The sequence below is a fragment of the Achromobacter sp. 1014246743 genome, assembly GCF_059760725.1.
The window spans coordinates 1-57,671 of record NZ_JCBANA010000023.1; the positions used below are offsets into that span (position 1 = coordinate 1).

The following is a 57,671-nucleotide window of genomic DNA, read 5'->3' on the forward strand; positions in this document are numbered from 1 at the left end:
TCTGGGAGATGTGTAAAAGAGACGGGCAATCCGCTGCAAAACGGGAGGTTCTGGGTAAACGAAACCTCCCCCAAGCCCCGCGGGGGGGGGGCCCCGGTGAAACCCGGGGGGGCCGCCGCCCGGGGAAGGGGGGCCGCCCCCTTCCCCGCCGCGGAAAAAGGCGCGGCCGGCGGTGTGACGCCGCTGGATGCGGCAGGCAAGGTGCCGGCCGCGCATCTGCCGGAACCCGCCATTCCGCTGGCACAGAAGGCGGCCCCCAGCGGCGTGGCCCCGCTGGACGAAGACGGTCGCGTGCCGGTGGACTTCCTGCCGGTGACGGAAGCGGCCGTGCCGCTGGCGCAAAAGGGCCAGCCCGGCGGCGTCGCCACGTTGGCCGCAGATGGCAAGATCACGCCGCTGCAATTGCCCGACCTGATTCCCGCCGCAGAAAAGGCGCAGCCCTACGGCGTGGCCACGCTCGCTGTCGACGGCAAGATCGACCCGTCGCAGTTGCCCGCCCTGATTCCGGTGGCGGAGAAAGGCCGCGCCAACGGCGTAGCGATGCTGGGCGCTGACGGCCGCGTGCCCGCCGTGCAACTGCCTGCGGTGCAGGATGCGGTGCCGCTGGCGGAAAAAGGCCTGCCCGGCGGCGTGGCCACGTTGGGGGGCGACGGCCGCGTACCGGTCGAGCAGATGCCGCCGATTCCCATGGGCCTGCCGGTTGCCACGATGGCATGGTGGCCGTTGCGCGCCTCCATCCCGGCCGGGCAGATTCCCGCGGACGGCCAGACCCTTTCGCGCGCCACCTTTCCCGACCTGGCCGCCATGGTGACGGGGGGCAGGGTGCCCGTCGTGCCGGAAGCGGATTGGCTGGCCGACCCGCTCAAGCGCGGCAGCTACACGCTCGGCGACGGGGTCTCCACGATACGCGTGCCGGACATGAATGGTGTCGCCAGCGGTTCGCTGGCGGCGATGGTGTTGCGGGGCGACGGCGCGAGATCTGCAGGCACGCCTGGCAGGCTGCAGGCCGATCAACTGGGTCCGATGGACTACCGCGTGGTCAGCGGATTCAACCAGGCGACCAACCTGTTGGCCGATGGGGCGTTGAACGCCGTGATGCCTTCGGGGAATTTCGTCGGCTACACATTCACGACGACTCGGCAAACCACGTCCGGCAATCGGTGGATTGCCAACACCGGCGACGAAACGCGGATGGCCAATGCCACGGGGGTATGGACGATACATGCTTTTGCAGCGGTGACCAATCCAGGGGCTGTGGACACGGCGCAACTCGCCAGCGATTTCGCGGCCCTGAACGCCGCCTTTCAATCCTTGAAAGGACAGACCTTGGGATTTGGTCAAGCGCTGCAGGATATGCAGGGCCAGCGTGCGTTTGGCCCAACCTATGTCAATGCCACCGGGCGCCCCATTTGCGTTTATGTATTGGGCAGCACGGCATCGTCCGCCGGCGGAAACATGTATCTGACGATCAATTCGGTTCCGGCCACGCGTGTAATCGCGACGGGCAACGGCGTTACGTTGGCGATGAATTCGGTGGTGCCGTCGGGTGCGAGCTACGCCGTTGTATCCGACAACATGAATTTTGGTAGCTGGCGTGAGTACAGGTAGCCGCCTCGGGGTCGCTTGAAGACCTCTCGATCAGCCAGTTCTTTTCGATGCCCGCCAGCGAGTCCGCTTGCGGCTTTTTTTTGCGGTCCCGATGCAGTGGCCGCTTCCGAGAGCTTTCCCATGCAAATCCTCAAACCCATCAACGTCGGCCAGGCGCCGAACGACCAGACTGGCGACACGCTGCGTGACGCGATGGTCGTCGTCAACGAGAACTTCACCAAGACTCGCAGCGGCGTCGACGCCGTGGAAGTCGCGGCGGCCGCCGCGCAGCGCAAGGCCGATGCCGCCATTCCCGCCACGGACAAAGGTGCCGCGGGTGGCGTGACGCCGCTGGACGCCGCCGGCAAGGTGCCCGCCGCGCATCTGCCGGAACCGGCCATCCCGCTCGCACAGAAAGCGGCGCCCGGCGGCGTCGCGCCGCTGGACGAAGGCAGCCGCGTGCCGTTGGATTTCCTGCCGGTCACGGAACCGGCCGTGCCGCTGGCGCAAAAGGGCCAGCCCGGCGGCGTCGCCACCCTGGCCGCGGACGGCAGAATCGTGGCGGGCCAGCTGCCTGCGTTGATACCCGCCGCCGACAAGGGCCGGCCGGGCGGCGTGCCGACGCTGGACGCCGAAGGCCGTGTGCCCGCTGCGCAACTGCCAGCCGTGCAGGATGCCGTGCCGCTTGCTGAAAAAGGGCAGCCCGGCGGCGTGGCGACGTTGGCCGCCGATGGCCGCGTGCCCGTCACGCAATTGCCGCCCATCGACAGCATTCCGCTGGGATTCGTGACGTGGTGGCCGAGCCGTGCGGCGATCCCCGCCGGTTGGGCGCCGCTGGACGGGCAGGTGATCAACCGGGCGACGTATCCGGATATGTGGGCCAGCGTGCAGGCGGGTAATTTTCCGCTGGTGCCGGAGGCCACGTGGCAAAGCGATGCCTCGGTTCGGGGCAGCTACACGACCGGAGACGGCACGACCACGCTGCGTTTGCCGGATCTGAATGGTAAGTCGGTTGCGGCGCTGGGGGCGGTCGTGTTGCGAGGCGATGGGGCCTTGTCGGCGGGTACGTCCGGGGTGATTCAGCGCGATGCGATGCAACTGGTCACGGGGGAACAAGCCTTTACCTACGGTGTGATTTCCGGCCCAGGTACCGGCCCGTTCTCGAAAAGCGCACAAGGGGACAGGGTGTTTCGATCCTCGCCGCCGTACTCCCTTGAGTTCTATGGGGATACGTTGAGATTCGACAATTCGCTGGGTGCGCGTACGGCGACTGAGACCCGTCCGTTGAATGCCACCGGTTGCTGGGTGGTCAAGCTGTTCGGCGTCGTGAGTAACGTGGGCGCGTTGGATGTGGCACAACTGGCCTCCGACCTTGCCCAGGCCCAGTCCGCGCTTCAACAATTGAAGAGCCAGGTATTCGGCATCGGGCAAAAGCTGCGTCAGCGCACCACGGTATTGCGTACGTGGTATCAGAACACGACGGGTCGTCCCATCATGGTGGGATCGCGCTTCATCGGGACCGTTGCCGGAACTCTCGTTGTTGCCGGGTATCTCAACAATGCCCCCAATTCCACGGGGGTGGTTACCTCTCACTATGAAACCATCCCAGGTGGATACGTAGACATGCGATGTGGATTCACCATGCAGGTTCCCCCCGGTCTATGGTGGACGGTCGATGCGCTGAACATGGATATCGAGGCGGGCTTCAGCTGGGAATACGCCTGATGCTTATCGCCGACGGCCGCCTTGTCGTCTACGGCCGCCGCATCGCCTTCAGGATATTCACCCCATCCGGCCCTGCCGCAGCCTCCCACTGCTTCACCGAATCCGCCGCCGCGTCCTTCAGCGCCTTGCGCACCGGCATCGGCACCGCCGTATCGATCGTCACGCCGTTCTTGCGCATGTTGGCGTAGTTCTGCTGCAGCCTACCTTCGATGCGCTTCCATTGCTCGGCCTCGGTCTGGGCGGCGGCCTGGTCGATGGCGCGGCGCGACTTCGCATCCAGCGCCTGGTAGGCCTGCAGGTTCATCGTCGCCACTGACACCGGCATGGCGTAGTTGATCTCGGCAAAGCGCGGCAGGTGTTCCCACAGCTTGCGACCTGCGCCGCCGTCGCCCGACGACAGCACCGCGTTGACTTCGCCCGAGGCGATGCGCGGCATGGCGTCGGCGAACGAAATGTTCTGCGCGCGGGCGCCGGCTTTCTGCATCACGTCCTGCGACGTGGTGTCGTACGTACGGATGCTCAGCGCCTTCAGCGCCGCCACGCTGTCCACTTTCTCTTTGGACCAGATGCCCGAGGCCGGCCAGGGCGTGGTGTAGAGCAGCTTCTGGCCGTGCGCGGCCAGCAGCTTTTCATAGGCAGGGCGGGCGGACTTGTTCAAGGCGCGCGCCTTGCTCAGCGAGTCGGCCAGGAAGGGCAGCGACGACACGCCGAACAGCGGGTACTTCGCCGCCAGGGCGCCGGCAAACGCGTCGCCGGCATCGATCTTGCGCGCTTGCACGGCATCGATCATGTCGCCGGACTTGATGCCGCGCGCGGCATCGAAGCTTGCGTCGATGAGCACTTGGCCGCCGCTCTTGCTGCGCACCAGGTCGGCGAAGGTGGACACGCCTTGTCCCGGCATCGACGTGGCCGGGTATTCGGTGGTCATGGTGAGGGTGGTGGCGGCCAAGGCGCCGTGGCCCGCGAAGGCAATGACAACGCCCGCCAACAGGCGGAGAGAGGGACTGCGAAGCATGCGCGACTCCTGGTCGTGACGGAAAATCCGGGGTCGGGCAGGCGATGCAGCGGGCCGGCGCCAGGCCAATGCCGCAAAGCGTACGGCAAGGCCCGTTGGGCGGCTAGTTCTTGATTACCCTGAAGGCGTGTCGTGGCGCATGAAAAAAGCCGCCTCGGGATGAACTGACCCCGGGCGGCTTGTCGGTTCAGGCAAGCGGGGCGGCTATCGATGGCCCCGTTGCCTGCCTGGCACTATGCAGGCTATCAATAGAACGCCTGGATGCCGGTCTGCGCACGGCCCAGGATCAGGGCGTGCACGTCGTGCGTGCCTTCGTAGGTGTTGACCACTTCCAGGTTCACCAGGTGGCGGGCCACGCCGAATTCGTCGGAGATGCCGTTGCCACCCAGCATGTCGCGGGCCAGGCGGGCGATGTCCAGCGCCTTGCCGCAGGAATTGCGCTTCATGATCGAGGTGATCTCGACGGCGGCGGTGCCTTCGTCCTTCATGCGGCCCAGGCGCAGGCAGCCTTGAAGCGCCAGCGTGATCTCGGTCTGCATGTCGGCCAGCTTCTTCTGGATCAGCTGGTTGGCGGCCAGGGGGCGGCCGAACTGCTTGCGGTCCAGCGTGTACTGGCGGGCGGTGTGCCAGCAGGCTTCGGCGGCGCCGATGGCGCCCCAGGCGATGCCGTAGCGAGCGGAGTTCAGGCAGGTGAACGGACCCTTCAGGCCGGACACGCCGGGCATCATCTGGTCGGCGGACACTTCCACTTCGTCCATGACGATTTCGCCGGTGATCGAGGCGCGCAGGCCGACCTTGCCGTGAATGGCGGGGGCCGACAGGCCCTTGGTGCCCTTGTCCAGGATGAAGCCGCGGATCTTGCCGTCGAATTCACCGCCCACGCACTTGGCCCACACCACGAACACGTCGGCGATGGGCGAGTTGGTGATCCACATCTTGTTGCCGGACAGCTTGTAGCCGTCGGCCGTCTTGACCGCGCGCGTTTCCATGCCGCCGGGGTCGGAGCCGTGGTTGGGTTCGGTCAGGCCGAAGCAGCCGATCCATTCGCCGCGGGCCAGCTTGGGCAGGTATTTCTGCTTTTGCGCTTCGCTGCCGAATTCGTTGATGGGCACCATCACCAGCGACGACTGCACGCTCATCATCGAGCGGTAGCCGGAGTCGATGCGTTCGACTTCACGGGCGATCAGGCCGTAGCTGACGTAGTTCAGGCCGGCGCCGCCGTATTCGGCGGGGATGGTGGCGCCCAGGAGGCCCAGCTCACCCATTTCGGAGAAGATTTCCGGGTCGGTCTTTTCGTTGCGGAAGGCGTTCAGCACGCGCGGGGCCAGCTTGTCCTGCGAATAGGCGTGGGCGGCATCGCGCACCATGCGTTCTTCTTCGGTGAGCTGCTGGTCCAGCAACAGGGGGTCTTGCCAATGGAAGGAAGGATTCGAGGACATGCTGGGTCTCCGCTATGGATTTCCGTTTTCGGAATCTGGAAAGTTTAAACCTAAAATAATTCGGGCGGCAAGCCGGGGTTTGCGCGACGCGCGCCTGCGCGCCGCTCGTGGCCTGGCTGCCGGTCGGGGATCAGTGCTGGGCCTTGAGCGCGGCGTCGCGGATCTTGTCCAGCGTGGTGGACGGCGTGATGGCCTGCGGGTCGATGAAGCAGTGCAGGATCGCCGGCTTGCCGCTGGCCAGGGCGCGTTCGAACGCCGGGCCGAACTGCTCGTTGGTCTCGACGCGTTCGCCGTGGCCGCCAAAGGCGCGGGCGTAGTCGGCGAAGTCCGGGTTCTTCAGCTCGGTCGCGGAAATGCGGCCGGGGTAGTGCTTTTCCTGGTGCATGCGGATGGTGCCGTACATGCCGTTATCGACCAGCACCACGATGATGGGCAGGTCGTACTGCACCGCCGTGGCGAATTCCTGGCCGTGCATCAAAAAGCAGCCGTCGCCGGCAAAGCAGACCACGGTCTTGTCGGGCCAGACGCGCTTGGCGCCCACGGCCGCAGGCAGGCCGTAGCCCATCGAGCCCGAAGTGGGAGCCAACTGCGTGCCGTAGCGCGTGAAGCGGTGAAAGCGATGCAGCCAGGTGGCGTAGTTGCCGGCGCCGTTGGTCATGATGGCGTCGGCCGGAAGCGTTTTTTCCAGGTAGGCCATGACCTGGCCCATCTGCAGCACGCCCGGCGTGGTGACGGCGGCCGGGTCGCTCCATTTCAGGTACGACTCGCGCATGGCCTGCGTGCCTTCGGCCCAGACGGGCAGGGCGGGGGCCTTCAGGCCGGCCAGCGCGTCGGCGAAGGCCGCGGGCGAGGTGTTGATGGCCAACGTGGGGCGATAGACGCGCGCCAGCTCGCCGGCATCCGGATGCACGTGCACGAGCTTCTGCTTGGGCACGGGGATGTCGAACAGCGTGTAGGCCTGGCTGGGGTTTTCCGACATGCGCCCGCCCACCAGCAGCACCAGGTCGGCGTCGGCCACGCGCTTCTGCAGAGCAGGGTTGATGCCCAGGCCGACGTCGCCGATGAAGCAGGGGTGGTCGGCCGGGAACAGCATCTGGCGGCGGAACGAGACTGCCGTGGGCAGCGCATGGCGCTGCGCGAAATCGGCGAACTGTTGCACCGCGCGGGCATCCCAGCGGGTGCCGCCCAGGATGGCGACCGGGTTGCGAGCCCCAGCCAGCAATTGTTCCAGGTCGGCCAGTTGGCCGGCCGTGGGGGCCGCATCGATGACTTCGTAGCGCGGCGCGTCGGCCACCTTGGCCGCTTCGACCAGCATGTCTTCGGGCAGGGCGATCACGACCGGGCCGGGGCGGCCCGAGGTGGCAATGTGAAAGGCGCGCGAGATCAGTTCGGGAATGCGTTCGACCTGGTCGATTTCAGTGACCCACTTGGCCTGCGTGCCAAAGACGGCGCGGTAGTCCATTTCCTGGAAGGCTTCGCGCTCGCGCATGCCGCGTTCGATCTGGCCCACGAACAGGATCATGGGGGTGGAGTCCTGCTTGGCGATGTGCACGCCAGCCAGCGCGTTGGACGCGCCCGGGCCGCGGGTGACCATGCAGATGCCCGGTTCGCCGGTCAGCTTGCCGTGGGCGTCGGCCATCATGGCCGCGCCGCCTTCCTGGCGGCATACGGTGACCTTGATGTCCACATCGTGCAGGCCGTCCAGCACCGCCAGGTAGCTCTCGCCGGGAACGCAGAAAACGTGTTTGACGCCCTGGGCGACCAGTTGGTCTACCAGGATGTGGCCGCCAAGGCGGGAAGCTTGCTGGGACATGGTGGGGACGTGGTAAGCCGAGGTTGGGACCCCCGAGCATAATGTTCCTTGATCGCACAACGCAATTGATAAAATTGCACAATCTAGTGACCCCCCGGCACGACCCCCGATGCTGCGCCGCGATAAGCGGGCTGCGGGTTTTCCCGGGTTTCTCGTCTCTTTTCCAGGCGGTCCCGCTCCATGAGAAACGGCATTCCCAACCTGAGCGCGCTGCAGGCGTTCGAGGCATCGGCCCGCCTGGGCAGCTTTTCGCGGGCGGCCGAAGAATTGTCGCTGACCCACAGCGCCATCCATCGCCAGGTCGCCAGCCTGGAAGCCCGCCTGGGGGTGCAATTGTTCACCCGGGTGCGGCGGCGCATCGCGCTGACCGACCACGGCGCGGAATATGCCGGCCGCATCCGACATCACCTGGACCAGATCGAGAAAGACACCTTCGGCCTGGTCAGCCGCACGGGCATGGGCCGCAGCATCCACATCGCCGTCGTGCCCACCCTGGCCACCACCTGGCTGATCCCGCGGCTGGCCGACTTCCAGCGCGAGCAGCCGGACATCACCGTCAGCCTGTCGGTGCGCACCTTGCCCTTCCAGTTCAAGGACCAGCCGTTCGACGGCGCGCTCTACCACGGCGATACGCTGTGGCCGGGCACCCAGGGCGTACTGCTGTTTCCCGAGCGCGAACTGGTGCCGGTATGCGCCCCGGCGCTGGCGGCCCGGGTCACCGAGGCCGGCGCCGGCGCGCTGGCCGGCATGACCCACCTGCACCTGAGCTCGCGGCCCGACGCCTGGCGTCAGTGGTACGGTGCCCACAACTACCTGTATGGCCCCCAGGCCGCCGGCGGCCCGCGCTACGAGCTGTTCACCATGGTGATGGCCGCGGTGCAGGCCGGCCTGGGCGTGGGCCTGATGCCGCGTTTCCTGGCGCAGCCGGCGCTGGACCAGGGCACGCTGGCCATGCCGGTGCCGCAGGCGCTGACGGTCAGCCAGGGCTATTACTTCGGCTATCCGCTGCGCAGCGAACGATCCGACGCGCTCAAATTGTTCGAAACCTGGCTCAAGTCGGCAGCGGCGGCGGTGGCCGGCCGCTGATGCCGCCGTAGAATGGGGCCAATTTTCCTATCCTTGCCATGCCAGAACCCCGCCCATCGCTAGCTTCCCAGACCGACATCGACGCCTTCATCGACGCCGTCTGGCTGGAAGACGGCCTGTCCGCCAATACCCTGGCCGCCTACCGCCGCGACCTGACGGGTTTCGCACGCTGGCTGGAAGACCCCGAGGCCTATGCCCGCGAGATGGCCGATCGCTACGGCGACGCGGTAGCCCCCCACGTCTTGCCGGCCGGTCCCGCCAAACCCCTGGTCGAGGCGGACAAGGGCGACATCGAAGCCTGGTTCGCCTTCCGCCACGAAGAAACCCGCGCCACCACCGCCAACCGGCGCCTGGCGGCCCTGCGGCGCTTCTATGCCTGGGCCCTGCGCGAGCATCGCGCACCGCGCGATCCCTGCCTGACCCTGGTGGCTGCCAAGCAGCCCCCACGTCTGCCCAAGACGCTGTCCGAGCAGCAGGTCGATGCGCTGCTGCGCGCGCCCGACCTGGGTCAGCCGCGCGGCCTGCGCGATCGCGCCATGCTCGAAACGTTGTACGCCACCGGCCTGCGCGTGTCCGAGCTGGTGGGCGTGCGGGCGCTGGATGTCAGCCTGAACGAAGGCGTGGTGCGCGTCGTGCTGGGCAAGGGCGGCAAGGACCGCCTGGTACCGCTGGGCGCCGAGGCCGCCCACTGGATCGATCAATACCTGAAGACCGCACGGCCCGAACTGGCCGCCGGCCGCGTCAGCGATGCGCTCTTCATCACCGGCCGCGCCGAAGCGATGTCGCGCCAGGCATTCTGGCAACTGGTGAAGAAATACGCGCTGCTGGCCGGAGTGAACGCGCCGCTGTCGCCCCACGTGCTGCGCCACGCCTTTGCCACGCACCTGCTGAACCACGGCGCCGACCTGCGCGTGGTGCAGATGCTGCTGGGCCATGCGGACATTTCCACCACGCAGATCTACACCCACGTGGCGCGCGAACGCCTGAAGGCGCTGCACGCCGCGCACCATCCGCGCGGCTGACACCCGGCTGCCATGGGCTCGCCGCGTGATTGCCCCGCGCGAGCCACGCGGTTGCCGCGCGCGCCCGGGATGCCTACACTTTTGGCCATCCACGCCTTTTCCAAAGCAATCTCCATGAGTAAAGCCCGCCACGTTTCCGAAACGCCTGCCACCCAATTCCTCAAGCAGCACAAGGTGGCCTACACCGAACACACCTACGATTACGTCGATCATGGCGGCGCCGGCGAGGCCGCGCGTCAGTTGGGGCTGGACCCGCACGCGGTGGTCAAGACGCTGGTGATGGAAGACGAATCGGCCAAGCCCCTGATCGTGGTCATGCACGGCGACCGCGAGGTCTCCACCAAGAACCTGGCGCGCCAGGCCGGCCTGAAAAAGGTCGAGCCCTGCAAGCCCGAGGTCGCGCAGCGACACTCGGGTTACCAGGTGGGCGGCACGTCCCCTTTTGGCACGCGCAAGAAAATGCCGGTATGGGTCGAGGCCGAGGTGCTGCAATATCCGGTCGTCTACATCAATGGCGGCCGCCGCGGCTATCTGGTGGGCATCGACCCCAACGTGCTGGTCAGCCTGCTGGACGCCAGGCCGGTGACGGTGGCGCTGGAATAGGGGCGCTTCGTCGGCCGACCGGCAGCGCGCCGGTTCGGTCCGCGCGTGGTATCCCGTTACCACCCTTGCGCATGATGGTGGGGGCACAATGGCCGAAGAACATCAAGAACCGGCCGCCCGGCCTCGGGCCCCTGAACCGGCTCCGCCCCTCATCCCCAGGAGACAAGCATGAGCAAGAGACTATTGATGCTGGTCGGCGACTACGCCGAAGACTACGAAACCATGGTGCCGTTCCAGACGCTGCTGGCCGTGGGGCACACGGTGCACGCGGTCTGCCCGGGCAAGAAGTCCGGCGAAAGCATTGCCACCGCCATTCATGATTTCGAAGGCGCGCAGACCTACAGCGAAAAGCGCGGCCACAATTTCGCGCTGAACTACGACTTCGATCGCGTCGAGGCAGGTTCGTACGACGGCCTGGTGATTCCCGGCGGCCGTGCGCCGGAATACCTGCGCTTGAACGAAAAGGTGCTGGACATCGTGCGCGCCTTCGAGCAGGCCAAAAAGCCCATCGCTGCCGTGTGCCACGGCGCCCAGCTGCTGGCCGCGGCGGGTATCCTGAAGGGCCGCACCTGCTCGGCGTATCCGGCGTGCGCGCCCGAAGTGCGCCTAGCCGGCGGCACCTACGCCGAAATCGGCATTGACCAGGCCTACACCGACGGCCACCTGGTCACCGCGCCAGCGTGGCCCGCGCATCCGGCGTGGCTGTCGCAATTCCTGGCCGTGCTGGGCACGAAGATCACGCACTGATCGCGCTGCCCATGAACAAGCGCCTGCCGCGAGGCAGGCGCTATTTTTTGCTACGCGAAGTCCAGCACGATGCGGCCTTCGATCTGGCCGCGGCGCATGCGGTCGAACACGCTGTTGATGTTCTCCAGCTTTTCGGTGGCCACGGTGGCATGCACCTTGCCTTCCTCGGCAAATTGCAACGATTCCTGCAGATCCAGGCGCGAACCCACGATCGAGCCGCGCACCGTCACGCCATTGAGCACCATGTCGAAGATCGACAGCGGGAAGTCGCCGGGCGGCAAGCCGTTCAGGGCGACCGTGCCGCCGCGGCGCACCATGCCCAGCGCCTGCTCGAAGGCCTTGGGCGATACCGCGGTGATCAGCGCACCGTGGGCGCCGCCGATTTCCTTCTTCAGGTACGCCGCCGGGTCGGTGGTCTTGGCATTGACGGTGACTTCGGCACCCAGCCGCTTGGCAAAGGCCAGCTTATCGTCGTCGATGTCCACCGCCGCCACGTTCAGGCCCATGGCGCGTGCATATTGCACCGCCATATGGCCCAGGCCACCAATGCCGGAAATGACCACCCAATTGCCCGGGCGGGTGTCCGTCATCTTCAGGCCCTTGTAAACGGTGACGCCGGCACACAGCACCGGGGCGATATCCACGAAACCCACGTTCTTGGGCAGCAACCCCACATAATCGGCTGCCGCCAGCGCATATTCGGCAAAGCCGCCGTTGACGGAGTAGCCTGCGTTCTGCTGCTGCTCGCACAGGGTTTCCCAGCCGCCCAGGCAGTGCTCGCAATGGCCGCAGGCGGAATACAGCCAGGGGATGCCGACGCGATCACCTTCCTTCACATGCGTCACGCCTTCGCCCACGGCCACCACGTGGCCGACACCCTCGTGGCCGGGGATGAATGGCGGATTGGGTTTGACGGGCCAGTCGCCCTCGACCGCGTGCAGGTCCGTATGGCACACGCCGCAGGCTTCAATCTTTACCAGGAGTTCGCCGGCCCCGGGGCGCGGCACTGCGACTTCTTCGATTTCCAGGGGTTTGCCGAATGCTCGTGCAACTGCGGCCTTCATCGTCTTGTCCATCACTACCTCCGAAGTCAGATCAGTTTCACCATGCTCGGATGGGCACGCGTCCGAGACCTTGATTTATATCAATCGTGTCCGAATGCGAGGCCCCCGCGAAACGTGTCGTTTCAGAATGGCGGCCAGCCACCCGGGAATGGCCGCAACTTGCCGCGCCCGCGCCTGTCGTCGTACAGTGGACCGCAGCCCCGTCCCCGCACCAGGAGCGCCCATGTGTGAAATCTTCATCCGCGCGAGCGAACAATCCTACGCGCCCGAAACCCGTTCCCTGCGCCTGCATGGCGTGGCGACCAGCCTGCGGCTCGAACAGCTGTTCTGGCAGGTGCTGGAAGAAATCGCGGCGCGCGACGGCATGCGGGTGACCCAACTGATCGAACGCCTCTACGACGAACTGGTCGAGTACCGCGGCGAGGCCGCCAACTTCACCTCGTTTCTGCGCGTCTGCTGCCTGCGTTATCAATTGCTGCAGGCCGAAGGCCGCATTCCCGCCGATGCCGGCGTGCCGATTCGGTCGCTCGATGCCCAGGCCGTGCTCGAAGGCCTGCCGGCGTCGCTGTACGATCCGCAGCCCCTGCGCCAGAAACGACCGGTCGCCGCCTAGCTCGCCGTGCCGCGGCGGGCTGCCCCGACGTCCGAGTGTGGCGCCAGGGTTGCCGTCAGGGCAGGGGGCAGGCAGGGGACGCAGGAAAAAAAAAGCCCGATCATGATCGGGCTTTTTTGTGGACGTTTGCGGGCGGACTCAGCCGCCCGGCTGCGCCGAGGCCATGGCCACTTCGCTTTGCACGATGCGGCGGATGCGCACGGCGTCGCCGATACGCGAGAGCTTGCCTTGCGAATCCAGCAGCACGATCGCCAGGTCGCGGCCGTTGATGCGCGCCAGCATCACCAGGCATTCGCCGGCTTCGTTGATGTAGCCGGTCTTGGATACCTTGATGTCCCAGTCGGGCTTGCGCACCAGCAGATTGGTGTTGCGGAACGTCTGGGTGCGGTTATTGATCTCGACGTCGTACTCGGTATCGGTGGAGTAGCGGTGGATCAGCGGGCGCTGCGAGGCGGCGCGCAGCAGGCGGGCCAGATCGTGCGGCGACGACACGTTGTTGCTGGACAGGCCGGTGGGCTCGATGAAGTGCGTGCTGGTCATGCCCAGCGACTGCGCCTTGGCGTTCATGGCGGCCACGAAGGCCGGCAGGCCGCCCGGGTAGTGACGACCCAGCGCGTTGGCGGCGCGGTTTTCGGAAGACATCAGCGCCAGGTGCAGCATGTCGCCGCGCGACAGCTTGGTGCCTACGCGCAGGCGCGAGGTCGTGTGCTTCAGGCCATCGACGTCTTCGTCGGTGATCTCGAGCATTTCGTCCATGGGCTGGTTGGCATCCACCACCACCACGGCCGTCATCAGCTTGGAAATGGAAGCGATGGGGCGCACCACGTTTTCATTCTTGGCGAAGATCACGGTGGACGTGGCCAGGTCTTGTACGTAGGCGGTGCTGGAACGCAGCGCGGCAGCTTCGGCGCGCACCGACACGGCGGGCGGCGGCATGGCGGCCGATGCCGCGGCGGCCGTGCGCTGGCCGCGGGCGGGCTTGTTGGGCTTGCCGTTCTTGCCGGCGGCGCCTTTCTTGGCCGGCGTTTGCGCTGCGACGGCCTGCTTGCCGCCCTTGGGCGGGGCGGCCTTCTTGCCGGCGGCCGGCTTGGGGGCGGCCTGCTTGGCCGATGCCTGCTTGCCGGGGGCTTGCTTGCCCGCGGCAGCCTTCGGAGTGCCTTTGCCGGCAGCCGATTTCGGGGCGGCCGCCTTGGGCGCGGCCTTGCCTGCGCTTTGCTTGCCGGCGCCGGCCTTGGCCGGGGCGGGGGCTTTCTTGGCTTGTTGCGCCTTGCAAGCCGCCGATTTGGCGTTGGTCTTGCAAGGGTCGGTGTTTTTCGCGGCGAACGCGGCGGAGGGCAGGAGCGCGCACATCGCCAGCGCCGCCGGCGCTATCGCGTTCGCAATCGCACGTTTCCAGTTAAATGCCATGGTTTGAGCAGGCTTGTCAGTCTGTGAAGAATTATTTCCCGGTCCGGGCTTGCGGTGCTTCAGGAAAAGTCCAGATGAATTAGAGGCTTACGCGTCGAATTTAAACAGCAATTTCAAGTTGCGCGCAAGACGATTCGCTATCATCGCCTAAAAAAATACCGGGGACATATTGACGGATGATCAATTTGTCACCAACGGCGTCCCGAGACGCTACCGTCGCGCGGCGCGTGAGCGTAGCCCGGATTAACCCTCATCTTGCTGAAAGGGCTGAATTTTCTTGGGGTTGGCGATGCAGGGGGCGGGATAACGCCAGGGGCGGGGCTGCGGGGGGCGCAGTCAAGGCCGGGGAAGGGTGGCCTCGCCGGGTGGAATCGAACCACCAATTGACCCTTAGGAGGGGCCGGTTATATCCATTTAACTACGGCGAGACGGGCAACTGGCAGGTGCCTGCTTCCGGCCCCTTGCTTGAACATTCGAACTTTCTGCAATGTGCAATACGTCGCGCGCCGCAGTTTATCACCCTTCGTCGCTCCAGCAGAGCGGAATGAGGGGCATGATTCGAGGTCGTCTGGCTAATTACACAGATCGAAAGTACCATAGCGCCGGCTTGCCGATCCTGGAGTTTCGAGCGAGGACTCGGGCGGGAAAATTTTCAGTCTTTCACTACTACGGTACACGTATGGTATCTATCGACATTGGATGCGGCCGCAAGAAGATTGCGGGTTCGATTGGCATCGATTTCTCTCCGATGAGCGACGCGGACTTGGTGATCGACTTGAATCGCGAGAAGCTGCCATTCGACGACAACAGCGTCGACTTCGCGTTCTCTTCTCACGCCCTCGAGCACCTCACCTTGGACGGCTTTTTCAACGTGCTGAGCGAGGTCTACCGAGTTCTGAGGCCGGGTGGGCAGTTCAAGCTGGTCGTGCCCTATTTCACGACAACGTCCAATTTCGCCAACCCGTTTCACAACAACAACATCTGCTTCAACGAGCACACCTTCCGGTTCTTCTCGTCAGATGCAGAGACCGATGCGTTGCCGAAATACCAGTATGAAACGCCAAGTTGCAGGCATTGGGGGCTGCGCTATTCGGCCAACAGTGAACTGGGTATTGAATTCAAGACTCTCAAGATCGGCTTCTTCTACTTTCCGGAATACCGGGATCTCGATGAAACAGAGCGTTTTGTCGCGAGGTCTTCGAAGACCAATGTCGTGGACCAGATCATCTATACGCTCGAGCCGGTCAAGCCCTGTCCCGTCAGGCCCGAAACAGGTCCGGTGGCCTCGGGCGACGATCCTCACCAGTTCGTTAGTGGCCAACTTCAATACTTGAAGGGGCAGCTCGAGTATTTGGACGCTCGGGAAGTGTCGACGCCCGATGTGGAGACCGCAAGGTCCTATGCGCAAGGTACAGAGCGCAAGGGGGATTGTTATGAGACTCGCGGCATCCTGACGCCGGTCAACTTCTTCGTTTACGAGCTCGATGACTTCATCCAGCGCCTGCGTCATCTCATCGATTCCCTGCAGTAGTCTATCGTCCGCAGTGTCCCTATATCGTCGATAGGTGCGGCCTTGGTGTCGCGCAACTCGTCGGCTCGCCTTCTCTTTTCATCTCTCTGGCATAGCGTCGCCCAATCTGGCTGGCGCCCGACCTGCCTGAGCGAGTGATGCAGATTTTTTCTTGCATGGCCCCCGGCACGGGAGTGGCTAGAAAAATAGTGGATTTAATCAACTATATGCCCTATATTGACTGCCACGGCCGGACCCCGCGGCAGGCGATGCCCAGCGTTCGGCCCCATACCTAGAACATCCAGGAGTGAGGCATGACCCCGACTTTCCACACGATCTTGCTGGGCGTGCAGGACCGTGTCGCCACGGTGACGCTGAACCGGCCCGACAGCCGCAATGCGCTCAATTCCCTCATGTGCGCCGAATTGGTGCAGGCCATGCAGTGGCTGGCGGCCGAGCCGAGCGCGCACGTGGTGCTGATCAACGCGGCGGGCTCCGCCTTTTGCGCCGGTGCCGACCTGAAAGAGCGCAAGACCATGTCGAACGCCGAGATGACGGCGCGGCGGGTGCAGGGCTTTGCCGCCTATGGCGCGATCGAGCGCATGCCGCAGCCGGTGATCGCCGTGGTGCAGGGCGCCGCGTTCGGCTCGGGCTGCGAGATCGCCGGTGCGTGCGACTTCGTGCTGGCCTCGTCCGAGGCGGTGTTCTGCTATCCCGAAGTGGGTTGGGGCACGGTGGGCGCCACGCAGCGGCTGCCGCGCATTGCGGGGGCGCGCCTGGCCAAGGAACTGCTGTTCACCGGCCGCCGCTTCGATGCGGCCGAGGCGCGCGAGATCGGCCTGGTCAATCATGTCTACGCCCCCGAGGCGCTGGCAAACGAGGCGGCCGCGATGGCCGCGGCCATCGCGCGCGCCGCGCCGCTGACGGTCCGGCTGACCAAGCGCAGCATCGACCAGGGCCTGGCGACGACGCGCGAAGGCGCCATGGCCATCGAACTGCTGGCCATCGAAGAAAACCTGCGCGGCACCGATTGGAAGCAGGCGATCGCCGGCTTTGGCGGCGCAGGAGACCAAGCATGATCGCCCCGATGACGCTATCGCAGGCGCTGGCGCGCCAGGTGGCCGAGCGTGCCACGGCAGAAGCCTTCGTGGCGCCGGGCGAACGCCTGTCGTGGGCCGAACTGCATGACGGCGCGCAACGCATCGCCCACGCGCTGCACGCGGCCGGCGTGCGCCGTGGCGATCATGTGGGCGTGCTGCTGGGCAACGGCGGCACGTGGGTGCAGAGCTTCTACGCCTGCGCCATGCTTGGCGCCGTGACCGTGCCGGTCAACACGCGCTTCAAGACCGATGAATTGGAGTTCTGCCTGAAGCAGGCCGACGTAACGCTGCTGCTGACGGCGGACACGTTCCTGGGCATCGACTTCCTGGATTTGCTCACGCAGGTCGAGCCGGCGCTGAACAGCGCGTTGCCCGGGACGCGGCTGCCGCGGCTGCGGCGCGTGGTGGTGCTGGGCGAGCGTCGCCTTCCCGGCGCTCAATCCTGGGAAGAGTTCATTGGGGCAGGCGATCCCACCTCGCCCGTCGACGACATCGAACTCGACGCCTTGCAACGCGACGTCACGCCCGACGACGTACTGCTGATCCAGTACACCTCCGGCACGACCTCATTCCCCAAAGGCGTGATGCTGACGCATGCCAACATGCTGACCAACGCCTGGGCCGCGGCGCAGCGCATCGGCGTGCGGCCCGACGACCGCTACTTCAGCATCCGGCCGTACTTCCATGTGGCCGGCACCACGCTGTCGATCCTGGTCAGCCTGATGACCGGCTGCTGCCTGCTGACACTGCCCAAGTTCGACGTGGCCGAGGCGCTGCGCATGCTGGATGAAGAACGCTGCACGCTGACGTCCGGCAACGACACCATCTTCCTGATGTTGATGGGCCACCCGGACTTCGATCGCCGCCGCATCCACCTGCGCGGCGGCTGGGCGGCGGCGGGGCCGCAAGTCATGCAGAAGATCCGCGATGTCATGGGCGTGCCGGGCATCTGCAACGCCTATGGTCAGTCCGAGGCCTCACCCAACATCACGCTGTCGTCGTTCGACGATCCGTTCGAGTTGCGCGCCATGGGGTGGGCGCTGCCGCATCCCGGCATGCAGGTGCGGGTGGTGGACCCCGGCACCGGCCAGCCGCTGCCGGCGGGCGAGCCCGGCGAGATCCAGGCGCGCGGCTGGAGCGTGATGAAGGGCTACTACAACATGCCCGAGGCCACCGCGCGCGCGCTGGGCCCGGATGGCTGGCTCAGCACCGGTGACCTGGGCGAGATGGACGCTTCGGGTCGCCTGCGCATGGTGGGCCGCCTGAAGGACATGTTCCGCGTGGGCGGTGAAAACGTCGCGCCGGCCGAAGTGGAAGAAACCCTGCACGGCCATCCCGCCGTGCGCATGGCGCAGGTGGTGGGCGTGCCCGACGCGCGCCTGGGCGAAGTGCCCGCCGCGTTCGTGCTGCTCAAAGACGGGCAGGACTGCACCGCGGCCGAGCTGACCGCCTGGTGCAAGGCGCGCTGCGCCAACTTCAAGGTGCCGCGCTATGTCGAAATCGTGGACAGCTTCGAGCACATCGGCATGACGGGCAGTTCCAAGGTGCAGAAGAACAAGCTGCGCGCGCACGCGGTGGCGCTGTTCGGGCTGGAGCCGCAATCGTGAGCGCGCGCGACGTGGTGCTGTGCGAATGCTTTGCGCGTGACGGCCTGCAGCACGAGCCCGACTTCATCCCCACGGACGTGAAGGCTGAACTGATCGATCGCTTCGCCGCAGTGGGGTTCGAGCGGATCGAAGCCACCTCGTACTCCAATCCCAAGGTGGTACCGCAATTCGCGGATGCCACCGAGCTGCTGGCCGCGCTGCCGCGACGGGGCGGCGTCTGGTACAAGGCCACCTGCGCCAACGCCCGCGCGGTGCAGCGCGCGTTGATCGATCTGGACAGCGGCATCGGCGCCAACGAAATCAGCCTGCTGGTCTCGGCCAGCGAGTCGCACTCGGCGCGCAATCTCAAGCGCGACCGGGCCGCGCAATGGGACAACATTGCCGAGATGGCACGGCTGGCCGATGGCCGCTTTCGCCTGATCGGCACCATCTCGGTGGCCTTCGGTTGCCCCTTCGAGGGGGCGGTGGACCCCGATGCGGTGATGGCGGATGTGCGCCGTTTCGCGGCCCTGGGCGTGGGCATCGTGACCTTGGGCGACACTACTGGCATGGCCACACCGGCCTCGGTGCGGGCGCTGTATGGCCGCATGGCGCGCGAGATGCCCGAGGTGACGCCGGTGGCGCACTTTCACGACACGCGCGGCACCGGCCTGGTCAATTACGTGGCCGCGCTGGACGCGGGCGTCAGGTATTTCGACTGCGCCTTCGGCGGCGTCGGCGGCCACCCGGCCAAGGTGCGCTACGGGGGCGGGCATACCGGCAACGTTGCCACCGAAGACCTGGTCAACCTGTTCGAATCCATGGGCGTGCGCACGGGGCTGGACCTGCAGGCGTTGCCCGCCGTGTCGCAGCGCTGCCAGGACGTGCTGGGGCGTGCGCTGCACAGCCGGGTGGCGCAAAGCGGGTTCAATCCGCTGATCGCCGCCGCGGGGGGCGTTTGATGACCGCGCGCCGTGTTTGTATATCATGCGGGCAGCAATGCGCGACCTGCGCGCGCCCCGTATTCCGACGCATTTGACGAGTCCCGCCATGGCCACCCGACCCGCATCCAAGCCAGCCCCTTCCACGCGCCCCGCTCCGCAGGCGCTCAAGGAACTGTTCTCGTATCGCCTGAACCGCCTGGCCTACGTGTCCAGCCGCATCGCTGCTGGCCTGAACGAAAGCCGCTACGGCGTGGGGCCGCGCGAATGGCGCATCATCGCGCTGCTGGGGGCGGCGCCGGACATGTCGTTGAACACGGTGGCGCGCGAGGCAAATATCGACAAGAGCCAGGCCAGCCGCACCGTGTCCGAATTGATCGAACGCGGCCTGATCCAGCGCAGTGCCGACAGCCAGGATGGCCGCGGCGTCAGCCTGGACCTGACGCGCGCGGGCCGCGCACTGTACGACGAGATGTTCCCGGCGGCGGTCGAACGCAACGAGGCCATGCTGTCGGTGCTGACGCAGGCCGAACGCGACGCCATGGAACGCATGCTGGACAAGCTGACGGGTCACGCGCTGGACATGCTGAACGAGTGCAAGGCGGAAGTGCCCGCACGTCGCGGCCGGGGCGTGCAGCCACGCTGAGCGCGGGGCGCGCGCTTTTTTTACCCTTATTGTTGATTTAATCAATTAATTTGCACGTTGCCATTGGCAAAGGATATCCGTGATGTCGGAACTGATCATCGAAGACCTGGGCGCCGTCCGGGTGCTGCGGTTGAACCGCCCGGAAAAGCACAACGCACTGAATACCGCGCTGACCACCGCGCTGCTGGACGCGCTGCGGCAGGCGGACCAGGACGCGGCCGTGCGCGCGGTGGTGCTGACGGGCAACGGCAAGTCGTTCTGCGCCGGCGCCGACACCACGGAATTCTCGGCCTTGACGCCGGAGCAACCCGATGCGGTGCTGCGACGCGCCGACCTGACCACCGACCTGCACCTGGTGTTCTCGCGCATGGCCACGCCGGTGGTGGGCGCCGTGCACGGCAACGCGCTGGGCGGGGGCGCCGGCCTGGCGCTGGCCTGCGACCTGACGGTGATGGCCGAGGACGTGCGCTTTGGCTATCCCGAGCTGCGCCATGGGATCGTGGCCGCCGTGGTGATGGCCAACCTGGTGCGCCAGGTTGGTCGCAAGCATGCCTTTGAACTGGTGGCGATGGCCGAACCGATCGACGGCGCCCGGGCCCTGGCGCTGGGCATCGCCAACCGTGTCGCGCCCGCCGCGCAGGTGCTGGACCAGGCACTGGCCATGGCGCAGCGCCTGGCGGGCTGGGAGCCAGCGGCCATGGGGCTGACCAAGCGGGCGTTCCATCGCACGGCCGACCTGGGCCTGGCCGAGGCGCTGGGCGTGGGGCGCGACGCCAACGTCATCATGCGGGGCTTTCGCCAGGGAGCGGTGCGATGAGGCCGCTGGAAGGGGTCACCATCCTGGACCTGTCGCGCGTGCTGGCCTGCCCGTTCGCCTCGATGATCCTGGCCGAGCTGGGCGCGGACGTCATCAAGGTCGAGCAGCCCGGCGGCGGCGACGAAACGCGGGGCTTCGAACCCAAGGTGCAGGGCGAAGGCGGGACGGAATCCGCCTACTACCTGGCCTTCAATCGCAGCAAGCAATCGGTCACGGTGAACTTTCGCCACCCCGAAGGCCAGGCCGTGATCCGGCGCCTGGCGCAGACCTGCGACGTGGTGGTCGAGAATTTTCCCGTGGGCACGCTGGCGAAATACGGCCTGGACCGCGACCACATCGCGCCGGATAACCCCGGCCTGATCTATTTTTCGTGTACCGGGTTCGGCATGACCGGGCCGTATGCGCCGCGCAAGGGTTACGACACTGTATTCCAGGCGATGGGCGGCATCATGAGTCTGACCGGCGAGCGCGGCGGCGGTCCGGTCAAGCCCGGCCTGCCGGTCAGCGACCTGACCTCGGGCCTGTGGGCCGCCATCGGCATCCTGTCGGCGCTGGTCGGGCGGGCCCGTTCGGGCCAGGGCTGCCATATCGATTTTTCGATGCTCGACGGCCAGGTAGGGCTGCTGTCGCTGGCGGCCGCGCGCTATTTCGCGCTGGGCGAAGTGCCGCCGCGGCTGGGCACCGAGCACCCGGGGCGGGTGCCGTCCGCCGCGTTCGAATGCGGCGATGGCCGCTGGGTCCAGATCACCGGCAGCGACCAGCACTGGAAGCCGCTGTGCGAAGCGCTGGAATTGCCGCAGTGGGCCGATGACCCGGACCTGGCCAGGAACGCCGTGCGCGTGGCGCGCCGCGAAGAAGTCATGGCCGGCCTGTCGGCAGCCGCAGCCCGGCTGACCCGCGACGAACTGTGCCGCCGTTGCGATGCACGCGGCGTGCCGGCGGGGCCGATCCTGGACGTGGAAGAGATCCTGCACAACGAGCACGTGCTGGCGCGCGGCATGGTGGCCAGCTACGACCACCCGGCCATCGGCCGTTTCGGCGCCGTGCCCGTGCCATTCAAGTTCGACGGTTTCGACGATCCGCGGCTGGAGCGTCCGCCCTTGCTGGGCGAGCACACCGACAGCGTCCTGGGCGGGCGGCTGGGCCTGTCGCCCGCGCAGATCGAAGCCTTGCGCGCCCAGGGCGCGATCTAGGACTGCCGTGACGAGCGCGTATTCCGTTTCAACAGGCATCAAGGCCTTGGGGCATGACGCCTCGGGCCTCATCTGATTCACCCCAAAAAAACACAATATTCCAGGAGACAACCCATGAAGATTCTGCAGCGCCTGTTATGCGTCGCGGCGGCGGGCGCGTTAAGCGCCTCGGCCGTCGCGGCCGATTCGTATCCCTCGCAACCTATCACGCTGGTGAACCCCTATGCCGCCGGCGGTCCTGCAGACGTGCTGGGCCGGGCCCTGGCGCGCGAGCTTGAAAAGCAGCTGGGCAAGACCGTCATCGTCGAGAACAAGGCCGGCGGCGGCGCTGCCATCGGCGCCAGCTTCGTCGCCCGCGCCAAGCCCGACGGCTACACGCTGCTGCTGGGCACGTCCGCCGCGCACGTGGTCACGCCGCTCATGCAGCAGACGCCGTACGACGGCATCAAGGATTTCGCCTTCGTGTCCATCGTCGCCAACCAGCCCAACATGCTGGTGGTGCGGCCCACGCTGAAGGCCGAAAACATCGAGCAACTGATCGCGATGGCGCGCAAGGAGCCTGGCCGCATCAACTACGCCTCGGCCGGCCCCGGCAGTTCGCCGCACCTGGGCGCTGAACTGTTCCGCGAACGCGCGGGCGTGGACATCGTCCACATTCCCTATAGCGGCGCTGCGCCGGCCATCAATGACCTGGTGGGCGGGCAGGTGGACATGGCCGTGTTGAACCTGGCTGCCAGCCTGCCATTCATCCGCAGCGGCCGCCTGAAGGCGCTGGCCTACGCCAACGACAAGCGCTCGCCGCTGTTGCCCGACGTGCCGACCCTGGCCGAATCCGGCGTGAAGGGCGCCGAGTCCGCGTCTTGGTACAGCCTGGCCGCGCCCAAGGGTACGCCGCCGGAGGTGCTGCAACGCCTGAACGACGCGGTGGCGAAGGTGAATGCCAATCCCGAATACGCCAAGCTGATGCAGGCGCAGGGTGTGGACCTGTGGAACATGACGCCGCAGGAAGCCACGGCATTCGTGGAAAAAGACCAGACCGCCATGCGCAAGCTGGTGCAGGCGGCGGGGTTGATGAAGAAGTAAGGGAAGCTGGCTGGGAAGGGGGGCCGCCTTGGGCGGCCCCTTCTCGTTCATCCCGCCAACGCCGCCACGCGCGTGAGCGCCTCGCGCGTTTCAGCCACCAGTTGTTCCACGACGGCGCCTGCCGGTTGCAGGCTGTCGATCAACCCGGCGCTTTGTCCGGCCTCGACCTTGCCGCCTTGCACGTCGCCGTCGAAGGCGGCCTGTTTCAGTGAGCTTGCCGCGAACATCGCGTCCAGCGCGGCGGCGTCGCCGCCGCGTTCGGCGGCCAGGTAGTCGTGCGCGAAGGCGTTGCGCAGCATGCGTACCGGCGAACGGCCGCGGCCCACCAGGGTCGTGTCGGCCACGCCGGCGGCCAGCACGGCGTCTTTGTAGGCGTCGCAGACGCCGGCTTCGGGCGTCAACAGGAAACGGGTGCCCAATTGCGCGCCCGCCGCGCCCAGGCACAGCGCGGCGGCGATGCCCGCGCCGTCGGCGATGCCGCCAGCCGCCACCACCGGCACCGTCACACGCCGCACCACTGCGCGCACCAGCACGTGCAGGCCGATCTCGTCCGGACCGGGGTGGCCGCCGGCTTCCAGGCCCACTGCGATCACGGCATCCACGCCCGCCGCTTGCGCCTTGGCGGCATGCTCGGGGCTGGCAATGACCTGCAACCACTTGATGCCCGCTTCGCGCGCGCGCCCGATGTGCTTTTGCGGGCCGCCCTGGGACGCAATGATGACCGGCACGCCCTCGCCGATGGCGATGTCCATGTGTTCCTGCGCGCGCTTGTTGTACAGCGGAATGTTGACGGCAAAGGGCGCGTCGGTGCCGTCGCGTACGTCGCGGATGGCGGCGCGCAGCACGTCGGGGTACATCGGGCCGGCGGCGATCACGCCCAGCCCGCCGGCGCGCGATACCGCCAGCGCCAGCGCCGCATTGGACGAGGCCCAGCTCATGCCGCCCTGGATGATCGGATAGCGCGTGCCGAGCAAGCGGGTCAACGGGGTCTGCAGAGTCATGGTCGTCGTGCCTGGGGAAAATCCCATTCTGGAATATTTGGTTGATAAAATCAACTATATTCGATGCCGCACGGCATTCATGGCGACGCGGTTATTGCCGGGGCGGCGAGGCGATTTGATTATCATGTGAAGGTCCGGCCTGCGGCTGGACCGTCCCGAGGAGGGGGCGTTTCCCATCATCAATAAGAACAATCATGTCTGGCAATACCGATACGCTTTCCGTGCGCACCCTCGTTTTGGGCACCCTGGTCGTGCTTCTGGCCATGGGCGTGCGCGCCACCTTCGGCCTGTTCATGCAGCCGATGGGACTGGCCCATGGCTGGGGCCGCGACGTTTTCTCCATGGCCTTCGCGCTGCAGAACCTGGTCTGGGGCGTGGCCTGTATCTTCATGGGCATCCTGGCCGACCGCTATGGCTCCGGCCGCACCATTGCGCTGGGCGCGGTGCTGTACATGCTGGGCATGATCGGCACGCGTTTCGCCACCGACGAGGCCACGCTGTACCTGAGCGCCGGCGTGCTGGTCGGGCTGGGCCAGGCGGGCACCACGTTCCCGGTGATCCTGCCGGTGGTGGCCCGCGCCGTGCCGCCGGCCTACCGCAGCACGGCCATGGGCATCGCCAGTGCCGGCGGTTCGCTGGGCCAATTCGCGGTGGTGCCTACGGGCCAGGTCTTGATCTCCGGGCTGGATTGGCCGGGCGCACTGTGGGTGCTGTCGCTGTTCGTGGCCTGCGCCGCGCCGCTGGCGTATTTCCTGCGCGGTCGGCCGCAAGCGCAAGGCGGACCGCAGCAATCGCTGGCCGCCGCGGTGCGCCAGGCCGTGCGTCATCCGTCGTTCCATTTCCTGTTCTGGAGCTATTTCGTCTGCGGCTTCCACACGGCCTTCATCACGCTGCACCTGCCGGCCTACGTCACCGACGGCGGTCTGACGCCCGGGCAGGGCGCCACCGCCGTGGCGTTGATCGGCCTGTTCAATGTGCTGGGCTCGTTCTACGCCGGCAAGCTGGGCGGCAAATACAGCAAGAAGCGTCTTCTGGCGGTGGTCTACGGCATGCGCGCCTTCGGCATCCTGTTGCTGTTGTGGATGCCGCTGTCGCCCTGGGTGCTGTATGCCTTTGCCGCCTGGATGGGCCTGTTCTGGCTGGGCACCGTGCCGCTGACCCAGGGGCTGATCGGGCAGATCTACGGCCTGCGTTATGCGGCCACGTTGTCCGGCATCGTGTTCCTGGGCCACCAGTTGGGCAGTTTCATCGGCGTGTGGCTGGGGGGCTATGCCTATGCCACGACCGGCAACTACGACCTGGTCTGGTGGCTGGGCGTGGTGCTGGCGGTGGTGGCCGCGCTGCTGTGCCTGCCGGTGCGCGAGCAACCGGTGACGCAACCGGCTGCGGCGTCCGCGTAATCACCCCGAGTCCGCCATGAATCCCACGCCTGCCTCGCCGCCCGCTTCGCCCAGACGCCACACCGGCTGGCGCGTGGCCGGCTGGGCCGCGCTGGCGCTGGTGCTGGGCCTGGCCTTCTGGGGCTACACCACGCCCGAGATGCAGATCCACTGGGAAAACCTGGCCTCACTGTGCGGTTTTTAGCCACGTAGGCGGGGTCGGCTCGCGGTATCCTACGGCGGTGAATTCTTCTTCGCCTTCCATGCAGGACACACCGCTTTCCTATCCCGACCTCAGCTTGCCCGACATCGGTGGCCTGCCTGCCGCCGACATGCTGGTGCTGACCGTCAACAACCGCCTGTCGCGCCGGCTCACGCTCGAGCTGGCCGGCTTGCTGCGCCAAGAGCGCCAGGTCAGTGAACTGCCCCGCATCCTGCCTTTGTCCGCCTGGTTGGCCGAATCCGCCAACGAACTGGCGTTCGAGGCCGACGAAGGCGTGCCCGCCTACCGTCTGGACAGCTTCGCCACCCAGCTGGTCTGGACCGAAGCGATCCGCGCCGAAGAAGCTGAACGCGTGCTGCTCGACGCCAGCCAGGCCGCACGCCTGTCGATGGACGCCGACCTGCTCATGGACGAATGGGCGCTGCATGTGCCGTCCGGCGCCGATACCGACGAATACCGGGGTTTTGCGCGCTGGCGCCAGCGCTATCGCAAGGCCTTGGCCGCCATCGATGCCGAAGACGCCAACCAGGGCTACGCCCGGGTCCTGGGTGCACTGGAAGACGGCCGCCTGGCGACGCCGGGGCACCTGGTGCTGGCGGGTTTCACTGACCTGTCGCCGCGGTTCCGGCGCCTGCTGCAGGCGTTCGAAGAACAGGGTTGCCTCATCGCCCAATGGCGCGACGCGCAGCGCGCGCCGGCTGCGCCGCGGCGCTTCGAGGCGCCCGACCAGGGCGCTGAATGGCGCGCCGCGGCCGAGTGGGCGGCCAGCCAGCTCAAGCAGCATCCCCATGGCCGCTACGCCATCGTGTCGCCGCAACTCGAAGCCGAATCCCCGTTCGCGCGCCGCATTCTCAGCCAGGCGCTGGCTGGCCATGGCGGCCAGCCCGCGTTTGCCTTCAACGTGGCGGTGGGCCGGCCGTTGAATGAATGGCCCCTGGCGCGCGCCGCGCTGGCCTGGTTGCGGGCGCTGGCCGAGTGCGCGGCGGGCAAGGGCTGTGGCGTCGAGATACTGGGCGCTGCCTTGCTGGCGGGCCATTGCGCGGGCGACGTCAGCGAACGCGCCCGGTTGGCGGCCCTGGACGCGCGCTGGCGCCGCCGCGGCCAGGTCCACGTTGCCGCGGCCGAGTGGCGCAAGCAGCTGGCCGTGGTACCGCCCTTGGCGCAGGCCTGGGGCCAGGCCATGGAAATCTGGACGCAGGGGGGCAACCGTGCGTCCTGCGATGTCTGGATGCTGCGCATGAAGGCCGCCCTGACGGCGCTGGGTTTTCCCGGCGAAGGCGTGCTGGACAGCGTCGGCTACCAGGTGCTTGGCGCCTTGGGCGACGCGCTGGCCAGCTTTTCGGCGTTGGCGCCGGCAGCGGGCAAGCTGGGCGGCGTGGCGGCGGTCAACCTGCTGCAAAGCGTGGCGCGGTCGGCCTCGTTCCAGCCGCAACGCGATCCGTTGGCGCGGCTGGACGTGCTGGGTCTGCTTGAAGCCGAAGGCGGCTTCTGGGATGGCGTCTGGATGCTGGGCCTGACCGACGACGTGCTGCCCGCGTCACCCAAGCCCAATCCATTGTTGCCGCTGGCGGTGCTGCGCCAGGCCAAGGCGCCGCGGGCCACCCCCGAACGCGAGCGGGAATGGGCCGAAGGCATGTATGCCGCGCTGTGCCGGTGTGCGCCTGAACTGATCGTCAGCCACGCCCGCATGGACGGCGAACGCGAATTGCGGCCATCGCCCCTGATCGCGGCGGCCCAGTCCGCCGACTGGGCGCCTGCGCCCGCACAAGGCGTTGCCGCGCTGCCGCAGGAATCGCTGGACGACTCGCAAGGCCCGCCGCTGGCGCCGGACGACCGCAGCGGCGGCGGCCTGGACGTGCTCGACACCCAGGCCCGCAATCCGCTCTGGGCCTTCGTGCGGCACCGGCTGGGCGGGCGCGAACTGGCACCGTACGCCGACGCCGCCACGGTGAACGTGCGCGGCCAGTTCCTGCACAAGGCGCTGGAACGGGTGTGGGGCATGCTGCCCGATCAAGAGGCCCTGCACGAGACGCTGGCCACAGGCCGCCTGCCCGCGCTGCTGGAACAGGCGGTGGCGCAGGCGGCCGACGAAGAACTCAAGGAGTACGCCCCGGCGCTCAAGGCGCTGGAATGCGCGCGGGCCCTGACCGTGCTGGCGTCGTGGCTTGACATGGAAGCCCAGCGCCTGCCATTTACCGTGGCCCAGGTCGAGAAAAACCACGAGTGGCACCGCGGCGCGCTGCACCTGAAACTGCGGCTGGATCGCATCGATGCCCTGGCCGACGGCCGCAACGTCATCGTCGACTACAAGACCGGGGTGGCCGCCGCCAAGCCCGAACCCGACTGGTCGCGCAGCCGCCCGGTGAACGTGCAGTTGCCGTTCTACGCCTCGGTGCTGGCCGACGCCGCGGGCGGCGAGGTCGCCGGCCTGGTGCTGGCCCAGATCCACGCGCGCCAGGTGGCGGCGCAGGGCCTGGCCGACGAAGACCTGGGCATGCCGGGCGTCACCCTGGCCGCGGACAGCAAATATTTCGACGGACTGTCGTGGCCAGAAATACGCCAGCGCTGGCGCAGCGCCATCGAATCGCTGGCCGACGAATACGTGGCCGGCTACGCCGCCAATGTGGCGTATCGCCGCGACGATCTGAAATACTGCGACGCGCTGCCTTTCCTGCGCTTGCACCTGGATGACGAGGACGCCTGAGCCATGGCCGATACAGAACGCCAGCCCCAGGACCACGCCGCGCGCGCGGCCGCGCTGGACCCCGCGCGCTCGTTCCTGGTGCAGGCTCCCGCGGGGTCGGGCAAGACCGAGCTGCTTACCGACCGCATCCTGGCGCTGCTGGCCACGGTGAATCGCCCGGAAGAAATCGTCGCCATCACTTTCACGCGCAAGGCCGCGTCCGAAATGCATGCCCGCGTGCTCAGCAAGTTGCGCCGCGGCCTGGATGCTCCGCCCGATGCGGCGCACGAACGCCGCAGCTGGGACCTGGCCCGTGCCGCGCTGGCACGCAACGATGAACAGGGCTGGCACCTGCTGGACCACCCGGCGCGCCTGGCCATCCGCACCATCGACTCGTTCTGTGCGGGCCTGGTGCGCAGCATGCCGTGGCTGTCCGAATTGGGCGGCATGCCCGAGATCACCGACGATGCGCGCGGCCACTACGAGGCCGCGGCCCGCGCCACGCTCGACCTGGCCGACGACTACGACGCCGTGCGCATCCTGCTGCAGCACATGGACGTGGATGTGCAGGCCGCCAAGGAAGCCATCGCCGCCATGCTGGGCCAGCGCGACCAATGGCTGCCGCTGCTGCGCCATGGCTCTGACCGCGAGGCCTTGGAGGCCACGCTGGCCGAGGCCATCGGCGAAGACCTCGACGCCCTGTGCGAGGCCATGCCCCTGGGCTGGGCCGACGCCCTGTCGGGCCCCGCCCGACTGGCCGCCACGCAGTTGCAGGACGGCGACGATGACAACAAGCTTGCCGCATTGCTCGACTGGACCGACGAACTGCCCGCCGATGCCGAGGTGCTGGACGAGTGGCGCGCCGTGGCGCACCTGCTGCTCACCGGCACCGGCACGCTGCGCAAGACCGTCAACAAGAACCTGGGCTTTCCGGCCAAGTGCGCCCACAAGGAACCCTTCGTGGCCTGGCTGGAAAGCGCGGACCCCGACGCCCCCTGGGTGCGGCGCCTGGCCGCCGTGCGCGATATCCCCTCGCCGCACTTTTCGGACGCCCAATGGGAAGTGCTGGGCGCGCAGCTTATGACGCTGGCCCTGGCGGTCGCGCAATTGCGGCTGCGGTTCGCCGACACGGGCGAGGTCGATTTCATCGAAATCTCGCAGCGCGCTGCCGCGGCGCTGGGCAGCGCCGACGACCCCGGCGAACTGCTGCTGAAACTGGACGCCTCCATCCGGCACCTGCTGATCGATGAATTCCAGGACACCAGCCAGACGCAGCTGGACCTGCTGCGCACGCTGACGTCCGGCTGGCAACAGGGCGACGGCCGAAGTCTTTTCCTGGTGGGCGATCCGATGCAGTCCATCTACCGTTTCCGCAAGGCGGAAGTCGGGCTGTTCCTGGAAGTCGCCGAACAAGGCGTGGGCGAACTGCAACCGGGTTTTCTGAACCTGACCGACAATTTCCGCTCGCAGGCCGGCATCGTCGACTGGGTCAACCAGTCCTTTGCGCAACTGCTGCCCAAGCGCAGCGACGCGGCGGCGGGCGCCATCAAGTACAGCCCGTCCAGTGCATTTCACGAGGCCCTGCCGGACCCGGCCGTGCGCTTTCATCCCGCCTGGTCGCGCGCCGGTGCGGCCCCGGCGGAAGAACAGGCCGAAGACATCGCCGTGGGCCTGGTGCGCCAGGCGCTGGCGGAAAACGCCGGCAGCAAGCACCCCGTCGCAGTGCTGGTGCGGGCCCGCAGCCACCTGGGCAACCTGACGCGCCGGCTGGCGCAAGAGGGTATCCGCTGCCGCGCGGTCGATCTCGTGCCGCTGGCTTTGCGGCCGGTGGTGGCCGACCTGGTGCAACTGGTGCGCGCCTTGTCGCATCCGGGTGACCGGCTGGCCTGGCTGTCGGTGTTGCGTGCGCCGTATTGCGGCCTGACGCTGGAATCGCTGCAGCGCCTGTTCGGTGCCGACCACGTCACGCCGGTGCCGGTGCTGCTGGAACGCGCGCTGCGTATCGTGCCGGCCCAGGCGGCCGCGGGGGGCTTCGAGGCCACATCCGGTTTGGCACCAGGGAAGCGGTCCGATCGCACCGCAGTCGCGCACCAGGGGGGGCAGTTCGGTCACGCCGATGCCGCGCCCCAAGGATCGCTGTTCGATCACACGGAAGCGCCGCCCCAAGGATCGCTGTTCGACGACGCCGAAGCCCCGCCGTATGGGGACCCATCCGCCGATACGCCCTCGACGCCCGTGGCGCAGACGCTATTGCACCCGGACGAATATGCCCGCCTGCGCCAGGTGGCGATGGTGCTGCTGGACACGCGCAACGCCTCGGGCGCCATACCCTTCGCAGCCTGGGTCGAAGCGCTCTGGCGTCGTCTGGGCGGCCCGGCGCTGTACAGCGGCCCATCGGTGGCCACCGACGCCGAAAGCCTGTTCCAGCTGGTCGAGCGCCTGGCACCCCATGGCGCCATCGACCCGGCCGCGCTGGACGCCGGCATCGCCCGCTTGTTCGCCGCGCCTGACGCGGCCGACGAAGAAGCCGCGGTCGAAATCATGACCATGCACAAATCCAAGGGCCTGCAGTTCGACACGGTCATCCTGTACGGTCTGCACCGCGCCCCGCGTGGCGACCAGCCGCCGCTGGTGCGCTTCGAGCAAAGCGGCGGCCGCGTGCTGTTCGGCCCGGTCAAGGCCCGCGCCGAAACCGAAGCCGACCCGGTGTCGCGCTACCTGGGGGCGCGCGAAGCGCGCCGCGCTTCCTACGAAATCGACCGCCTGCTGTACGTGGCCGCCACCCGCGCCCGCAAGCGCCTGCACCTGGTGGGCCATGTCTCGATCGACGAGGCCAGCGGCCAGCCCAAGACCCCGTCCTCGGCCAGCCTCCTGGGCCGCCTGTGGCCCTGCCTGACCCCGCCCGTGCCCCCGTCGTCCGGCGAAGACGCCGCCGCGCCGCCCGAAGACGGCCCCGAATGGCAAGGCGAACCCCTGCGCCGCATCGATACGACCGGCCTGGCACACCTGTCGCGCCAGGCCGACGTTGCCATCAGCCCCGGCTTCGCTGCCGCCGCGCGCGGCGCCTGGGGCGAGGGCGGCGAGCATCCCGCCTGGCAACTCGAGTCCGGCTACGACGCGGCCATCGGCACCCTGGCCCACGCATGGCTGGCCCGCATCGGCCAAGACGGCGTCGCCGCCTGGCCCGCCGAAGCACTGGCTGACCGACTGCCCGCCATGCGCCGCCAACTGACCCGCGCCGGCATCCCCGCCAGCCAGGCCGACGCCGCCTCCGAAGCCGTGCTGGACACCCTGCAAGCGACCCTGTCCGACGACCGCGGCCTGTGGCTCCTGTCCCAATCCGGCGCCCGCCGCGAATGGCCCCTGATCGACGCCGCCGGCAAGGTCTCGGTCATCGACCTGGCCCTGAGCACCGAAGATGGCTGGCTGATCGTCGACTACAAAACCGGCCGTCCCCAACCCAACGAGTCCCCCACCGCCTTCGCCCAACGCATGCGCCAACGCCACGGCGACCAACTCCTGCGCTACTGCGCCCAAGTCACCGCCCTTGACGGCCGCCCCGCCCGCGCCGCCCTCTACTTCCCCCGCGCCAAAGCCTGGATAGACCTGACTCCACCCCCCTAAGTCAGCCACTCCACACCCAATCAACGCGACACAACCAAAAGAAGCCAAACCGAAGCCAGCACGCCACAAGACAAGCAAGCAACGCCCTCAACCAGGCAAATAAAGCCAGCCAGTAAACAAGGCAAGCAGACAACGCAAAGCAAGCAAAGCGAGCAAGCAAGGCAAAGCGAGTGAGTAAGGCAAAGCGAGTGAGTAAGGCAAAGCGAGTGAGCAAGCAAGCAAGGCAAAGCGAGCAAGGCAAAGCGAGCAAGCAAGCAAGGCAAAGCGAAGCGAGCCAAAAGGACAAGCGAAGCGACGTCCTCTCCCCCTCCCCCCCGGGGGGAGGGCCGGGGAGGGGGCCCCCCTACAGCCCCCTGGGGCCCGCCAATCAAGAGGCTAGCAAGCGAGCAACGCGAAGCTCTGCTAGAATCTTGATTGGCGGGCCCCTTCGCATGGTTCGACGGTGAACCTGGTCAGGTCGGGAACGAAGCAGCCATAGTCGTTTAGGGTCAGTGCCGGAGTAAGGCTCGCCAACCGGTTTCTCAAAGGGGACGGGGTTGTTTTCCAAGGGGGATTCCCCGGAAGATGATTCCGTCCCCTTTGCATTTCACGCCGGCCATCGCTTAGGCTCTTGCAAAGGCTCTACAATCCCGCCATGACTTATCTGGTACTGGCCCGCAAGTGGCGGCCGCGATCGTTCGATACCCTCGTGGGACAGGATCACGTGGTGCGCGCGCTGACGCATGCGCTCGACACCCAGCGCCTGCATCATGCCTGGCTGTTCACCGGCACCCGCGGCGTCGGCAAGACCACGCTGTCGCGCATCCTTGCAAAATCCCTGAACTGCGAAACCGGCATCACCTCGAAGCCCTGCGGCGTCTGTCGCGCGTGTACCGAGATCGATGCCGGCCGCTTCGTCGACTACCTCGAGCTGGACGCGGCGTCCAATCGCGGCGTCGAGGAAATGACCCAGCTGCTCGAGCAGGCCGTCTACGCGCCGGGTGCGGGCCGCTTCAAGGTCTACATGATCGACGAAGTGCACATGCTCACCGGGCACGCGTTCAACGCGATGCTCAAGACGCTGGAAGAGCCGCCGCCGCACGTCAAATTCATTCTTGCCACCACCGATCCGCAGAAGATCCCGGTCACGGTGCTGTCGCGCTGCCTGCAATTCAACCTGAAGCAGATGCCGGCCGACTCCATCGTGGGCCACTTGCAGGCGGTGCTGGGCGAAGAGCAGGTCGGCTTCGAAGTCCCTGCGCTGCGCCTCATCGGCCAGGCCGCGTCCGGCTCCATGCGCGACGCGCTCTCCCTGACCGACCAGGCCATCGCCTACAGCGCCGGCAACCTGACCGAAGACGCCGTGCGCGGCATGCTCGGCACGATCGATCAACGCCACCTGGTGCGCCTGCTCGACGCCCTGGCTGCCGGCGATGCCAAGAGCGTGCTCGCCGTGGCCGACGAGCTGGCAACCCGCGGCCTGTCGTATGCCGGCGCGCTGGCCGACCTGGCTGTGCTGCTGTCGCGCGTGGCCATCGAGCAGCGCGTGACTGGCGCGATGCCGGCCGAAGACCCGTTGGCGGCCGATATCGCCCGCCTGGCGCAGGTGCTGCATCCCGATGCCGTGCAACTGTTCTATTCCGTGGCGGTGCATAGCCGCGGCGAACTGACGCTGGCGCCGGACGAATACGCCGGCTTCATCATGGCCTGCCTGCGCATGTTGGCGCTCAATGGCGACGCCGGTCCGCAGACGGCCCTGGAAGCGCCCGCCACGCCGGCCCGCCAGACGGCAGAGCCGGCCACGGCAGCCGCGCAGCCGGCGCCGGCTGCGCCGGTCGCAGCCGCACCCGTTGCGTCGCCGGCGCCTGCCGTGCAGGCCTCGGCGCCCGCTGCGGTGACGCCGTCGCCTGTTGCGCAAGCCGCCGTTGTTCAGGCACCCGTCGTCGCTCAAGCTCAGGCCGCACAAACGTCCGTCGGGCAAGCGCCGGCCAGCCAGGCCGCCACGAATCAGCCCCCGGCGACGCAGCCCGACGCGGCGCAAGCGCCGGTTGCCCAGGCCGCTGCGGCGACGCCCGTGCTGGCCCCTGTCTCCGCCCCGGCTGCTCCGGCGCAGGTTGCCAGCGTGGCAGATGAACCTGCCGCAAGCCCCGCCGCCGCACCGGCCGTTGCGCCGGTTGCCGCCGCAGCCGCCGCTGCGAACTCGGCAGCCGCTGCGCAAGCGCCGTCGGCTGGCATTCCGCCCTGGGAAGAGATTCCCGCCGACGCGTCCGCGCAATCCGTCGCGCCGGCCGCGCCTGCGCAACCGTCTGCTCCCGCGAATGCGGCAACGGACGCGCCGGCATCGCCGCCTGCTGCGGGAACGCCCGTCGCCGGATTGCCCGCCGCCGGATTGCCCGTCGCCGGATTGCCCGTCGCCCCCAAATCCGCACCGCTCGCTGTGACGCCGGCCGCTGCCGCTGTCGCGCCCGCCGCGGACGACAATGATGGCCCCCCGTCCTGGGTCGACGAGGAAATTCCCTTCGAAGCCGAAGGCGGTTTCGTACCGGACGGCGGCTTCACGTCGGATCCCGACGACGACTTCGAAACCCTGGCCAGCGCGCCGTCGGTGGCCCCGGTGCCGTCGCCCGCGCCCGCCCGGCGTGACGGCGCCGCCCCGGCGCGCAAGCGCCAGACGCGCGCTCGCCTCGCCGACATGACCTCCACCGCCTGGCCCGAGCTGGCCGCGCGCCTGCCCGTAACCGGGCTGGCCGCCGAGTTGGCCCGCCAAAGCGAATGGGCCGGCGTGCAGGGCGATGCCGTCATCCTGCGGGTGGCGGTCCGGACGCTGGCCGAAAGCGAAAGCCGCGTGCGGCTGCAGACCGTGCTGTGCGAACACTTCGGCCAGGGCATCCGCCTGGATGTCGACGTCGGCGCCGTCGGCGAAGCCACGGCCCACGCCGTGGCCCAGGCCGAGCGTGCGGCGCGCCAGCAGGCCGCCGAAGACGCGGTCGCCGTCGACCCGTTCGTGCAGGCGTTGCTGTCCGATTTCGGCGGCCATGTCGTGGCCGGCTCGATCCGCCACGTCGATCCCCCTTCCGCCGCCGCCTGAGGCGCCGGCAAATCCCCTTATTCCCCTCGTTCAAGGAAACTCGATCATGATGAAAGGACAACTGGCCGGCCTGATGCGCCAGGCGCAGCAGATGCAGGAAAACATGAAGAAGGCGCAGGACGCCCTGGCCGAGATCCAGGTCGAAGGCGCCGCGGGCGGCGGCCTGGTCAAGGTCACCATGTCCTGCCGTCACGACGTCAAGCGCGTCGAGATCGATCCCTCGCTGCTGGCCGACGACAAGGACATGCTTGAAGACCTGGTTGCCGCCGCGTTCAACGACGCGCTGCGCAAGGCCGAGGCCACCTCCCAGGAAAAGATGGCGTCCGTTACCGCCGGCATGCCGTTGCCCCCGGGCATGAAGCTGCCGTTCTGATCGAACGCCCGGGCCGTCGCCGCATCCCGCGGCGCGGCTATTGCCGTCCGCAAGATTTCGCCGCGCCATGGATCCACTACTGCCCGAACCCGAACCGCTCGTCTCGTTGATCGAGGCCCTGCGGCGCCTGCCTGGCGTGGGCGTGCGCTCTGCCCGGCGCATGGCCTATCACCTGCTGCAGCACGACCCCCAGGGGGCCGACATGCTGGGGCGGGCGTTGGCGGGCGCGGTGCGTGACCTGCGTCATTGCTCGCGTTGCAACAGCTTCGCCGAAGAAGACGTGTGCGCCACCTGCGCCAACCCCAAGCGCGATCCTTCCCTGCTGTGCATCGTCGAAACGCCGGCCGACCAGAACATGATCGAGTCCAGCCACGGCTACCGCGGCCTGTACTACGTGTTGATGGGCCGGGTTGCGCCGCTGGAAGGCATCGGGCCGCGGGAACTGGATTTCGACCGTGTCATCCGCCGGGCGACCGACGGGGTGGTGCAAGAGGTCATCCTGGCCACCAACTTCACGGCCGAAGGCGAGACCACCGCGCATTTCCTGGGGGAAGCCCTGGGCGAACGCGGTCTGCGCGTGACGCGCCTGGCCCGCGGCGTGCCTGCGGGCAGCGAACTCGAATACGTGGACGCCGGCACCATCGCCTGGGCACTGATGGAACGCAAGACCACCTGACGTGCCCGCGTGGCGTTTGCCGGGCGAAGGTCGTGCCGTCCACGGGGCGCGCACAGGCCTTGGGGCGGCGGGGCGGGGCAGGGTATCCTGTACCGCTCGCAAATCGATCCGCGGCGCATGTACGGCGCGGACACCCACGAGGAAGACACCCATCATGTCAGCCCTGACCGGACTGAAAGTCCTGGAACTCGGCACGCTCATCGCCGGGCCGTTCGCCGCGCGCATCTTCGGCGAGTTCGGTGCCGACGTCATCAAGGTCGAAACCCCGCACGGCCCCGACGGTACGGGCGGCGGTGACCCTATCCGCAGTTGGCGCCACCTGCACGAAGGCAATTCGCTGTGGTGGACGGTACAGGCCCGCAACAAGCAATCCATCGCGCTCAACCTGAAGCACCCCGACGCCCGCGAGATCGCCCGCAAGCTGGCGCTGGACGCCGACGTGGTGGTCGAGAACTACCGCCCCGGCGTGCTGGAAAAATGGGGCTTGGGCTTTGAACAGCTGCGCGCCATCAACCCCGCCTTGATCATGGTGCGCCTGTCCGGCTACGGCCAGACGGGGCCGATGAAAGACCAGCCGGGCTTCGGCGCCATCGGCGAATCCATGGGCGGGCTGCGCTACGTGTCCGGCCATCCCGACCGGCCGCCGCTGCGCGTGGGCATCTCGATCGGCGACTCGATCGCGGCGCTGCACGGCGTGATCGGCGCGATGATGGCGCTGCGCCATCGCGATGCCACCGGCGGCCGCTGGAACGGCCAGAGCGGCGAGGCCTGCCGCGCCGGCCAGGGCCAGATGGTCGACGTGGCGCTCTACGAAGCGGTTTTCAACATGATGGAAAGCCTGGTGCCCGAATACGACGTGGCCGGCGTGGTGCGCGAGCGCACGGGCGGCGCGCTGCCCGGCATCGTGCCGTCCAACACCTACACCACCCGCGACGGCCAGAACGTCGTCATCGCCGGCAATGGCGATGCGATCTTCCACCGCCTGATGCGGGCCATCGGCCGCGATGACCTGGCCACGGACCCGGACCTGGTCCGCAACGACGGGCGCGCCCGCCGCGTGGACGAGATCGACGGCGCGATCCAGGCGTGGTGCGGCGGCCGTGACATTGACGAAGCGCTGAACACCCTGAAGGCGGCCGACGTGCCGGTCGGCAAGATCTACAGCGTGGCCGACATGTTCACCGATCCGCAGTTCCTGGCGCGGCGCATGATCGAGCAGCACCAGTTTGCCGATGGCCGTCCGGTCAAGCTGCCGGCGGTGGTGCCCAAGCTGTCCGAGACCCCCGGCGGCACCCGCTGGATCGGCCCCGCATTAGGGGAACATACCGAGGAAGTCCTGAAATCGCTGGGGTATGATTCAGCGGCTATCGACAAGCTGGCGCAGATCGGCGCTATCGGTAAGCCTGATCCCAAGGAGACAACACATGTCAGTCACACGCCGTGATTTGCTCAAGATGGCCGGCGCTGCCGGCGTCATGGGCATGGCCCCCGCCATCGTGCGCGCCCAGAAGCTGGAGAAGACCAAGGTCCAGATCGCCGTGGGCGGCAAACCCCTGATCTACTACCTCCCGCTGTCCATCGCCGAGGCCCGTGGCTACTTCAAGGACGAAGGCCTGGACGTGTCGATCGCCGACTTCGCCGGCGGTTCCAAGGCGCTGCAGGCGGTCGTGGGCGGCAGCGCCGACGTGGTCTCCGGGGCCTTCGAGCACACGCTGGCCATGCAGTCCAAGGGCCAGTTCTACCGCGCCTTTGCCTTGCAGGGCCGTGCACCGATGATCGGCGTGGGCGTGTCCAGGAAGAACATGCCCAGCTACAAGGGCCCGGCCGACCTGAAAGGCAAGAAGATCGGCGTGACCGCGCCGGGTTCGTCCACCAACATGGTGGTCAGCTTCTTCCTGGCCAAGCACGGCCTGAAGGCCTCCGACGTGTCCATCATCGGCGTGGGCGCCGGCGCGGGTGCGGTCACCGCGCTGCGCAGCGGCCAGATCGACGCCATCTCCAACACCGACCCCGTGGTGTCGATGCTGGAAATGCCGGGCGACATCCAGATCATCGTCGACACGCGCACCCTCAAGGACACCCAGGACATCTTCGGCGGCAACATGCCGGCCGGCTGCCTGTATGCCCCGCAGGCGTTCATCGATGCCAATCCGAACACCACCCAGGCGCTGACCAACGCGCTGGTGCGCGCCGACAAATGGATCCAGAAGGCCGGCCCCGAGGAGATCGCCAAGGTCGTGCCCGAAACCTACCTGCTGGGTGATCCGGCCGTCTACAAGGCCGCCATCGGCAAGAGCCTGGAAGGCCTGTCGCCCGACGGCCTGATCCCCGAAGACGGCGCCGCCACGGCGCTCAAGGCCCTGGCCGCCTATCAGGCGGACTTCGACGCCGCCAAGATCGACGCCTCCAAGGTCTGGACCAATGACTTCGCGCGCCGCGCCAACGAGAAATACCCCAATGGCTGAAGCCGCGCTTTCGCTGGAAAACATCAGCTGCACCTTTGTCTCCCGCGACGACCGCTCGCAGCGCTACACCGCCGTCAGCGACACGACCCTGGCCATCGCGCCCGGCGAGTTCGTGTCGGTGGTGGGCCCCACGGGCTGCGGCAAGTCCACCCTGCTCAACGTCAGCGCCGGCTTGCTGGCGCCGTCGTCCGGCCAGGTGAAGGTCTTTGGCCAGCCGCTGTCCGGCATCAATTCGCGGGCCGGCTACATGTTCCAGGGCGAGGCATTGCTGCCGTGGCGCAGCGCGCTGGACAACGTCGTGGCCGGGCTGGATTTCGCCGGTGTGCCGCGCGCCGAAGCCCTGGAACGCGGCCGCGAATGGATGCGCCGCGTCGGACTGGGCGGGTTCGAAGGCCGCTATCCGCACCAGATGTCCGGCGGCATGCGCAAGCGCGCCATGCTGGCCCAGACGCTGATCCGCGATCCCGACATCATCCTGATGGACGAACCGTTTTCCGCGTTGGACATCCAGACCCGCCAGCTGATGGAAAACGAGGTGCTCGACCTGTGGATGGCCAAGCGCAAGGCCGTGCTGTTCATCACGCACGACCTGGACGAGGCCATCGCCATGAGCGACCGCGTCGTGGTGCTGTCGGCCGGGCCGGGCACGCACCCCATCGGTGAATTCGCGATCGATCTGCCGCGCCCGCGCGACGTGGCCGAAGTGCGCAACAACCTGCGCTTCGTCGAACTGCATGCGGCCATCTGGGCCGTGCTGCGCGAGGAAGTGCTCAAGGGCTATGCCCAACAGAAGCGGGCCTGACCTATGTCCAAGTCGTTCAAACCCGGTTCCGCCAGCCTGCGCTTCTGGCAGTTGCTGCTGCTGGTCATCATCCTGGGCGTCTGGCATCTCGCCTCGCGCGATTCCAAGGTCGCCTTCTTCTTCGGCGAACCCCTGAAGGTCTGGGGCCGCATCTGGGCCTGGTTCGTCACCAACGCCGACATCTATACCCACTTGTGGGTCACGTTGACCGAAACGGTGCTGGCCTTCTTCATCGGCACCATCGCCGGCCTGGCTTTCGGCCTCTGGCTGGGCCTGTCGCCGCGCGCCAGCGCCATCCTGGACCCCTACATCAAGGCGGCCAACTCGATGCCGCGCGTGATCCTGGCGCCGATCTTCGGCATGTGGTTCGGGCTGGGCATCTGGTCCAAGGTCGCGCTGGCCGTGACGCTGGTGTTCTTCATCGTCTTCTTCAACGTCTACCAGGGCGTGCGTGAAGTCAGCCCGACCCTGCTGGACAACGCCCGCATGCTGGGCGCGCGCCAGCGGCAATTGCTGCGCCACGTCTACCTGCCGTCGGCCACCAGCTGGGTGTTCTCCAGCCTGCACACCTCGGTGGGCCTGGCCTTCGTGGGCGCGGTGGTGGGCGAATACCTGGGCTCGGCCAGCGGCGTGGGCTACCTGATCCTGCAGGCCGAAGGCACGTTCGACGTCAATACCGTGTTTGCCGGCATCGTGGTCCTGACGGCGTTCGCGCTGGTGCTGGACTACATCGTCGGCGTCGGCGAGAAACGGCTGATGAAGTGGCAGCCCAAGTCGGGCGAGACCGAAAAGCTCTGATCCGCTGCTTGTCGAGAAGCCCATGAAAAAGCCCGGCCTGGCCGGGCTTTTTCATGGGCGTCGCGCACAAGGGGCGCGAGCCCGCGGGGTACTGAGAAGCGGCCTAGGCCTGCAGTGCGCGCTGGCTGCGCAGCCACGCGGTCAGGCTGTCGAACGCGTCCTGCGCGCCTTGCAGCGCACGCGCTTCGTGCCCCTGGGCGGCGCTGTCCAGATGCTGCAGGAAGCCCTTCCACAGCGCGCCGACCTCGTCGCCATAGCCGCGCAGGTAGCTCAGCGGCAGGGGCGGGGTCACGTCTTCCAGCCGCTTGGCCAGGAAGCGCCCGCCCAGTTGCGAGCCTTCCACTACATAGGCCACGCCCAGTGCATAGGCGTCGGCCTGGTCCGGCGCGGGGGCGTCGGCGCAGTGCGCAACCGGGGCCGCGTCGCCCGCCGCGTGCAGGTCTGCGCGGATCAGGGCGCTTTTGCCCGCGCGGGCCGGGGCGCGCAATTCGGCCGGCCATTCCAGCTGCCACAGGCGCTGTTCGACCGGTTCCAGCCAGCCCAGCAGGGCCCGCAGGTAGTTCAGGTAATGGGCGCGGCTGACGTCGCCGTCGGCCAACGCCAGGCCTTGGTCCAGGGTTTCGTGGCGTGCGCGGGTGCCGTCCCGCAAAACCTGGTGCACGGGGGAGATCATGCGAAGCTCCTTGAGGGTTTCAACAGGCCTGCGGCGCAACCGGCAGGTGCAGCGTCCAGCGCTGCGACTGCCGCTCCAGGCGCCAGCCCGATGCGGCGGCCAACAGCTCGATGTCGTGCGTATCGAACAGCTGCGGCGCGGTCGGTGCCTGGGGCATCGCTGAAAAATCCGCGTGCCAGGCCCGCGTGTCCGTAGCGTCCAGCGCCAGTTCGCCGCCTTCGGGCAGCCACGGCAGCATGCACAGCAGCCACGCCATCACCAGGTAGCGCGATGCGAACGCGGGCAGCTCGATCGCCGCGGCGTCCTCGGGCCAGCGCACCTGGCGCCTGGACCACATCAATTGCGAAAACAGCAGCTTGCGGCATTGGCGCAGCAGCGCATCGGCCGGCAGGCAGGCGCCATTGTCGATCAGCCACTGGTCCAGGTCGCGCACCACGTTGACGCTGTCTTCGAGCATGTGGTGCAGATCGCCCGCCAGGCGTTGGCAACGCTGCTGCAGGGCATCGGCGCTGGCGCCTTCCGGCGCCTGGCGCAGCATGGCTACGGCCAGCGTGGCGTTGGACAGCGGCGCAAGGGTCTCGTGCCGCAGGACGGGAAAGATCTGCGCCAGGACCTTGAAGCGCACGCCGTCGGCGGCCAGGGCCGGCGCGGAAAGGGCCAGGGCGGAAGTATCGGCGTGCATGGGTGGCCTCAATCCGCCTGCCGCAGCACGTTCAGGAGTGCGTCGGGGTCGGCGGGTTTTTCGATCCAGCCGTTGAACAGGCGGGTGGCCTCTTCGTGGCGCTCGTGGCGGGCCAGGCCGCTCAGGGCATAGATGCGGGTCGACGTGCTGCGCTCGCGCAGCCGGCGGGCCAGTTCGTAGCCGTCCATGTCGGGCAGCAGGATATCGACCAGCACCGCTTGCGGGTCGAAGGCGGCGACCTGCGCCAGGGCGTCTTCGCCAGTGACGGCGCAGCGGGTTTCCAGGCCGGACAATGCCAGGAATTCGGCCAGCAGTTCAGAGCCCATTTCGTTGTCGTCGACCAGCAGGACGCGTAGCGAGCGCGCTTCGTTCAAATCATGTCTCCAGGATGCGGGTTGCGGGCGGCGCATCGGCGCCGCGCGGCAGAATAACAGTGAAAACCACCCGGCCGTCATGGCAGCCGACGGTGATCTCGCCATCGTGGTCGCGGACCACCTGTTCGGCAATATACAACCCCAGCCCCAGGCCATTGCGGTTGCGCGAATGGCCCATGGATTCCGGCTTGAAGGGCGAGAACAGATGCGCCATGACCTCGTCCGGTATCGGGGCGCCGTGGTTCACGACCGTCAGTTCGATGGCCTCGCCGTCCTGTCGCGCCGTCACGTGGATCGGCATGCGTGGTGCGCCGTGCTGGCGGGCGTTGCTCATCAGGTTGGTGACCACCTGGGCGATGCGGTCGGTGTCGGCCATCAGGGTCAGCCCGGGCTGTACGTCGGGTTCGATCAGCAGGCCGGGGTAGGCCTGGCGCTTTTCCTCGATCAGGCTGTTCAGCAGGTCGGACAGGCGGCATTCGCGCTTTTCGATGCCCAGCCCCATGCCGGCCTGCAGGCGCGACAGGTCCAGCACCTGCGAGATCAGGCGTTGCATCCGGCCGCTGGAATAGCGGATGCGCTCGCCCATGCGGGCGCCGGAATCCGTTTTCGACAGCAGCGTGGCCGCCATGGAAATGGATTGCAGCGGATCGCGCAGGTCGTGGCCCAGCATCGCCAGCAGCGCGGTGCGGGCGCGATCCACGTCGGCAGCGCGGCTGGTGGCGATGTGCGAGAGTTCGTCGCGCAGGTTGTCGGCCGCTTCCCGTTCGGCCGGCAGCCACGGTGCGCTGGTGTCGCGGGTGACTTCGCGCCACGCGTCGAACGAACCGCGCGGCGTCAGGCGCGGCCCCAGGTTGCCGACGGCGTATTGCTTTTCGGGCTTGCCGCCCCACACCACGGTTTCGATCTGCTCTTTGCGCAGCCAGATCAGCCAGCCGTTGTTCATGGGGTCGAACTTGCAGGCCAGGAGGCCCGCGTACGGCACCAGGTCGGTTTGCAGGTCGGGGTAGTCGCGCGCGATGTTGTGGGTGTGAACCAGCCGCTGGCCGCTCTGGTCCAGCGCGCACAGGATGCCGGCCAGTTCGCCGCGCGGCGCAATGCCGCCGAACACCGTCACGCTGTTGCCCCACAGGCACAGCGCGGCGTCGTTGGGGACGAGCGCGGCGGGCGTGTCCGGGCCGCCGGACAGCGCCAGGTGCACATTTTCCGAAGCCGACACGCGTTCTGCCAGGCGGCTGACCAGCGCGGCGCTGTGGCGCGCGTTTTCGGCGCGCTCGCTGCCTTCGATGTTGGCCAACGCCGCCGACAGCACCTGCGCCAGCGCCTCGCAGGCCAGCCGGGCGGGGTAGGGGATCTGGCGCGGGGAATGGTGATGGCAGGCGATCATGCCCCACAGCTTGCCGCCGATCACCAGCGACAGGCTCATGGAGGCGCGCACGCCCATGTTCGCCATGTATTCCAGATGAATCGGCGACACGCTGCGCAGCACCGAAAAGCTCATGTCCAGCGGCGGTTCGTCAGCGCTGTCCTGGCCCAGCACGCGCACGGGCTGGTATTGCGCGTCGGCAATCTGGCGCAGCGTATTCACCGTATACAGGCGTCGCGCCTGGGCGGGGATGTCGCCGGCCGGATAGCGCCGTCCGACCCAGTCTTCCAGCGTGGGGTCGCCCCGCCGCTCGGCCACGATTTCGCCACTGTCGTCCGGATGAAAGCGGTAGGCCATGACGCGGTCAAAGCCGGTGGCGCGCTGTACTTCCTGCACCGTGCGATCCAGCAGGCTGGCGATGTCGCGTTGCACGCGGATGCGTTCGATGCCGCGGTAGATGCGCGCGGGGTCGGCGATGTCGGCAGCGTCGCCGCGGCGTTCCAGTTCAAGCAGCGTCAGGCCGTCCCCGTTGCGGTGGGCAATGACGTCATAGGTATGTTCATTCAGCACCAGGGTCAGCGGATCGAACACCGGGTCGGCGCTGTCCAGCCAGACCGACAGGTAGTGCGACAACCCCGGTGGCAGGGCGCCGGGTTCGCAGCGATAGCCCAGCGCAAGGGGCGTGCCCAGTACCTGCGGCGCGGTTTCGCTCGCGTAGCGCAGCACGCCCGCGGCGTCGAACGCGAGCAACGCGCCCAGGGGCTGGATGGCGCCCGGTACGTGGATCGGTTCGCTGTCGCAGTTTGCGAGCGTGACAGGCGGGTGGGACTGGGTAGGCGCATTCATTCTAGGCTTGTCCTGGGAGTGCGCAGTGTGCTGTCATTATGTCAAAGTTCTTGCGAATGTGTTCATTTGCTGCGCCTCGGACATTCGACGCTCAAAGGCGTTACGCGCTTGGGCGCCAACCGGTCTTAATCCCCTTACGGAGTTTTCATGGCGCGTCTTCCTTACGCCGATTTGTCTCATCCCGACGCGAAACCGCTGGTGGACCGCATCGTCGCCGAACGCGGCAGCGTGCTGCATCTGTACCAGATGCTGCTGCACAGCCCGGCCGTGGCCGGGGGCTGGCTCAATTACCTGACGTCCATCCGCCAATTGTCGTCGTTGCCGGGCGATATTCGCGAGCTTGTGATCATGCGGGTGGCGGTGATCAACGGCGCGCCCTACGAGGCCGACCAGCACGCGCCGATCGCCCTGAAAGAAGGCCTGACGCAAGCCCAGCTGGATGCCTTGCCCGATTGGCAGGCATCACAACGGTTCAGCGAGCGAGAACGCGCGGTCTTGGCCTATACCGACGCCATGACGCGCCAGGTGCAGGTCCCCGAAACCGTGTTCCAGGCCGCGCGCGCCGCGATGGGTTCGGACAAGCTGACGGTCGAGCTGACCGCCACGGTGGCCGCCTACAACATGGTCTCGCGCTTCCTGGAAGCGCTGCAGGTGCATTCGCACGACCACCGCTGAAAACCGTCCGGGGGCGCCGCCCGCCGGACGGGGCGGGGCTCAGCCGCGCTGGGCCTCGATCAGCGCGTCCAGCTTGATGGCGTCGGCCACGAACGCGCGAATGCCCTCGGACAGCTTGTCGCTGGCCATGGCGTCGTCGTTCAGCTGCGTGCGGAAGGCCACTTCGTCCGAGGCGATGCGGGCGATGTCACCGCTGAGGGCATCGGCGCGCAACTGCGCCGGGGCGTCACCGTCGGTGGCCGCCAATTGGGTCAGCAGCTCGGGGCTGATGGTCAGGAGGTCGCAGCCCGACAGCGCCAGGATCTGGCCCACGTTGCGAAAGCTGGCGCCCATGATCTCGGTGGCGATGCCGAAGCGCTTGTAGTACTGGTAGATGCGGGTCACGGACTGCACGCCGGGATCGCGCGCGCCGGCATGGTCGGCTTCGACCCAGGCGGCGCCGGCGGCCTTCTTGTGCCAGTCGTAGATGCGGCCCACGAAGGGCGAAATCAGCTGCACCTGGGCGTCGGCGCAGGCCACGGCCTGCGGCAGCGAGAACAGCAGGGTCAGGTTGCAGCGCACGCCCTCGGCCTGCAGCGCGCGGGCGGCCTGGATGCCTTCCCAGGTGGAGGCGATCTTGATCAGGACGCGCTCGCGCGGCACGCCGGCCGCTTCGTACAGCGCGATCAGGCCGCGGGCGCGTTCGATCGTGGCGCGGGTGTCGAACGACAGGCGGGCGTCGACTTCGGTCGAGACCCGGCCGGGCACGATGTTCAGGATGGCGCGGCCGAATGCGACCAGCAGGCGGTCCATCAGTTCGGCGGTGGGGGCGCCGCGGTGGTCGCGGGCGGTCTTTTCCAGCAGCGGGCGATAGGCGTCCTGCTGCACGGCCTTAAGAATCAGGGACGGATTGGTGGTGGCGTCGGTGGGACGCAGCGCCTTCATCGCTTCGAAATCGCCGGTGTCGGCGACAACGGTGGTGTGATTGCGCAGGGCGTCAAGTTGGCTGGGCATGGACAGAACGGCTCACAACGTCAGGGTTGAAGGTGCTTTAGCGTATCACTGCCGACAGGCCAATTCTTCGATCCTGGCCTTATTTGGCGCGGTTTTCCGGGGAAAACGGCCGCTCAAGGTATAATTCGAAGGTTTGATTATCGATTCATAAAACCGGGGTTTACTGTGCTGCCGCAACTTTTTCCCGAGGGGATCAACCGCTTCCCTCCTGCAATTCTGGCTCTGGCGGACGGTACCATTTTTCGAGGCGTGTCGATCGGTGCGCCTGGGCATACCGTTGCCGAAGTGGTGTTCAACACCGCGATGACCGGGTACCAGGAAATTCTCACCGATCCCAGCTATAGCGGCCAGATCGTCACGCTGACCTATCCGCACATCGGCAATACCGGCATCAACGCCGAAGACGTCGAGGCGAACCGCGTCTACGCCGCCGGCCTGGTGGTCCGCGACTGTCCCGCCCGCGTGTCGAACTTCCGTTCCACGCAATCGCTGCCCGAGTACCTGTCTGCCCAGGGCATCGTTGCCATTTCCGGCATCGACACCCGCAAGCTGACCCGCATCCTGCGTGAAAAGGGCGCCCAGGGCGCCTGCATCTTCGTCGGCACCGACGCCGACCGCGCCGTCGAACTGGCCCGCGGCTTTGCCGGCATGGCCGGCCAGGACCTGGCCAAGGTCGTGTCCATCAAGTCCAACGCCACCTGGACCGAAGGCACCTGGCAACTGGGCGAAGGCTACACCCAGCCCGACCAGTCCAAGTTCCACGTCGTCGCCTACGACTTCGGCATCAAGTCCAACATCCTGCGCCTCCTGGCCGATCGCGGCTGCCGCCTGACGCTGGTGCCGGCCCAGACCAGCGCCGAAGAAGTGCTCAAGCTCAACCCCGACGGCGTGTTCCTGTCCAACGGCCCCGGCGACCCCGAGCCCTGCGACTACGCCATCGCCGCCACGCGCACGTTCCTGGACAAGAAGCTGCCCATATTCGGCATCTGCCTGGGCCACCAGATCATGGGCCTGGCCGTTGGCGGCAAGACGCTCAAGATGAAGACCGGCCACCACGGGGCCAACCACCCGGTGCAGGACCTGGCTTCCAAGCGCGTCTTCATCACCAGCCAGAATCACGGTTTCGCGGTCGACGCGGCCAGCCTGCCGGCCAACGCGCGCGTCACGCACGTGTCGCTGTTCGACGGCACGCTGCAGGGCTTCGAGCTCACCGACCGTCCGGCCTTCTGCTTCCAGGGCCACCCCGAAGCCAGCCCCGGTCCGCACGACATCCTGGAGCTCTTCGACAAGTTCATCAGCCTGATGTCCGGCCAAAAGTAAAGATTGCATCATGCCCAAGCGTACAGACCTAAAAAGCATTCTCATCATCGGCGCCGGCCCCATCATCATCGGGCAGGCCTGCGAATTCGACTATTCCGGCGCGCAAGCGTGCAAGGCGCTCAAGGCCGAGGGTTACCGCACCATCCTGGTGAACAGCAACCCCGCCACGATCATGACCGACCCGGAAACGGCCGACGTCACCTACATCGAGCCCATCACCTGGCAAGCCGTCGAAAAGATCATCGAGCGTGAAAAGCCCGATGCGCTGCTGCCCACCATGGGCGGCCAGACCGCGCTGAACTGCGCGCTCGACCTGGCCCACCACGGCGTGCTGAAAAAGCACAATGTCGAACTGATCGGCGCCAACGAGCACGCCATCGAAAAGGCCGAAGACCGCCAGAAGTTCAAGCAGGCCATGACCGACATCGGCCTGGAATCGGCCAAATCGGGCGTCGCCCACAGCATGGACGAAGCCTGGGAAGTGCAGCGCCGCATCGCCGCGGAAGTCGGCACCTCGGGCTTCCCCGCCGTCATTCGCCCCAGCTTCACCATGGGTGGTTCGGGCGGCGGCATTGCCTACAACGCCGAAGAATTCGAAACCATCTGCCGCCGCGGCCTGGAAGCCTCGCCTACCAGCGAACTCCTGATCGAAGAGTCGTTGCTGGGCTGGAAGGAATTCGAGATGGAAGTCGTCCGCGACAAGGCGGACAACTGCATCATCGTCTGCTCCATCGAAAACCTGGACCCGATGGGTGTGCACACCGGTGACTCGATCACCGTGGCGCCGGCCCAGACGCTGACCGACAAGGAATACCAGATCATGCGTAACGCATCGATCGCGGTATTGCGCGAAATCGGCGTGGACACCGGCGGCTCGAACGTGCAGTTCGCGGTCAATCCGCAGAACGGCCGCATGATCGTCATCGAGATGAACCCGCGCGTGTCGCGTTCTTCGGCGCTGGCCTCCAAGGCCACGGGCTTTCCCATCGCCAAGGTCGCTGCGCGCCTGGCCGTGGGCTACACGCTGGACGAACTCAAGAACGAAATCACCGGCGGCGCCACGCCGGCCTCGTTCGAACCGTCGATCGACTACGTCGTCACCAAGGTGCCGCGTTTCGCCTTCGAGAAATTCCCCACCGCCGACGCCCGCCTGACCACCCAGATGAAGTCCGTGGGTGAAGTCATGGCCATCGGCCGCACCTTCCAGGAATCGTTCCAGAAGGCGCTGCGCGGCCTGGAAGTCGGCGTCGACGGCCTGAACCAGAAAACCACCGACCGCGAAAAGCTGCAGGTCGAGCTGGGCGAACCCGGTCCGGAACGCATCTGGTACGTGGGCGACGCCTTTGCGCAAGGCTTCACGCTCGACGAAGTGCACGCCATCACGCACATCGACCCCTGGTTCCTGTCGCAGATCAAGGAAATCGTCGACATCGAGCTCGCGCTCGAGCAAAAGACGCTGGCCGACCTGGACTACGCCACCCTGTGGGAACTGAAGCGCCGCGGTTTCTCCGACCGCCGCCTGGCGTTCCTGCTGGATTCGGCCGAATCCGAAGTGCGCAAGCTGCGTCACCAGCTGAACGTGCGTCCGGTCTACAAGCGCGTGGACACCTGCGCCGCTGAATTCGCCACCCGCACGGCCTACATGTACTCCACCTACGAGGAAGAGTGCGAAGCCGCGCCCACCGACCGCAAGAAGATCGTGGTGCTGGGCGGTGGCCCGAACCGCATCGGCCAGGGCATCGAATTCGACTACTGCTGCGTGCACGCCGCGCTGGCGCTGCGCGACGACGGGTACGAGACCATCATGGTCAACTGCAACCCGGAAACCGTGTCCACCGACTACGACACGTCGGATCGCCTGTACTTCGAACCCCTGACGCTCGAAGACGTGCTGGAAATCGTCCACAAGGAAAACCCGGTCGGCATGATCGTCCAGTACGGCGGCCAGACCCCGCTGAAGCTGGCGCGCGCCCTGGAAGCCAACGGCGTGCCCATCATCGGCACCAGCCCCGAATCCATCGACGTGGCCGAAGACCGCGAGCGCTTCCAGAAGCTGCTCAACAAACTGGGCCTGCGTCAGCCGCCCAACCGCACGGCCCGCACCGAAGGCGAGGCCCTGGCCCACGCCACCGAAATCGGCTACCCGCTGGTGGTGCGTCCCAGCTACGTGCTGGGCGGCCGCGCGATGGAAATCGTGCACGAGCAGCAAGACCTCGAACGCTACATGCGCGAAGCCGTCAAGGTCAGCAATGACTCGCCGGTGCTGCTGGATCGCTTCCTGAACAACGCCACCGAAGTCGACGTCGACTGCCTGGCCGATGGCGAAACCGTCTTCATCGGCGGCGTCATGGAACACATCGAGCAAGCCGGCGTGCACTCGGGCGACTCCGCCTGCAGCCTGCCGCCTTACTCGCTGTCGGCCGACGTCATCGCCGAAATCAAGCGCCAGACCACCATGATGGCCAAGGCCCTGAACGTCAGCGGCCTGATGAACGTGCAGTTCGCCATCCAGGGCGGCGACGTCTACGTGCTGGAAGTGAACCCGCGCGCTTCGCGTACGGTGCCTTACGTGTCCAAGGCCACCGGCCTGCAACTGGCCAAGATCGCCGCGCGCGCCATGGCCGGCCAGACGCTGGCGGCCCAGGGCATCACCAAGGAAGTCGTGCCGCCTTACTTCTCGGTCAAGGAAGCCGTGTTCCCGTTCGTGAAGTTCCCGGGCGTGGACACCATCCTGGGTCCGGAAATGAAGTCGACCGGCGAAGTGATGGGCGTGGGCACCAGCTTCGGCGAAGCCTTCGTGAAGTCGCAGTTGGCCGCGGGCGTGCGCCTGCCGGAATCCGGCACGGTGTTCATCAGCGTGAAGAACCAGGACAAGCCCCGCGCCGTCGAAGTGGCGCGCGGCCTGCACGCCCTGGGCTTCAAGCTGGTCGCCACGCGCGGCACGGCGGCCGAGATCGAAGCGGCCGGCATTCCCGTGCAGCGCGTGAACAAGGTCACTGAGGGCCGTCCGCACATCGTCGACATGGTCAAGAACGGCGAGATCTCGCTGGTCATCAACACCGTCGAAGAGCGTCGCAACGCCATCGTCGACTCGCGCACCATCCGCACCCAGGCGCTGGCCGCCCGCGTGACCTTCTTCACCACCATCGCCGGCGCCCGCGCCGCGGTCGAAGGCATGCAGTATCTGCGCCAGGGCTTGGGCCTGCAGGTCTATTCCCTGCAGGAACTCCACGCGTCTTTGACTGACAAATAGTGCTTGGGCGCGCAGAGGGCGCGCTGCAAGTGAAGTGAGGTGAGGGCAAAAGAATGAAATGGTTCATTCTTGCGTTATTCATTGTGTGCGCCACGGTAGTTCACTACCGTGGCCGAGTCAGGCACCGGTTCTCGCGGCAGGCGTTGGATCACTCCACGTTCACGGCGCCGCTGAACTGCTTCATGTACGCGTTCTCCAGCGTGCCCAACAAGCCCTATCTCGATCTGGATCAGTTTCCAGAGCTGAAGGTCTTGTTGGACCGCTGCGACGAAATCCGGGCGGAGGCCGTCAACCTGTATGGCGACGGCCACATCAAGGCCTCGGATAAATACAACGACGCGGGCTTCAATTCCTTCTTCAAGACCGGCTGGAAGCGTTTCTACCTGAAATGGTATGACGCCGACCATCCGTCGGCCGACGCCCTGTGTCCGGTCACGACCCAGTTGCTGGCAGGCATTCCCACCATCAAGGCGGCGATGTTTGCCTCGTTGCCTCCGGGCAGCCGCCTGCCGCGGCATCGCGACCCGTACGCCGGTTCGTTGCGCTTTCACATGGGCCTGATCACGCCGAACAGTCCCGACTGCTATATCGACGTCGACGGCCAGCAATACCACTGGCGCGACGGCGAAGCGGTGGTGTTCGACGAAACGTTCATCCATTACGCCGAAAACAAGACCGACCAGAACCGCATCATCCTGTTCGCGGACGTCGAACGCCCCATGCGTTACCGCTGGGCCCAGGCGTTCAACCGGGTGGTGGGCGGTTTCCTGCTGCGTGCGGCCGCAGCCCCCAACCAGGAAGGCGACGCCACCGGTGGCATCAACCGCATTTTCGGTGCGGTGTACGCGGTCAGGCGTTTCGGCAAGGCGCTCAAGAAAAAGAGCAAGCCGCTGTACTACCTGTCCAAATGGGCGCTGGTGGCGGCGATCTTCGCGCTGATCTTCCTGTAATCCGCGGCGCCGGCCTTCCTGTAGGATATCGGGCGGCCCTCCCTGGCGGGAGGCGCCGCCTTTTTTCATCCGACCCAGGCGAACTCATGGACAGAGTCTTCATTACCGGTGCCAGCAGCGGCTTGGGCCGAGCCCTGGCCCAGCAATACGCCGCGGCCGGCGCCACGCTGGGCCTGCTCGGGCGGCGCGAAGACGCGCTGCGCGAACTGGCCGCCAGCCTGCCGGGCCAGCACCGCTGGTACGCGGTGGACGTGCTTGATCGTCCGGCGCTGCATGCCGCCGCGCAGGATTTCATTGCGTTTTGCCAGGGGCGGGTAGACGTGGTCATCGCCAGCGCCGGCATCAGCGCAGGCACCCTGACCGGGCACACCGAAGACTTTGACGTTTTCAAAGCCATTGTCGACACCAACCTGTTGGCGACCGTGGCCACCTTCGAACCCTTCGTGGACGCCATGCGCGCCGCGGGCGGTGGGCGGCTGGTAGGTATTGCCAGCGTGGCCGGCGTGCGCGGCCTGCCCGGGGCAGGCGCCTACAGCGCGTCGAAATCGGCGGTCGTGACCTACTGCGAAAGCCTGCGGCTCGAGCTGGCGGGCGACGGCATCCGCGTCGTCACCATTGCGCCGGGCTACATCCGCACGGCGATGACCGCGCACAATCCGTATTCCATGCCGTTCCTGATGGACGCGGACGCCTTCGCTCGACGGGCGCACGCAGCCATCGCGCGAGGCACGTCGTACACGGTGATTCCCTGGCAGATGGGCGTGGTGGCCAAGCTGATGCGGCTGTTGCCCAATGCCGTCTACGACCGCCTGGCGCGCAATGCGCCGCGCAAACCGCGCAAGGCGGACAAGGCGGGGCAGTAGGAGATAACGTGGCAGGCCAGGCCGCACCAGGCGGCGTGGCCCAAGGCCGTTACGGCACCACGTCGTCGCCGACTTCGGCAGCCACGTGGCCCACGTCGCCCCAATCCAGCACCTGCCAGTGACGGCCCTTTACGCCCACCCGGTTGATGCTGACATTGAGCAGCGCGGCATCGCGCGGCGCGTTCAGCGGCACGCCGGTGGCATGGCGCCAGATGATGTCCAGCACGCCGCCGTGCGTGAACATCAGGATGCGTTCGCCCTCGTGGCGGCTGGCAATGTCGTCCACCGTGGAAATCACGCGCGACTGGAACTGGCCCAGCGTTTCGCCGCCATCCAGCGGGCGCAGCGGATCGCGGCTTTTCCAGGCGGCGGCGGCTTCCGGCGCCAGCACATCGATGCGGTCGTGGTCCAGGCCTTCAAGCACGCCGAAGCCGCGCTCGCGGATGCCCGGTTCGACGCGTACGCGCAGGTCCAGTTGCTCGGACACCGGTACGGCGGTGGCGTGGGCGCGCTGCAGGTCGCTGCTGTAGATGGCGTGGATCGGCGTGTGGTGGGCTTCCTCGCGCAGGCGCGCCGCCAGCAGGCTGGCCTGGTTGCGGCCGAATTCGTTCAGCGGGATGTCTTTCCAGCCTTGCAGGCGGCGTTCGCGGTTCCAGTCGGTTTCGCCGTGGCGGATGAACCAGATTTCAGTCATTGCAATATCGATACGGTGGGGAAGGGGCGCGGGCGGACGGGTGGGCCCGGCTCAAAGCGGGTCGGGCGCGATCGGCGCACGCGGCTTCCAGATGGCTTGAATCACCGAGCTTAACGCGACCAGCGCGGGCTCGCTAGCGCGTTCGTAGGGCAGGATGAAGCCCAGCGTCGCGTCGGCGCGAGCCTGGCCCCAGACGATGAAGTCGTTCGAGGCCGCGCCGGCCAGCGCGGTTTCCTCGCGCAGCAGCGCGCAGCCGGCGCCGGCCCGCACCAGTGCTTCCAGGTTGGCCTGGTCGTCGTGCTGCATGGCCACGCGCGGCGACAGGCCGTGGCGTTCGAACATGTCGCGCAGCAGCAGGTGGGTGTGGCTGCCGGCCGGACCGTCCAGCCATGGCAGTTGCGCCACTTCGCGCCAGCCGCCGCGCTTGAGCACGGCGGCCTGTTCCTTGGGCAGCGCGATGCGGTAGCGCACACTGCGCAGCGGCTGCCACAGCACCCCGCGCGGCGGGTGGGCGGCAATCGTCAATGCCGCCGGCAGCCGGCCGGTGCTGACCTGTTCGGCAAGCGTGGCGGTGGGCAGCGTCTGCGTCTTCAGTTCGATCAGCGGCAGCCGCTGGGCAATGGCCGAGGCCAGCTCGCCCAGCCGCAGGAAATCCGGTTTTTCGCTGGGCACGCCCAGTTCGACCACGCCTTGCAGGCTGCCCTGCAACTGCTGCGCTTCGGACTTGAATTGCGCGCCCAGCACCAGCAGCGATTCGGCCGTGGGCAGCAGCATTTCGCCGGCCTTGGCCAGCGCCAGCCGGCCGCCGCTGCGATCAAATAAGGCCACGCCCAGGCTTTGTTCCAGGGCCTTGATCTGGCCGGTGACGGCGGGCTGGGTCAGCGACAGGGCTTCGGCGGCCTTGGTCAGGTTGCCCAGCCGGGCCACCGTGACGAAGGCGCGTATCTGATAGATTTCCATGGCGCCTTTGTAGGGGAACCGGGCTCAGGCGGCAAGCAGCCGCACCTGGGTCGGCTCCAGCCCGATCGACACCGGCGCCCCCACCGGAAACGGCGACAGTCCCGCCAGGTGAGACTGGTCTGCCGTCAGGCGCTGCTCGCCCACCTGCACCTGGTAGCGGGTGAACTCGCCCAGGAACTCACTGCTTTCCACCACGCCAGGCAGCCACACGTAGCGCGCATCGCCCAAGCCGTCGGCCATTTCGATCTGCACGGTATGCGGCCGGAAGCTCGCCGCCAGGCGCTGCGCCGTGGGCGCTTCGGCCGCCAGCGGCAGGTGCAGGTCGCCCACGCCTTCCACCGCCAGCACCACGCTGCCGCTGGTGCGCTCGCGCACATTGCCTTCCAGCACGTTCATGGTGCCCACGAAGTTGGCTACGAAGCGGTTCACCGGATAGTCGAACAGCGTGCTGGGCGCGCCGATCTGCTGCACCACGCCATGGTCCAGCACCGCCATGCGGTCGGCGGTGGTCATCGCCTCTTCCTGGTCGTGCGTCACGAAAATGGTGGTGATGCCCAGCCGGCGCTGCAGGCTGAGCAGATCCTGGCGCATCTGCACGCGCAGCTTCTTGTCCAGGTTCGACAGGGGTTCGTCCAGCAGCAGCACCTGCGGCTCGATCACGATGGTGCGCGCCAGCGCCACGCGCTGCTGCTGGCCGCCGGACAGCTGGTTGGGCCGGCGGCGCGCGTATTGCGACAGGCCCACCAGTTCCAGCGCGGCCTCGACCTTGCTGCGGATCTGGTCGCGCGGCAGCTTGCGTTCGACCAGGCCGAACGCCACGTTGTCCCACACCGTCATGTGCGGCCACAAGGCATAGTTCTGGAACACCATGCCGATGTTGCGGTTCCAGGGCGGGATGCCGCTGATGTCCTTGCCATCCACCAGCAGCTGGCCGGCGTTCTGGCGGTTGAAGCCCGCGATCAGGCGCAGCAAGGTGGATTTGCCCGAGCCGGATGGCCCCAGCAGGGCGAAGAACTCGCCGGGCTCGATGCTGATGTTGACGTCCTTGAGCACTTCCGTCTTGCCGTACGACAGGCGGATGTTGCGGCATTCAACGCTGACTTTCTTCATGTTGTTCCCCTTGGTTCAAGCCTCGTCGCCGCGCGCCGGGCGCTGGCGCGCCTGGGCGCGCTCCACCAGCAGGTGCGAGACATAGGTGCCGATGGCCACGGCCACCACCGCCAGCACGCCCAGCGCGGCGCCGGGCCCACGGCCCGCCGCGCTCTGCATGTACAGATAGATGCCGTAGCTCATCGGCGCCTGGCTGTCTTTGGTGACCAGCATGATGGTGGCCGACAGCTCGACCGCCGCCGTCACGAAGCTGGTGACAAATCCAGCCAGCATGCCACCGGCCATCAGCGGCACCACCACGCGGCGGATGGTGCGCAGGCGAGTCGCGCCCATCGATTGCGCGGCCTCTTCCAGCGATACGTTGATCTGCTGCAGCGAGGCCACGCAGGAGCGCAGCGCATACGGCAGCCGCCGCACCGAGTACGCGATCATGATGATGATCCACGACGAGGTCAGCAGCGTGCCGGTGCCGGGAATCTCCACGCCGCGGAACGTGCGCAGCAGGCCGATCGCCAGCACGATGCCGGGAATCGCCAGGGCGGCGGACGCCAGGAAATCCAGCCACTGGCGCGCCGGCAGGCGGGTGCGCAGCATCAGGTAGGCGATGGCCGTTCCCAGGATCACGTCCACACCCGCGGCCAGGCCGCAATACAGCAGCGTGTTGGCGATCATGCCCTGCGACTCGCTGAACACCGCGGCGTAGTGCGCCAGCGTGTAGCCGTCGGGCAGCGGCGCAAAGCTCCAGACGCTGGCCAATGACAGCAGCAGCACGCCCATGTGCGGCGACAGCACAAGCAGCAGCACCAGGGCGATCCAGCCATAGGCCAGCGTGCTTTCCAGCGGATTCAGTTTGCGCTTCTGGATCGAGTTGCCGCCCTTTTGCAGCGTGGAGTAGTCGCGCCCCTTGAGCACCCGCGCCGACAGCCACAGCGCCAGGATCGAAAACGCGATCATGATCACGCTGATCACATAACCCAGCGGATCTTCCAGGCCCACCTGGGTGATGCGCAGATAGGCCTGCGGCGCCAGCATGTTGGTGGTGCCCAGCACCAGCGGCGTGCCCAGGTCATCGAACACCTTGACGAACACCAGCGACGTGCCCGCCACGTAACCGGGCAGCGCCAACGGGAAGATCACCCGGCGGAACAGCCGGAACCCGCGCGAACCCAGGTTGAAGGCCGCCTCTTCCATGGCGCCGTCGATGTTGCGCAGCGCCACCACCAGGTTCATCAGGATGAACGGGAAGTAGTGCAGGGCCTCGACGAAGATCACGCCGTTCAGCCCGTCCATGAACGGGATGGTGAAGCCGAACCAGTCGTTCAGCAGCAGGTTCACGCTGCCCGAACGGCCGAAGATCAGCTGCATGGCCACGGCGCCCACGAAGGGCGGCATGATCAGTGGCAGCACGCCCAGCGTCTGGATGATGAGTGCGCCGCGGAAATCGAAGCGCACCGTGAAATACGCCAGCGGCACCGCGATCAGCGAGGCCAGCAGGGCGGACCAGCCCGCGACGTAGAGGCTGTTGAAGAAGGCCTCGCGCATCAACGGCTGGTTGAAGAAGGCGCCGAAGTGGCCCGTGGTGAAGCTGCCGTCCGCATTGACGAACGCCGTGTAGAACACGGTGCCCACCGGCACGGCCAGGAACAGCGCCAGGAAACCCAGCACCAGAAGCGCGGCCAGCACAGGGCCGGCGGGCAGGCGGGTATGGCCCGGAAGATTCATCGAGATTCCCGTTGTGGTTGAAGACAGGCGGTGGCCGCCGGTCCGTGCCAAGGGCCGGCCCGACGGTCATGCGGGCGGGGCGAGCCCCGGCCCCGCAGGTCCTGCGCTACAGCGCTGCCGCTTCCCGCGCCAGCTTCACGGCCTGCTCATAATTGCTTTTGGCCGTGCCGTTCCATTCGCCTTCCAGCTGCGTGATCTGCTGGTTGACCGCCGCGTCCTTCTTGTTGCCGCTGAAGATCTTCAGGAAGGCCGGGTCGGCGGCTTTCTTGCCGTCGACCAGCGGGGTCCACGCCAGCCTGCGAGCCTCCGCCAGCAGTTCGGCCGGCTTGCCGCTCTTGGCCTTCTCGCCCAGCTTGGCCTCGGCGTCGTAGATCGCCTTGGTCGCCGCCTGCAATTCCTTCAGGCGGAACGTGACGGTCTGGTCATACAGCGACTGCACCACGTAGTAGCGCGTCTGCGACAGGTCGGCATTGAACTGGACCTTGCTGCGTCTCGCGATCTCGGCCGGGTCCGGATAGCCTTGCGGCACCTTGCCGGCCAGCGCCGAGTACGGCAGTACCGGCAGGCGCGAGATCTTCGGTTCCAGCAGCAGTTCCTGGCCGGCCTGGCTCAGCGTGAAGGCGATGAACTTCTTGCCTTCCTCGGTGTTCTTGGCGCCGTCGATCAGCGCGATGTTGGCCGGCACGATGGCCGTTTCCGACGGATAGACGAATTCCACGGGGAACTTCGAATACTTGCTCGACAGGCCGAAGAAGTCGATGACCGGGCCCGCGCCGAACTGGCCATTGTTGACGCCGTCCGGCACGCCGAACGAACGTTCGGTCACCGCGCTGCTGTTGCCCGACATGCGCAGCAGGGTGTTCCAGCCGTCGTCCCAGCCTTCGCCCTGCAGGATGGTTTCCACGGTCAGGTGCATGGTGCCCGAGCGCGATGGCGAGGTGATGCCGACATGGCCGAACCATTGCGGCGCCAGCAGGTCCTTCCATTCGACCGGCGCGGGGATGTTGTGGGCCTTGATGTAGCGCGTGTTGTAGACGATGCCGTAGCCGGCCAGCGCCTGTCCGAGGTACATGCCGCCCGGGTCGTTGATGGGGTAGTTGCCGAT

At 67.1% G+C, this 57,671-nt stretch carries 47 protein-coding genes, 1 tRNA gene and 1 other RNA gene (1 of these 49 running past the window's edge); 32 read left to right on the top strand and 17 right to left on the bottom strand.

What is annotated here, in order from left to right:
• Positions 1–174: 174 nt before the first annotated feature.
• Entirely contained in the window at positions 175–1,608 is a 1,434-nt protein-coding gene (locus AC6LJ2_RS11780; RefSeq protein WP_498151410.1) for a phage tail protein, read from the top strand.
• Positions 1,609–1,728: 120 nt separating this feature from the next.
• On the top strand, positions 1,729–3,312 hold the full coding sequence (locus tag AC6LJ2_RS11785) for a phage tail protein (protein WP_498151411.1): 1,584 nt from the start codon (positions 1,729–1,731) through the stop codon (positions 3,310–3,312).
• Between the two features lie 28 nt (positions 3,313–3,340).
• Here AC6LJ2_RS11785 and AC6LJ2_RS11790 read toward each other — a convergent pair whose 3' ends face one another.
• The 3 genes from AC6LJ2_RS11790 to AC6LJ2_RS11800 all read right to left on the bottom strand — a co-directional run bounded on the left by AC6LJ2_RS11790 (position 3,341) and on the right by AC6LJ2_RS11800 (position 7,579).
• The gene (locus AC6LJ2_RS11790; protein ID WP_498151412.1) at positions 3,341–4,327 is read right to left on the bottom strand and encodes a TRAP transporter substrate-binding protein; all 987 of its coding nucleotides are present in this window, start codon (positions 4,325–4,327) and stop codon (positions 3,341–3,343) included.
• 245 nt (positions 4,328–4,572) lie between these two features.
• Complete coding sequence (locus AC6LJ2_RS11795) at positions 4,573–5,766, bottom strand: acyl-CoA dehydrogenase (protein WP_054428460.1); 1,194 nt, start codon at positions 5,764–5,766, stop codon at positions 4,573–4,575.
• A 130-nt stretch (positions 5,767–5,896) separates the two neighbouring features.
• Positions 5,897–7,579 carry a thiamine pyrophosphate-binding protein gene (locus AC6LJ2_RS11800; protein WP_498151413.1) on the bottom strand — a complete coding sequence of 561 codons (1,683 nt, stop codon included), beginning with the start codon at positions 7,577–7,579 and terminating at the stop codon, positions 5,897–5,899.
• Positions 7,580–7,759: 180 nt separating this feature from the next.
• Here AC6LJ2_RS11800 and AC6LJ2_RS11805 point away from each other — a divergent pair, with 180 nt between their 5' ends.
• From AC6LJ2_RS11805 to AC6LJ2_RS11820, 4 genes are all read left to right on the top strand, one after another.
• Positions 7,760–8,665: a LysR substrate-binding domain-containing protein gene (locus tag AC6LJ2_RS11805; protein WP_445657251.1), complete on the top strand. Its 906-nt coding sequence runs from the start codon at positions 7,760–7,762 to the stop codon at positions 8,663–8,665.
• A gap of 38 nt (positions 8,666–8,703) precedes the next feature.
• Entirely contained in the window at positions 8,704–9,687 is a 984-nt protein-coding gene (xerD, locus tag AC6LJ2_RS11810) for a site-specific tyrosine recombinase XerD (protein ID WP_498151414.1), read from the top strand.
• Between the two features lie 114 nt (positions 9,688–9,801).
• Complete coding sequence (gene ybaK / locus AC6LJ2_RS11815; RefSeq protein ID WP_026383153.1) at positions 9,802–10,290, top strand: Cys-tRNA(Pro) deacylase; 489 nt, start codon at positions 9,802–9,804, stop codon at positions 10,288–10,290.
• A gap of 168 nt (positions 10,291–10,458) precedes the next feature.
• Positions 10,459–11,037: a DJ-1/PfpI family protein gene (locus AC6LJ2_RS11820; protein WP_498151415.1), complete on the top strand. Its 579-nt coding sequence runs from the start codon at positions 10,459–10,461 to the stop codon at positions 11,035–11,037.
• Positions 11,038–11,087: 50 nt separating this feature from the next.
• On the opposite strand, the gene adhP is transcribed toward AC6LJ2_RS11820, so the two are convergent.
• Positions 11,088–12,113 (bottom strand): alcohol dehydrogenase AdhP, encoded by a 1,026-nt coding sequence (adhP, locus tag AC6LJ2_RS11825; protein WP_263911455.1) that lies wholly within the window; start codon positions 12,111–12,113, stop codon positions 11,088–11,090.
• 211 nt (positions 12,114–12,324) lie between these two features.
• Between adhP and AC6LJ2_RS11830 the strand changes: the two genes are divergently transcribed.
• Entirely contained in the window at positions 12,325–12,714 is a 390-nt protein-coding gene (locus tag AC6LJ2_RS11830) for a ribbon-helix-helix domain-containing protein (protein ID WP_263911456.1), read from the top strand.
• Positions 12,715–12,852: 138 nt separating this feature from the next.
• Here the strand turns inward: AC6LJ2_RS11830 and pbpG are convergent, their stop codons facing one another.
• Positions 12,853–14,121 carry a D-alanyl-D-alanine endopeptidase gene (gene pbpG / locus AC6LJ2_RS11835; protein WP_263911457.1) on the bottom strand — a complete coding sequence of 423 codons (1,269 nt, stop codon included), beginning with the start codon at positions 14,119–14,121 and terminating at the stop codon, positions 12,853–12,855.
• 353 nt (positions 14,122–14,474) lie between these two features.
• Positions 14,475–14,549 (bottom strand) — tRNA-Arg (locus tag AC6LJ2_RS11840).
• A 251-nt stretch (positions 14,550–14,800) separates the two neighbouring features.
• Between AC6LJ2_RS11840 and AC6LJ2_RS11845 the strand changes: the two genes are divergently transcribed.
• The 8 genes from AC6LJ2_RS11845 to AC6LJ2_RS11880 all read left to right on the top strand — a co-directional run bounded on the left by AC6LJ2_RS11845 (position 14,801) and on the right by AC6LJ2_RS11880 (position 22,997).
• Entirely contained in the window at positions 14,801–15,652 is an 852-nt protein-coding gene (locus AC6LJ2_RS11845; RefSeq protein ID WP_498151416.1) for a class I SAM-dependent methyltransferase, read from the top strand.
• 293 nt (positions 15,653–15,945) lie between these two features.
• Positions 15,946–16,710 (top strand): enoyl-CoA hydratase/isomerase family protein, encoded by a 765-nt coding sequence (locus AC6LJ2_RS11850; RefSeq protein WP_263911460.1) that lies wholly within the window; start codon positions 15,946–15,948, stop codon positions 16,708–16,710.
• Entirely contained in the window at positions 16,707–18,338 is a 1,632-nt protein-coding gene (locus AC6LJ2_RS11855) for an AMP-binding protein (RefSeq protein WP_498151417.1), read from the top strand. Before AC6LJ2_RS11850 ends, AC6LJ2_RS11855 begins: the two co-directional genes overlap by 4 nt.
• Positions 18,335–19,279 (top strand): hydroxymethylglutaryl-CoA lyase, encoded by a 945-nt coding sequence (locus AC6LJ2_RS11860; RefSeq protein ID WP_498151418.1) that lies wholly within the window; start codon positions 18,335–18,337, stop codon positions 19,277–19,279. The genes AC6LJ2_RS11855 and AC6LJ2_RS11860 overlap by 4 nt, the downstream gene beginning before the upstream one ends.
• Positions 19,280–19,367: 88 nt before the next feature.
• Positions 19,368–19,904, top strand: coding sequence for a MarR family winged helix-turn-helix transcriptional regulator (locus tag AC6LJ2_RS11865; protein ID WP_263911464.1), 537 nt, complete (start codon positions 19,368–19,370; stop codon positions 19,902–19,904).
• Positions 19,905–19,986: 82 nt separating this feature from the next.
• On the top strand, positions 19,987–20,721 hold the full coding sequence (locus tag AC6LJ2_RS11870) for an enoyl-CoA hydratase/isomerase family protein (protein WP_263911466.1): 735 nt from the start codon (positions 19,987–19,989) through the stop codon (positions 20,719–20,721).
• Entirely contained in the window at positions 20,718–21,914 is a 1,197-nt protein-coding gene (locus AC6LJ2_RS11875) for a CaiB/BaiF CoA transferase family protein (protein WP_498151419.1), read from the top strand. The genes AC6LJ2_RS11870 and AC6LJ2_RS11875 overlap by 4 nt, the downstream gene beginning before the upstream one ends.
• 114 nt (positions 21,915–22,028) lie before the next feature.
• The gene (locus tag AC6LJ2_RS11880) at positions 22,029–22,997 is read left to right on the top strand and encodes a Bug family tripartite tricarboxylate transporter substrate binding protein (protein ID WP_263911469.1); all 969 of its coding nucleotides are present in this window, start codon (positions 22,029–22,031) and stop codon (positions 22,995–22,997) included.
• 47 nt (positions 22,998–23,044) lie between these two features.
• Here AC6LJ2_RS11880 and AC6LJ2_RS11885 read toward each other — a convergent pair whose 3' ends face one another.
• On the bottom strand, positions 23,045–23,998 hold the full coding sequence (locus AC6LJ2_RS11885; protein WP_498151420.1) for an NAD(P)H-dependent flavin oxidoreductase: 954 nt from the start codon (positions 23,996–23,998) through the stop codon (positions 23,045–23,047).
• Between the two features lie 194 nt (positions 23,999–24,192).
• Between AC6LJ2_RS11885 and AC6LJ2_RS11890 the strand changes: the two genes are divergently transcribed.
• From AC6LJ2_RS11890 to AC6LJ2_RS11945, 12 genes are all read left to right on the top strand, one after another.
• Positions 24,193–25,398 (top strand): MFS transporter, encoded by a 1,206-nt coding sequence (locus AC6LJ2_RS11890; protein WP_175195516.1) that lies wholly within the window; start codon positions 24,193–24,195, stop codon positions 25,396–25,398.
• 16 nt (positions 25,399–25,414) lie between these two features.
• Positions 25,415–25,582, top strand: coding sequence for a hypothetical protein (locus AC6LJ2_RS11895; RefSeq protein ID WP_263911471.1), 168 nt, complete (start codon positions 25,415–25,417; stop codon positions 25,580–25,582).
• A gap of 58 nt (positions 25,583–25,640) precedes the next feature.
• Positions 25,641–28,304: a PD-(D/E)XK nuclease family protein gene (locus AC6LJ2_RS11900; protein ID WP_498151421.1), complete on the top strand. Its 2,664-nt coding sequence runs from the start codon at positions 25,641–25,643 to the stop codon at positions 28,302–28,304.
• 3 nt (positions 28,305–28,307) lie between these two features.
• Positions 28,308–31,907: a UvrD-helicase domain-containing protein gene (locus AC6LJ2_RS11905; RefSeq protein WP_498151422.1), complete on the top strand. Its 3,600-nt coding sequence runs from the start codon at positions 28,308–28,310 to the stop codon at positions 31,905–31,907.
• Positions 31,908–32,323: 416 nt separating this feature from the next.
• Positions 32,324–32,421: signal recognition particle sRNA small type (ffs, locus tag AC6LJ2_RS11910), an RNA gene on the top strand.
• 120 nt (positions 32,422–32,541) lie between these two features.
• Positions 32,542–34,974 (top strand): DNA polymerase III subunit gamma/tau, encoded by a 2,433-nt coding sequence (gene dnaX / locus AC6LJ2_RS11915; protein ID WP_498151423.1) that lies wholly within the window; start codon positions 32,542–32,544, stop codon positions 34,972–34,974.
• Between the two features lie 46 nt (positions 34,975–35,020).
• A complete protein-coding gene (locus tag AC6LJ2_RS11920; RefSeq protein ID WP_025137446.1) occupies positions 35,021–35,347 on the top strand; it encodes a YbaB/EbfC family nucleoid-associated protein in 327 nt (108 codons plus the stop codon).
• 67 nt (positions 35,348–35,414) lie between these two features.
• Positions 35,415–36,023: a recombination mediator RecR gene (gene recR, locus AC6LJ2_RS11925; protein ID WP_006385499.1), complete on the top strand. Its 609-nt coding sequence runs from the start codon at positions 35,415–35,417 to the stop codon at positions 36,021–36,023.
• A 154-nt stretch (positions 36,024–36,177) separates the two neighbouring features.
• Complete coding sequence (locus tag AC6LJ2_RS11930; protein ID WP_498151424.1) at positions 36,178–37,467, top strand: CaiB/BaiF CoA transferase family protein; 1,290 nt, start codon at positions 36,178–36,180, stop codon at positions 37,465–37,467.
• Entirely contained in the window at positions 37,448–38,488 is a 1,041-nt protein-coding gene (locus tag AC6LJ2_RS11935) for an ABC transporter substrate-binding protein (protein WP_498151425.1), read from the top strand. The genes AC6LJ2_RS11930 and AC6LJ2_RS11935 overlap by 20 nt, the downstream gene beginning before the upstream one ends.
• Positions 38,481–39,290: an ABC transporter ATP-binding protein gene (locus AC6LJ2_RS11940; protein ID WP_263911480.1), complete on the top strand. Its 810-nt coding sequence runs from the start codon at positions 38,481–38,483 to the stop codon at positions 39,288–39,290. Before AC6LJ2_RS11935 ends, AC6LJ2_RS11940 begins: the two co-directional genes overlap by 8 nt.
• A 3-nt stretch (positions 39,291–39,293) precedes the next feature.
• Positions 39,294–40,088, top strand: coding sequence for an ABC transporter permease (locus AC6LJ2_RS11945; RefSeq protein WP_263911482.1), 795 nt, complete (start codon positions 39,294–39,296; stop codon positions 40,086–40,088).
• 103 nt (positions 40,089–40,191) lie between these two features.
• On the opposite strand, the gene AC6LJ2_RS11950 is transcribed toward AC6LJ2_RS11945, so the two are convergent.
• Genes AC6LJ2_RS11950 through AC6LJ2_RS11965 form a run of 4 tightly spaced genes read right to left on the bottom strand, consistent with a single transcriptional unit; the run spans position 40,192 to position 44,026 of the window.
• The gene (locus AC6LJ2_RS11950) at positions 40,192–40,761 is read right to left on the bottom strand and encodes a biliverdin-producing heme oxygenase (protein WP_263911484.1); all 570 of its coding nucleotides are present in this window, start codon (positions 40,759–40,761) and stop codon (positions 40,192–40,194) included.
• 19 nt (positions 40,762–40,780) lie between these two features.
• Positions 40,781–41,443, bottom strand: a complete 663-nt coding sequence (locus AC6LJ2_RS11955) for a hypothetical protein (protein ID WP_263911486.1) — start codon at positions 41,441–41,443, stop codon at positions 40,781–40,783.
• 8 nt (positions 41,444–41,451) lie between these two features.
• Positions 41,452–41,817 carry a response regulator gene (locus AC6LJ2_RS11960; protein ID WP_263911488.1) on the bottom strand — a complete coding sequence of 122 codons (366 nt, stop codon included), beginning with the start codon at positions 41,815–41,817 and terminating at the stop codon, positions 41,452–41,454.
• Position 41,818: 1 nt separating this feature from the next.
• On the bottom strand, positions 41,819–44,026 hold the full coding sequence (locus AC6LJ2_RS11965; RefSeq protein ID WP_445657238.1) for an ATP-binding protein: 2,208 nt from the start codon (positions 44,024–44,026) through the stop codon (positions 41,819–41,821).
• Positions 44,027–44,173: 147 nt separating this feature from the next.
• Here AC6LJ2_RS11965 and AC6LJ2_RS11970 point away from each other — a divergent pair, with 147 nt between their 5' ends.
• The gene (locus tag AC6LJ2_RS11970; RefSeq protein WP_263911491.1) at positions 44,174–44,701 is read left to right on the top strand and encodes a carboxymuconolactone decarboxylase family protein; all 528 of its coding nucleotides are present in this window, start codon (positions 44,174–44,176) and stop codon (positions 44,699–44,701) included.
• 39 nt (positions 44,702–44,740) lie between these two features.
• Here AC6LJ2_RS11970 and tal read toward each other — a convergent pair whose 3' ends face one another.
• Complete coding sequence (tal, locus tag AC6LJ2_RS11975) at positions 44,741–45,694, bottom strand: transaldolase (RefSeq protein WP_498151426.1); 954 nt, start codon at positions 45,692–45,694, stop codon at positions 44,741–44,743.
• A 165-nt stretch (positions 45,695–45,859) separates the two neighbouring features.
• On the opposite strand from tal, the gene carA reads away from it, so the two are divergent.
• The 4 genes from carA (at position 45,860) to AC6LJ2_RS11995 (ending at position 52,080) form a co-directional block, all read left to right on the top strand.
• Positions 45,860–47,014, top strand: coding sequence for a glutamine-hydrolyzing carbamoyl-phosphate synthase small subunit (gene carA, locus AC6LJ2_RS11980; protein ID WP_498151427.1), 1,155 nt, complete (start codon positions 45,860–45,862; stop codon positions 47,012–47,014).
• 10 nt (positions 47,015–47,024) lie between these two features.
• Positions 47,025–50,267, top strand: coding sequence for a carbamoyl-phosphate synthase large subunit (carB, locus tag AC6LJ2_RS11985; RefSeq protein WP_263911494.1), 3,243 nt, complete (start codon positions 47,025–47,027; stop codon positions 50,265–50,267).
• Positions 50,268–50,320: 53 nt separating this feature from the next.
• Complete coding sequence (gene lpxO, locus AC6LJ2_RS11990) at positions 50,321–51,217, top strand: lipid A hydroxylase LpxO (protein WP_263911495.1); 897 nt, start codon at positions 50,321–50,323, stop codon at positions 51,215–51,217.
• Positions 51,218–51,303: 86 nt separating this feature from the next.
• A complete protein-coding gene (locus AC6LJ2_RS11995) occupies positions 51,304–52,080 on the top strand; it encodes an SDR family oxidoreductase (RefSeq protein ID WP_263911497.1) in 777 nt (258 codons plus the stop codon).
• Between the two features lie 49 nt (positions 52,081–52,129).
• On the opposite strand, the gene AC6LJ2_RS12000 is transcribed toward AC6LJ2_RS11995, so the two are convergent.
• The 5 genes from AC6LJ2_RS12000 to AC6LJ2_RS12020 all read right to left on the bottom strand — a co-directional run.
• Positions 52,130–52,774 carry a histidine phosphatase family protein gene (locus tag AC6LJ2_RS12000; RefSeq protein WP_498151428.1) on the bottom strand — a complete coding sequence of 215 codons (645 nt, stop codon included), beginning with the start codon at positions 52,772–52,774 and terminating at the stop codon, positions 52,130–52,132.
• 51 nt (positions 52,775–52,825) lie between these two features.
• On the bottom strand, positions 52,826–53,734 hold the full coding sequence (locus tag AC6LJ2_RS12005) for a LysR family transcriptional regulator (protein WP_263911500.1): 909 nt from the start codon (positions 53,732–53,734) through the stop codon (positions 52,826–52,828).
• Positions 53,735–53,758: 24 nt separating this feature from the next.
• Positions 53,759–54,844 carry an ABC transporter ATP-binding protein gene (locus AC6LJ2_RS12010; RefSeq protein WP_263911501.1) on the bottom strand — a complete coding sequence of 362 codons (1,086 nt, stop codon included), beginning with the start codon at positions 54,842–54,844 and terminating at the stop codon, positions 53,759–53,761.
• Between the two features lie 15 nt (positions 54,845–54,859).
• A complete protein-coding gene (locus AC6LJ2_RS12015; RefSeq protein ID WP_445657235.1) occupies positions 54,860–56,566 on the bottom strand; it encodes an ABC transporter permease in 1,707 nt (568 codons plus the stop codon).
• A gap of 106 nt (positions 56,567–56,672) precedes the next feature.
• Positions 56,673–57,671 carry the 3' portion of an ABC transporter substrate-binding protein gene (locus AC6LJ2_RS12020; RefSeq protein WP_498151429.1) on the bottom strand. It continues 327 nt past the right edge of the window, so 999 of the gene's 1,326 nt are visible here — the last part of the coding sequence; its start codon lies beyond the right edge, outside the window — the gene reads right to left on this strand; the stop codon is at positions 56,673–56,675.

Coding starts and splice junctions, on each gene's coding strand:
- AC6LJ2_RS11785 (WP_498151411.1), top strand. CDS start 1,729: ATGCAAATCCTCAAACCCATCAACGTCGGCCAGGCGCCGAACGACCAG.
- AC6LJ2_RS11790 (WP_498151412.1), bottom strand. CDS start 4,327: ATGCTTCGCAGTCCCTCTCTCCGCCTGTTGGCGGGCGTTGTCATTGCC.
- AC6LJ2_RS11795 (WP_054428460.1), bottom strand. CDS start 5,766: ATGTCCTCGAATCCTTCCTTCCATTGGCAAGACCCCCTGTTGCTGGAC.
- AC6LJ2_RS11800 (WP_498151413.1), bottom strand. CDS start 7,579: ATGTCCCAGCAAGCTTCCCGCCTTGGCGGCCACATCCTGGTAGACCAA.
- AC6LJ2_RS11805 (WP_445657251.1), top strand. CDS start 7,760: ATGAGAAACGGCATTCCCAACCTGAGCGCGCTGCAGGCGTTCGAGGCA.
- xerD (WP_498151414.1), top strand. CDS start 8,704: ATGCCAGAACCCCGCCCATCGCTAGCTTCCCAGACCGACATCGACGCC.
- ybaK (WP_026383153.1), top strand. CDS start 9,802: ATGAGTAAAGCCCGCCACGTTTCCGAAACGCCTGCCACCCAATTCCTC.
- AC6LJ2_RS11820 (WP_498151415.1), top strand. CDS start 10,459: ATGAGCAAGAGACTATTGATGCTGGTCGGCGACTACGCCGAAGACTAC.
- adhP (WP_263911455.1), bottom strand. CDS start 12,113: ATGGACAAGACGATGAAGGCCGCAGTTGCACGAGCATTCGGCAAACCC.
- AC6LJ2_RS11830 (WP_263911456.1), top strand. CDS start 12,325: ATGTGTGAAATCTTCATCCGCGCGAGCGAACAATCCTACGCGCCCGAA.
- pbpG (WP_263911457.1), bottom strand. CDS start 14,121: ATGGCATTTAACTGGAAACGTGCGATTGCGAACGCGATAGCGCCGGCG.
- AC6LJ2_RS11845 (WP_498151416.1), top strand. CDS start 14,801: ATGGTATCTATCGACATTGGATGCGGCCGCAAGAAGATTGCGGGTTCG.
- AC6LJ2_RS11850 (WP_263911460.1), top strand. CDS start 15,946: ATGACCCCGACTTTCCACACGATCTTGCTGGGCGTGCAGGACCGTGTC.
- AC6LJ2_RS11855 (WP_498151417.1), top strand. CDS start 16,707: ATGATCGCCCCGATGACGCTATCGCAGGCGCTGGCGCGCCAGGTGGCC.
- AC6LJ2_RS11865 (WP_263911464.1), top strand. CDS start 19,368: ATGGCCACCCGACCCGCATCCAAGCCAGCCCCTTCCACGCGCCCCGCT.
- AC6LJ2_RS11870 (WP_263911466.1), top strand. CDS start 19,987: ATGTCGGAACTGATCATCGAAGACCTGGGCGCCGTCCGGGTGCTGCGG.
- AC6LJ2_RS11875 (WP_498151419.1), top strand. CDS start 20,718: ATGAGGCCGCTGGAAGGGGTCACCATCCTGGACCTGTCGCGCGTGCTG.
- AC6LJ2_RS11880 (WP_263911469.1), top strand. CDS start 22,029: ATGAAGATTCTGCAGCGCCTGTTATGCGTCGCGGCGGCGGGCGCGTTA.
- AC6LJ2_RS11885 (WP_498151420.1), bottom strand. CDS start 23,998: ATGACTCTGCAGACCCCGTTGACCCGCTTGCTCGGCACGCGCTATCCG.
- AC6LJ2_RS11890 (WP_175195516.1), top strand. CDS start 24,193: ATGTCTGGCAATACCGATACGCTTTCCGTGCGCACCCTCGTTTTGGGC.
- AC6LJ2_RS11895 (WP_263911471.1), top strand. CDS start 25,415: ATGAATCCCACGCCTGCCTCGCCGCCCGCTTCGCCCAGACGCCACACC.
- AC6LJ2_RS11900 (WP_498151421.1), top strand. CDS start 25,641: ATGCAGGACACACCGCTTTCCTATCCCGACCTCAGCTTGCCCGACATC.
- AC6LJ2_RS11905 (WP_498151422.1), top strand. CDS start 28,308: ATGGCCGATACAGAACGCCAGCCCCAGGACCACGCCGCGCGCGCGGCC.
- dnaX (WP_498151423.1), top strand. CDS start 32,542: ATGACTTATCTGGTACTGGCCCGCAAGTGGCGGCCGCGATCGTTCGAT.
- AC6LJ2_RS11920 (WP_025137446.1), top strand. CDS start 35,021: ATGATGAAAGGACAACTGGCCGGCCTGATGCGCCAGGCGCAGCAGATG.
- recR (WP_006385499.1), top strand. CDS start 35,415: ATGGATCCACTACTGCCCGAACCCGAACCGCTCGTCTCGTTGATCGAG.
- AC6LJ2_RS11930 (WP_498151424.1), top strand. CDS start 36,178: ATGTCAGCCCTGACCGGACTGAAAGTCCTGGAACTCGGCACGCTCATC.
- AC6LJ2_RS11935 (WP_498151425.1), top strand. CDS start 37,448: ATGTCAGTCACACGCCGTGATTTGCTCAAGATGGCCGGCGCTGCCGGC.
- AC6LJ2_RS11940 (WP_263911480.1), top strand. CDS start 38,481: ATGGCTGAAGCCGCGCTTTCGCTGGAAAACATCAGCTGCACCTTTGTC.
- AC6LJ2_RS11945 (WP_263911482.1), top strand. CDS start 39,294: ATGTCCAAGTCGTTCAAACCCGGTTCCGCCAGCCTGCGCTTCTGGCAG.
- AC6LJ2_RS11950 (WP_263911484.1), bottom strand. CDS start 40,761: ATGATCTCCCCCGTGCACCAGGTTTTGCGGGACGGCACCCGCGCACGC.
- AC6LJ2_RS11955 (WP_263911486.1), bottom strand. CDS start 41,443: ATGCACGCCGATACTTCCGCCCTGGCCCTTTCCGCGCCGGCCCTGGCC.
- AC6LJ2_RS11965 (WP_445657238.1), bottom strand. CDS start 44,026: ATGAATGCGCCTACCCAGTCCCACCCGCCTGTCACGCTCGCAAACTGC.
- AC6LJ2_RS11970 (WP_263911491.1), top strand. CDS start 44,174: ATGGCGCGTCTTCCTTACGCCGATTTGTCTCATCCCGACGCGAAACCG.
- tal (WP_498151426.1), bottom strand. CDS start 45,694: ATGCCCAGCCAACTTGACGCCCTGCGCAATCACACCACCGTTGTCGCC.
- carB (WP_263911494.1), top strand. CDS start 47,025: ATGCCCAAGCGTACAGACCTAAAAAGCATTCTCATCATCGGCGCCGGC.
- lpxO (WP_263911495.1), top strand. CDS start 50,321: ATGAAATGGTTCATTCTTGCGTTATTCATTGTGTGCGCCACGGTAGTT.
- AC6LJ2_RS11995 (WP_263911497.1), top strand. CDS start 51,304: ATGGACAGAGTCTTCATTACCGGTGCCAGCAGCGGCTTGGGCCGAGCC.
- AC6LJ2_RS12000 (WP_498151428.1), bottom strand. CDS start 52,774: ATGACTGAAATCTGGTTCATCCGCCACGGCGAAACCGACTGGAACCGC.
- AC6LJ2_RS12005 (WP_263911500.1), bottom strand. CDS start 53,734: ATGGAAATCTATCAGATACGCGCCTTCGTCACGGTGGCCCGGCTGGGC.
- AC6LJ2_RS12010 (WP_263911501.1), bottom strand. CDS start 54,844: ATGAAGAAAGTCAGCGTTGAATGCCGCAACATCCGCCTGTCGTACGGC.
- AC6LJ2_RS12015 (WP_445657235.1), bottom strand. CDS start 56,566: ATGAATCTTCCGGGCCATACCCGCCTGCCCGCCGGCCCTGTGCTGGCC.